The 56,666-nt window shown below is 70.1% G+C and carries 37 protein-coding genes and 4 pseudogenes; 13 read left to right on the top strand and 28 right to left on the bottom strand.

Features of this window, described 5'->3' with window-relative positions:
• Positions 1–454, bottom strand: a pseudogene (locus CCN29_RS12210) (ferric iron reductase); the annotation flags it as partial.
• A 225-nt stretch (positions 455–679) separates the two neighbouring features.
• On the opposite strand from CCN29_RS12210, the gene CCN29_RS12215 reads away from it, so the two are divergent.
• Positions 680–1,828, top strand: a complete 1,149-nt coding sequence (locus CCN29_RS12215) for a DMT family transporter (RefSeq protein ID WP_442538331.1) — start codon at positions 680–682, stop codon at positions 1,826–1,828.
• Positions 1,829–1,887: 59 nt separating this feature from the next.
• Here CCN29_RS12215 and CCN29_RS12220 read toward each other — a convergent pair whose 3' ends face one another.
• The gene (locus CCN29_RS12220; RefSeq protein ID WP_031021366.1) at positions 1,888–3,153 is read right to left on the bottom strand and encodes a transglycosylase family protein; all 1,266 of its coding nucleotides are present in this window, start codon (positions 3,151–3,153) and stop codon (positions 1,888–1,890) included.
• Between the two features lie 402 nt (positions 3,154–3,555).
• Between CCN29_RS12220 and gnd the strand changes: the two genes are divergently transcribed.
• Positions 3,556–4,995 (top strand): NADP-dependent phosphogluconate dehydrogenase, encoded by a 1,440-nt coding sequence (gene gnd / locus CCN29_RS12225; protein WP_031063442.1) that lies wholly within the window; start codon positions 3,556–3,558, stop codon positions 4,993–4,995.
• A gap of 710 nt (positions 4,996–5,705) precedes the next feature.
• Here gnd and CCN29_RS12235 read toward each other — a convergent pair.
• Both CCN29_RS12235 and panD read right to left on the bottom strand, forming a co-directional pair.
• Positions 5,706–6,050, bottom strand: coding sequence for a GNAT family N-acetyltransferase (locus CCN29_RS12235; RefSeq protein WP_031063439.1), 345 nt, complete (start codon positions 6,048–6,050; stop codon positions 5,706–5,708).
• Between the two features lie 50 nt (positions 6,051–6,100).
• On the bottom strand, positions 6,101–6,523 hold the full coding sequence (gene panD / locus CCN29_RS12240; protein ID WP_031021354.1) for an aspartate 1-decarboxylase: 423 nt from the start codon (positions 6,521–6,523) through the stop codon (positions 6,101–6,103).
• A gap of 849 nt (positions 6,524–7,372) precedes the next feature.
• Here panD and CCN29_RS35330 point away from each other — a divergent pair.
• Positions 7,373–7,774, top strand: a complete 402-nt coding sequence (locus tag CCN29_RS35330; RefSeq protein ID WP_143661313.1) for a hypothetical protein — start codon at positions 7,373–7,375, stop codon at positions 7,772–7,774.
• A gap of 258 nt (positions 7,775–8,032) precedes the next feature.
• Here CCN29_RS35330 and CCN29_RS12245 read toward each other — a convergent pair.
• The 8 genes and pseudogenes from CCN29_RS12245 to CCN29_RS12285 all read right to left on the bottom strand — a co-directional run.
• A pseudogene (locus tag CCN29_RS12245) lies at positions 8,033–8,380 on the bottom strand (transposase); the annotation flags it as partial.
• Between the two features lie 388 nt (positions 8,381–8,768).
• A complete protein-coding gene (locus tag CCN29_RS12255; RefSeq protein WP_086681643.1) occupies positions 8,769–13,325 on the bottom strand; it encodes a sacsin N-terminal ATP-binding-like domain-containing protein in 4,557 nt (1,518 codons plus the stop codon).
• A gap of 527 nt (positions 13,326–13,852) precedes the next feature.
• Positions 13,853–18,034 (bottom strand): SAV_2336 N-terminal domain-related protein, encoded by a 4,182-nt coding sequence (locus CCN29_RS12260; RefSeq protein WP_442538332.1) that lies wholly within the window; start codon positions 18,032–18,034, stop codon positions 13,853–13,855.
• 55 nt (positions 18,035–18,089) lie between these two features.
• A complete protein-coding gene (locus CCN29_RS12265; RefSeq protein ID WP_086681646.1) occupies positions 18,090–19,019 on the bottom strand; it encodes an AAA family ATPase in 930 nt (309 codons plus the stop codon).
• Positions 19,016–20,923 (bottom strand): vWA-MoxR associated conflict system protein, encoded by a 1,908-nt coding sequence (locus CCN29_RS12270; RefSeq protein ID WP_442538333.1) that lies wholly within the window; start codon positions 20,921–20,923, stop codon positions 19,016–19,018. The genes CCN29_RS12265 and CCN29_RS12270 overlap by 4 nt, the downstream gene beginning before the upstream one ends.
• Before the next feature lie 161 nt (positions 20,924–21,084).
• Positions 21,085–22,017: an alpha/beta hydrolase gene (locus CCN29_RS12275; protein WP_442538334.1), complete on the bottom strand. Its 933-nt coding sequence runs from the start codon at positions 22,015–22,017 to the stop codon at positions 21,085–21,087.
• Between the two features lie 934 nt (positions 22,018–22,951).
• Positions 22,952–24,298, bottom strand: a complete 1,347-nt coding sequence (locus CCN29_RS12280; protein WP_143661314.1) for a hypothetical protein — start codon at positions 24,296–24,298, stop codon at positions 22,952–22,954.
• Positions 24,299–24,383: 85 nt separating this feature from the next.
• On the bottom strand, positions 24,384–25,511 hold the full coding sequence (locus CCN29_RS12285; RefSeq protein ID WP_086681658.1) for a competence protein CoiA family protein: 1,128 nt from the start codon (positions 25,509–25,511) through the stop codon (positions 24,384–24,386).
• A gap of 985 nt (positions 25,512–26,496) precedes the next feature.
• On the opposite strand from CCN29_RS12285, the gene CCN29_RS12295 reads away from it, so the two are divergent.
• Complete coding sequence (locus CCN29_RS12295; protein ID WP_442538335.1) at positions 26,497–27,009, top strand: WD40 repeat domain-containing protein; 513 nt, start codon at positions 26,497–26,499, stop codon at positions 27,007–27,009.
• Positions 27,010–27,038: 29 nt separating this feature from the next.
• Here CCN29_RS12295 and CCN29_RS12300 read toward each other — a convergent pair whose 3' ends face one another.
• Positions 27,039–30,881, bottom strand: a complete 3,843-nt coding sequence (locus tag CCN29_RS12300; protein WP_086681667.1) for an AAA family ATPase — start codon at positions 30,879–30,881, stop codon at positions 27,039–27,041.
• Positions 30,882–30,934: 53 nt separating this feature from the next.
• Positions 30,935–31,054, bottom strand: a pseudogene (locus tag CCN29_RS12305) (DUF3618 domain-containing protein); the annotation flags it as partial.
• 428 nt (positions 31,055–31,482) lie between these two features.
• On the opposite strand from CCN29_RS12305, the gene CCN29_RS35335 reads away from it, so the two are divergent.
• The 4 genes and pseudogenes from CCN29_RS35335 (at position 31,483) to CCN29_RS12315 (ending at position 34,266) form a co-directional block, all read left to right on the top strand.
• Complete coding sequence (locus CCN29_RS35335; protein ID WP_143661315.1) at positions 31,483–31,866, top strand: hypothetical protein; 384 nt, start codon at positions 31,483–31,485, stop codon at positions 31,864–31,866.
• 197 nt (positions 31,867–32,063) lie between these two features.
• Positions 32,064–32,319 (top strand): annotated as a pseudogene (locus CCN29_RS35810) (hypothetical protein); the annotation flags it as partial.
• A gap of 61 nt (positions 32,320–32,380) precedes the next feature.
• On the top strand, positions 32,381–33,193 hold the full coding sequence (locus tag CCN29_RS12310; RefSeq protein WP_086681670.1) for a hypothetical protein: 813 nt from the start codon (positions 32,381–32,383) through the stop codon (positions 33,191–33,193).
• 53 nt (positions 33,194–33,246) lie between these two features.
• Positions 33,247–34,266: a hypothetical protein gene (locus tag CCN29_RS12315; RefSeq protein WP_086681673.1), complete on the top strand. Its 1,020-nt coding sequence runs from the start codon at positions 33,247–33,249 to the stop codon at positions 34,264–34,266.
• Positions 34,267–34,331: 65 nt separating this feature from the next.
• On the opposite strand, the gene CCN29_RS12320 is transcribed toward CCN29_RS12315, so the two are convergent.
• The 8 genes from CCN29_RS12320 to CCN29_RS12355 form a co-directional block, all read right to left on the bottom strand.
• Positions 34,332–35,444: a tyrosine-type recombinase/integrase gene (locus CCN29_RS12320; RefSeq protein WP_086681676.1), complete on the bottom strand. Its 1,113-nt coding sequence runs from the start codon at positions 35,442–35,444 to the stop codon at positions 34,332–34,334.
• Positions 35,445–36,032: 588 nt separating this feature from the next.
• Positions 36,033–36,542: a copper chaperone PCu(A)C gene (locus tag CCN29_RS12325; RefSeq protein ID WP_086681679.1), complete on the bottom strand. Its 510-nt coding sequence runs from the start codon at positions 36,540–36,542 to the stop codon at positions 36,033–36,035.
• Positions 36,539–38,827 (bottom strand): heavy metal translocating P-type ATPase, encoded by a 2,289-nt coding sequence (locus CCN29_RS12330; RefSeq protein WP_086681682.1) that lies wholly within the window; start codon positions 38,825–38,827, stop codon positions 36,539–36,541. The genes CCN29_RS12325 and CCN29_RS12330 overlap by 4 nt, the downstream gene beginning before the upstream one ends.
• Positions 38,827–39,081: a hypothetical protein gene (locus tag CCN29_RS12335; RefSeq protein WP_189406012.1), complete on the bottom strand. Its 255-nt coding sequence runs from the start codon at positions 39,079–39,081 to the stop codon at positions 38,827–38,829. Before CCN29_RS12335 ends, CCN29_RS12330 begins: the two co-directional genes overlap by 1 nt.
• A gap of 212 nt (positions 39,082–39,293) precedes the next feature.
• Entirely contained in the window at positions 39,294–39,890 is a 597-nt protein-coding gene (locus tag CCN29_RS12340) for a sigma-70 family RNA polymerase sigma factor (RefSeq protein WP_086681685.1), read from the bottom strand.
• 152 nt (positions 39,891–40,042) lie between these two features.
• Positions 40,043–40,783, bottom strand: coding sequence for a hypothetical protein (locus CCN29_RS12345; RefSeq protein ID WP_086681689.1), 741 nt, complete (start codon positions 40,781–40,783; stop codon positions 40,043–40,045).
• 139 nt (positions 40,784–40,922) lie between these two features.
• Positions 40,923–41,564, bottom strand: coding sequence for a sigma-70 family RNA polymerase sigma factor (locus CCN29_RS12350; protein ID WP_086681692.1), 642 nt, complete (start codon positions 41,562–41,564; stop codon positions 40,923–40,925).
• 191 nt (positions 41,565–41,755) lie between these two features.
• Positions 41,756–42,460 carry a hypothetical protein gene (locus CCN29_RS12355; RefSeq protein WP_086681695.1) on the bottom strand — a complete coding sequence of 235 codons (705 nt, stop codon included), beginning with the start codon at positions 42,458–42,460 and terminating at the stop codon, positions 41,756–41,758.
• A 254-nt stretch (positions 42,461–42,714) separates the two neighbouring features.
• Between CCN29_RS12355 and CCN29_RS12360 the strand changes: the two genes are divergently transcribed.
• Entirely contained in the window at positions 42,715–43,833 is a 1,119-nt protein-coding gene (locus CCN29_RS12360) for an MFS transporter (protein ID WP_086681698.1), read from the top strand.
• Complete coding sequence (locus CCN29_RS12365; RefSeq protein ID WP_086681701.1) at positions 43,830–44,876, top strand: sugar ABC transporter permease; 1,047 nt, start codon at positions 43,830–43,832, stop codon at positions 44,874–44,876. Before CCN29_RS12360 ends, CCN29_RS12365 begins: the two co-directional genes overlap by 4 nt.
• On the opposite strand, the gene CCN29_RS12370 is transcribed toward CCN29_RS12365, so the two are convergent.
• Entirely contained in the window at positions 44,873–46,051 is a 1,179-nt protein-coding gene (locus CCN29_RS12370; protein ID WP_086681704.1) for an acyl-CoA dehydrogenase family protein, read from the bottom strand. The genes CCN29_RS12365 and CCN29_RS12370 overlap by 4 nt on opposite strands.
• 110 nt (positions 46,052–46,161) lie before the next feature.
• On the opposite strand from CCN29_RS12370, the gene CCN29_RS12375 reads away from it, so the two are divergent.
• On the top strand, positions 46,162–47,904 hold the full coding sequence (locus tag CCN29_RS12375) for a CoA transferase (RefSeq protein ID WP_086681706.1): 1,743 nt from the start codon (positions 46,162–46,164) through the stop codon (positions 47,902–47,904).
• Positions 47,901–49,583, top strand: a complete 1,683-nt coding sequence (locus tag CCN29_RS12380; RefSeq protein WP_086681709.1) for a class I adenylate-forming enzyme family protein — start codon at positions 47,901–47,903, stop codon at positions 49,581–49,583. Before CCN29_RS12375 ends, CCN29_RS12380 begins: the two co-directional genes overlap by 4 nt.
• Before the next feature lie 104 nt (positions 49,584–49,687).
• Here CCN29_RS12380 and CCN29_RS12385 read toward each other — a convergent pair whose 3' ends face one another.
• From CCN29_RS12385 to CCN29_RS12400, 4 genes are all read right to left on the bottom strand, one after another.
• On the bottom strand, positions 49,688–50,518 hold the full coding sequence (locus CCN29_RS12385) for a metal ABC transporter solute-binding protein, Zn/Mn family (RefSeq protein WP_086681712.1): 831 nt from the start codon (positions 50,516–50,518) through the stop codon (positions 49,688–49,690).
• The gene (locus CCN29_RS12390) at positions 50,476–51,345 is read right to left on the bottom strand and encodes a metal ABC transporter permease (RefSeq protein WP_086681715.1); all 870 of its coding nucleotides are present in this window, start codon (positions 51,343–51,345) and stop codon (positions 50,476–50,478) included. Before CCN29_RS12390 ends, CCN29_RS12385 begins: the two co-directional genes overlap by 43 nt.
• A complete protein-coding gene (locus CCN29_RS12395) occupies positions 51,342–51,977 on the bottom strand; it encodes a metal ABC transporter ATP-binding protein (RefSeq protein ID WP_058917525.1) in 636 nt (211 codons plus the stop codon). The genes CCN29_RS12390 and CCN29_RS12395 overlap by 4 nt, the downstream gene beginning before the upstream one ends.
• 302 nt (positions 51,978–52,279) lie before the next feature.
• Entirely contained in the window at positions 52,280–52,921 is a 642-nt protein-coding gene (locus CCN29_RS12400) for a superoxide dismutase (RefSeq protein ID WP_058917524.1), read from the bottom strand.
• A 225-nt stretch (positions 52,922–53,146) separates the two neighbouring features.
• On the opposite strand from CCN29_RS12400, the gene CCN29_RS12405 reads away from it, so the two are divergent.
• Positions 53,147–53,557 carry a Fur family transcriptional regulator gene (locus CCN29_RS12405; RefSeq protein WP_203549580.1) on the top strand — a complete coding sequence of 137 codons (411 nt, stop codon included), beginning with the start codon at positions 53,147–53,149 and terminating at the stop codon, positions 53,555–53,557.
• A gap of 6 nt (positions 53,558–53,563) precedes the next feature.
• On the opposite strand, the gene cobN is transcribed toward CCN29_RS12405, so the two are convergent.
• Positions 53,564–56,666, bottom strand: a 3,103-nt coding sequence (gene cobN / locus CCN29_RS12410) for a cobaltochelatase subunit CobN (protein WP_442538337.1), incomplete at its 5' end; no start/stop codon positions are given.

Consider the following 56,666-nt stretch of genomic DNA (forward strand, 5'->3'; position numbering starts at 1 on the left):
GGCGGGCGCGCAGGGCGGCGGACAGGGGTTCGAGATGACCGTGCAGGACGACGGCGGCGAGGGAGGCCGCGTCGCCGGGCAGCGCGCGGACCTCGGCGAGCCGGAGGTCGTCGGGGGCGCTCCCCTCGGGGTCCCAGCGGACCGCGCCCGGGGACAGGTCGGGGACGGCCCCGTACAGGGCGGCGCAGCCGAGGGCCACGGACCACAGGCGCGCGGCCAGGCCCTGATGCGCCACGGAGGCGGCGACGCGGGCCTCCCGGGTGCGCAGGGCGGCGGCGACGCGGCGCACGCGGATCGTCAGGGGGTCGGTGTCGGGGGCGTGCTGAACATCCGGGCCGCGGGGGCCGTATGCCTGGGCGAGCGTGGGAAGGTGACGGTCGGCGTCGTCCCCCGCGCGCAGGGCGAAGAAGCCACCGAGGTCACGGAGGGCGGTGAGGCGCGGGTCGAGGTCCACGAGGTGAGTAGTACCAAGTCTCCCCGGGTGGGTGTCAGGGGCCTCGGCCTCCGGGCGCCCACCCAGGGGATGACAGGGGCGTCCCCGTACTCCATCGGCAGTAGGACGCATTGGGTGCTCAGGGACGACGACGGGAACACCCTGACACGGCATCGTGTTGGCTATGAAAGCCGACCGTTCGCCGCGCCGGGCAGACCGCCCCCGCCTCACGCAGAGGAGCAGCCGATGAGCGCCCTCGCGTTGTCCGTGCTCCTCTCGTTCGTGTCCGCCGTGGCGTACGCCGGGGGCGCGATCGTGCAGGAGCAGGTGGCGCTGTCCTCGTCCGGCGCGCAGCAGTACGCCCCGCTGCGCCGGCCGGCCTGGTGGGCCGCGGTCGCGCTGAACGGTACGGGCGCTCTCCTGCACGTGGTGGCGCTGGCCTACGGGCCGCTGAGCCTGGTCCAGCCGCTGGGCGCGCTCACGATCGTGTTCGCGCTGCCCATGGCCGCGCTGTTCGTCGGCCGCAAGGCCGGGGCGACCGCCTGGCGGGGCGCTTTGATGGCGACGGTGGGTCTCGCGGGTCTGCTGGCGCTGGTCGGCGCGTCGGGCGTGCGGTCGCTGGACGGCCCGCAGCGGGTCGCGGCGGCCGTGGTCACGGCGGCGGCGGTCGTGACGCTGATGGTCGCGGCGCGTGCGGTGCACCGTCACCCGGCGGTGCGCAGCATCCTGCTGGCGACGGCGGCCGGGGTCGCGTTCGGCATGTCCTCCGTGTTCACCAAGACGGTCGCGGTGGACTGGACGGGCGGGGTGTCGGCGGCGGACCTGCCGTCCCTCGCGGTGATCGGCGTGCTGGCGACGGCGGGCATGCTGCTGTCGCAGGCCTCCTACCGGGGCGCGGGCCTCGCGGCCCCGCTGGCGACGCTCACCGTGGTGAACCCGGTGGTGGCGGCCGCGGTCGGCATCACGATGTTCGGCGAGACCTTCCGCTACGGCACGACCGGCACGGCGCTGGCGCTGAGCTGCGGGGTGGTGGCGGCGGGCGGCCTGATCCTGCTGACGACGGAGCGGCTGGCGCGGGAGCAGCGGGATGCGGGCGGGGCGGTTCCGGTGCCGGTGGACGCGGCGTCCGCCTCTGTGCCCGCGCCTACCGCGGAACTGCTGCTGGCCGAGCTGAAGGTGCCGGACGACGTCATCCTGCCGGACGACCTCCCGATGCCGGACGACATCACGGTTCCGTTGCCCGACGACATCACGGTGCCGGCCGTCGTGCCCGCGGCGGCCGCCGGGCCGGACGCCCTGGACCCGGCGGCGGTGCCGGTCATGCCGTACGCGCCGTTCTACGGCGGCCCGTACGTGCCGCTGCCGGCGACCGGCCGGCACCTCGCCAGATCGTGACCGCGATCGTCGGCGCGTGACCGCGTGCGTCAGCTCGTGACCGCGTGCGTCAGCGTGCGTCAGATGTTGACGCCGCCGGCGCGCAGGTAGGCGAGCGGGTCGACGTCCGACCCGAACCCGGGCCCCGTCCGCACCTCGAAGTGCAGATGCGGGCCCGAACTGTTGCCCGTGGACCCGGACCGCCCGATGCGCTGTCCGGCGCCGACCGACTGGCCGTCCTTCACGGAGATCGCCGACAGATGGGCGTACTGGCTGTACCGGCCGTCGGAGTGCCGCACCACGACCTGGTAGCCGAACGACCCCTCCCAGCCCGCGGCGACCACGGTGCCGGCGCCGACCGACTTCACGGGCGTGCCGGTGGGGACGGGGAAGTCCACGCCGGTGTGGTAGCCCTTCGACCAGGAGGACCCTGCCTTGTGGTACGGCGTGCCGAGGGCGGCGCTGACGGGGGCGACGCGCTGGGCGGAGGAGGAGCCGGAGGACGCGGAGGACGACGACCGGGAGCGGTCGGCCCGCTCCTGCTCCCGCTTCTCGGTCTTCTTCTCTGTCTTCTTCTCGGTCTTGGGGGCGACCTTCTTCTGCTCGGTTCTGGGGGCGGCGGCCTTCTTGCCGGAGGGCTTGGCGGGCGCCTCGGCCGTACCGCCGGCAGCCGTGGGCCCGCCGGTGAGCTTGAGACGTTGCCCCGGCAGGATCAGGTCGGGGTCGGCGCCGATGGTCGACCTGTTGGCCTGGTAGAGCCCCTGCCAGCCGCCCCGGACGCGCTCCTGGTCGGCGATGCCGGAGAGGGTGTCGCCGTGCACCACGGTGTACATCTCGGCGCGGCCCGCGCGGGCCTGAGGTGTGGTGTGGGGGCGTACGTCCTCGACGGTGGTGCGACGGTCGGAGCGGCCGTCACGCGTCGCGCGGTCGGCGCGGTCGGTGGCCGGGCGGATGTCCGGATCGGCGCCGTCGCGGGTCAGTCCGGCGCGTACCGAGCAGGTCGGCCAGGCGCCGGGGCCCTGTCCGTCGAGGACCTGCTCGGCGACGGCGATCTGCTGGTCCTTGGTGGCCAGATCCGCTCGGGGCGCGTACCGGGTGCCGCCGAACGCCTCCCAGGTGGACTGGCTGAACTGGAGTCCGCCGTAGTAGCCGTTGCCGGTGTTGATGTCCCAGTTGCCGGTGGACTCGCAGGCGGCGACCTTCTCCCAGGTCCCCACGTCGGCGGCCTGCGCCGCACCGGCGCCGATGAGCGGCAGGGCCATGCCCGCGCCGCCGGCGGTGACGGTGAGCGAGGCCCGGTTGATCCTGTTCGGCTGATACCGGCGGTGCCGGCCGCGCACGGCCATGGAATCCCCCTCGACAATGCGTCAGGAGGGGCAAAAGTAAGCGCTGCGAACAGGCCGTGACAAGGCGGCTATCGGACGCACGGATGCGCCAAATGGCGCGGAAGATACGCCCGTTGCGCCCCTGTTTGCCACCGGAGGGGAGCGTGCGCGGGCGCCTGCCGCCGGGCGCGGGAGCGTGCGGGGGCGTGCGCCGGCCGGATGCGCGGAGGGGGTGACCGGCCGGAACAATGAGTACGGAGGGCGCGTTCGCGCGTATGTGCCTGCGCGGGTCCCGAAGACTCGCGCATGCGCACGCAAGTGCGGCACGTCAGGATGGTCGATGTCAGGACCGGCGGGCGTCCACCGGCAGCACCGGCACCGGCACCCGGCGGCACCGATACCGAGGTCACCAGGAGCACCCTTATGAGCAGTTCAGCGCAGATCGGCGTCACCGGGCTCGCGGTCATGGGCCGCAACCTCGCGCGCAACTTCGCCCGCAACGGCTACACGGTCGCGGTGCACAACCGGACCGCGGCCCGCACGCACGCGCTGGTGGAGGAGTTCGGGCACGAGGGGAGCTTCGTTGCGGCCGAGACGGCCAAGGAGTTCGTGGCGGCGCTGGAGAGGCCGCGGCGTCTGGTCGTGATGGTGAAGGCCGGGGAGCCGACGGACGCGGTGATCGAGGAGTTCGCCCCGCTGCTGGAGCCCGGGGACATGATCATCGACGGTGGCAACGCGCACTTCGCGGACACCCGTCGCCGGGAGCGGGCGCTGCGCGAGCAGGGCATCCACTTCGTCGGCATGGGCGTGTCGGGCGGCGAGGAGGGCGCGCTGAACGGCCCGAGCATCATGCCGGGCGGCCCGAAGGAGTCGTACGACTCGCTGGGCCCGATGCTGGAGAAGATCTCCGCGAAGGCGAAGGACGGCTCGCCGTGCGTGACGCACGTGGGTCCGGACGGCGCGGGCCACTTCGTGAAGATGGTGCACAACGGCATCGAGTACGCGGACATGCAGCTGATCGGTGAGGCGTACCAGCTGCTGCGCGACGTCGCCGGGTACTCCCCCGCGCAGATCGCGGAGATCTTCCGCACCTGGAACACGGGCCGGCTGGACTCGTACCTGATCGAGATCACGGCCGAGGTGCTGTCGCACGTCGACGCGGCGACGGGCAAGCCGTTCGTGGACGTGGTGGTGGACCAGGCGGAGCAGAAGGGCACGGGCCGCTGGACGGTGCAGATCGCCTTGGACCTGGGGGTGCCGGTGTCGGGCATCGCGGAGGCGGTGTTCGCCCGCTCCCTGTCGGGTCACGCGGCGCTGCGGGAGGCCTCACGGGGGCTGGCGGGCCCGAAGCCGACGCCGATGAGCGAGGCGGAGGCGTCGGCGTTCGCGGACCGGGTGGAGCAGGCGCTGTACGCGTCGAAGATCGTGTCGTACACGCAGGGCTTCCACGAGATCGCGGCGGGCAGCCAGGAGTACGGCTGGGACATCGACCTGGGCGCGGTGTCGGCGATCTGGCGCGGCGGGTGCATCATCCGCGCGGCGTTCCTGGACCGCATCCGGGCCGCGTACGACGCACGGGCGGACCTGCCGAGCCTGCTGTCGGACGAGACGTTCGCCCGGGAGATCGCCGAGGCGCAGGACGACTGGCGCGAGGTTTTGATCGCGGCGACCCGCCAGGGCGTCCCGACCCCCGGCTTCGCGGCGGCGCTGGCCTACTACGACGCCCTGCGCGCGGAACGCCTCCCGGCGGCCCTGACCCAGGGCCAGCGGGACTTCTTCGGTGCGCACACGTACCGCAGGGTGGACAGGGACGGCTCGTTCCACACGTTGTGGGGCGGGGACAGGTCGGAAACCACGGCGTAGGGTCCCGCGCCCGAAGGGGCGCGAGGAACGGCGCGCCCAGCCCCCACACACTCGCACTGGCGGGGCAGGCCGAAGCCGTCGGCACTACCAAAGAAGCGGCACTGCCCCGCGCCCCCAGGGGCGCGGGGAACTGCGCGCTCAACCCCCACCCGCACGGGCAGGGCAGGCCGAAGCCGTCGGCACATCCACGGACACGGCACAGCCCCACCCCCCAGGGGCGCGGGGAACTGCGCGATCAGCCCCCACACACCCGCACCCGCACGTGAACGTCACGTCAGTGGAGGCCCCGGCTCCGGACTAGGCACCGGCTCCGGCCCCGGCGGAATAGGCGAGGGCGACGGCTCGGGCGGCCCTGGGGGCTGGGGCCCGGGCCCGGGCGGCTGAGGCGTGGGCCCAGGCGGCTTAGGCCCCGGCCCCGGAGGAGGAGCCGGCGGCTCAGGAGCCGGCCCCGGCTCGGGCGAGGGCGGCTGTGCGGGATCGGGCCCCGGCGCGGGACCAGGCGTAGGCCCCGGCGGAACGGGATCCGGATACGGGTTCGTCATGGCGCGTGTCCTCCGGCCGGTCGGTCGACGTGGGCTTTGGACTGGACTACTCCCCCGCCTACCCGGCGGCCCCGCCGGCAGTCACCCGGGCGCGTGACAGGGTGACGGCCGGGCAGACGCGCCCGGCCGTCACCCTCCCCGCTCCCAGAACCGCTCTTCGAACTGCTCTCAGAACCGCTCGGGATGCTCCGAAAGCCAGCGCTTGGCCGCACGCAGCAACTCCGGATCAGCGGCAGGCGCCTCCTCCGGATGCCGCGCGGCCCACCGCACGACGTACGGACACAGCGGCGCGACGACGGTGCCCTCGCGGGCGGCGAGGGCGTAGAGCTCGCGGGCGAGGGAGCCGGCGATGCCCTTGCCCTCATGGGCGGGCTCGACAATGGTGTGCACGGGGACGAGGGCGTGCGCGGGGTCGTCGAGGACGAAGTACTCGATCCGCCCGACGACCTCACCGCCCGCGACCGCCTCGAGCCGCCCCGCGTCCCGGTCGTCGCGCATCTCGACACCGTCCATACCGGTCACTCCCCTGTCCTTCTTCTGTTCTTCCGGCGCCCGAGCGCCGCTCAAGCCGTGGCCACGGCCTGCGGGCTGCGTTCCTGGTCCGACCCGGGCACGGGTTCGGACGGATCGGCGCCGAGAGCGACGATACGGTTCTCGGCGTCCACATGGACGACGCGGGGTTCAAGGGCCCGCGCCTCGGCGTCGGTCACCTGGGCATAACTGATGATGATCACAAGGTCGCCCGGGTGCACGAGGTGGGCGGCGGCTCCGTTGATGCCGATCACACCGGACCCGCGCTCCCCCTCGATGACGTAGGTCTCGAGCCGGGCGCCGTTGGTGATGTCGACGATGTGCACGAGCTCGCCGGGCAGCAGATCGGCGGCGTCGAGCAGATCCGCGTCGATCGTCACGGATCCCACGTAGTGCAGGTCGGCCTGGGTGACGGTGGCGCGGTGGATTTTGGACTTGATCAAAGTTCGCAGCACTTTAGACTCCTAGAAGACGGCTCCCCGCCAACTTTCTGCAGGTCAGGGGCGTCCCTCACTGTACATCGGCATGCCTTTGGCTCGAAGACTTCAAGGAAAATCGTGCGTTGCTGTGACCAGGCTTCCTGCCTGCGCATTTCTGCGCCAGCCAGGCTGCCGCGAAGCCACCGACCAGGCGCACGCGCGAGGAACCGTACGGGACTGATGCTGAGTGGATGCTGACTTACCTGACGTCTCATCAGGCATGTCGAGGGTCGGCGGCATTTGGCCTGCTCGGAGGCAATTCGATCCCAGCTCGCAGGCGAGTGCGAGCATCTTATGGGGCGGGACAGAGATGGAGCCGATGACCGCCGACGATGAGCCCTGGCCCGCCATGGAACTGCACCTGCGGTCCGACCGGCTGGCGGGCGTACTGGCAGCCGTGTGCGGACGGGCACTCCGCAAGTGAGCCGTGGAGCCAATCCGGGCGGTTGCGCGTCTTTGGCTTGAGTGAGCCGGGGAGGGAACATGCGCCGCGTGGGTGGGGAGCAGCGGGTGAGGCTGCGGTTGAGTCGCCAGAGGCCAGGCCGGGTGAGGCAGCGGGAAAGAACGGATGAAGCACGCCCGGACAGGCAGCCCCGTCAGTGGCGCGACCTCACCGTACTCGCGAGCCTCCTGGCCGTCCTGCTCACTGTTCCGGGAAGTGTATGGGCAGTCCTCGTTGCCCAAGACCAGCTGAATCAGTCGGAAGAGGCGGCAGCGAAGGAGACACGTGCGCAGGCGTCCCGAGTATCCGCCTGGACAAGCCGCGACCCACACGGCAAGTGGCTGATACATCTGATGAACAGGAGCCCCGATCCCATCTCGGACGTGGCCCTGACCTTTGAGCCACTGGTGATAGATGACCCACAAGTCGTCGCGTGGAACGTCCAACTGATGAGTGTGCCGCCCTGTAGTGACATGACGATCAGCCAGGATCAGCTCAAGTACCAAGATGTGGCCCGATCAGGCGACTTCCCGCCGGCATTCTCCGTACCAGCCATGTCGCCCCTCAAAGGGGAGGGCTGGCGCTCGTGGGACCGAAGGTGGAAGTACATCAGTCTTGGCGTCGCTTCATTCACTGACCGCAACGGGTTGAGGTGGATACGCAGAGAGGGACGCCTGTCGCAGCTTGAGGGTGGAATCCCGGCCCTTTCCGGTACCCAAGGCGCAGTGATCGGCCAGCCGGCCTATCGCGCGATCGAGGAATGCGGCGACGATACGGGAGGTTGAGGGTTGGTCCGTGCGCCGATCACAGGGTCCGCCCGTTGGTCATCCATACCCTGATCGGCAATTGGTTTGGGGCGCAGGCGGGTCTTCTGAGGAGGGATGCCCAGGGTTGTGTTCCCGCTGTCGGAACTCCCTGCCCCCGGACGACAGCCGGGCGGCCTGTCAGCCTGCGGTTCCGGCGTCTGCGGACCAGTAAGCCAGGATCTGGCGTACATCTGTGGTGACATGGTTATGCGGGCGGGCCCAGAGCTCGTGTCGCGTGCCCAGGCCGGAGCCGTGCTCGGTGCCGCGTCGGACGATCAGTGGTTTCACGCCCAGGTCCCAGACCAGGCGGCGGTACTTGTTGTGGTCGTAGCCGCGGTCGCCCAGTACCACATCCGCGCGGCGCCGGGGCCTGCGGTGCTTGCCCCGCACCGGCGGCACGGCTTGGAGCAGGGGGATCAGCTGGGTGACGTCGTTGCGGTTGCCGCCGGTCAGGGTGGCGGCGAGCGAGATGCCAGTGGCATCGGTGATCAGATGGTGATTGCTGCCGGTTCTACCCCGGTCGGCTCTGCTTCGTCCTGTCTTAACTCCCTCTCTTACCTTGCGAAGCTTGGGGCCTCCCAAGGCTCAAGTCGGTCGCCTGGAGGCTTGGTTTGGACTCCAGGCAACCCGGGGCATGGCACCCAAGCTCCGTGGCCATTGCGGCCACCTACGCTGGCGCCTGAGATGGTCACGGCCCGCCAGTCCGGGCTGGACCGAGCCATGCTCCGGGACGGGCTTCTCGGCCGTCCGGTGGACGAGGTGTTCGCGACCGTCCAGTTACACCAGCGGGGCCGGTCCTTGCGGGGGCCACCGCCGAGGAGCAGCCGGTCTGCGCGCCCCTCGTGCACGGTGCCGTCGAGGACCAAGCGGTAACTGAGCACCGACGCCCTCGGCCTGGTCCCGACTGCGCCAGGCTCTCCCGCTCGGCTGCCGCGAGTCCGTAACGGGCGAGGGCTGTACCCCCGGAGGAAAGTCAAGAGGGATCTGGCTCCTCCCCTGCGCCGAATTCGACGATGAGGCTTCCGGACTGTTTGATCCCGGTGAGCATGACGTTTCCGTTCGGGCGGATGCGCAGTTGGTGCAGCGGATCGGGGACGAGACGCAGGACAGGATTGGAGTCTGCCGCGAGTCCTGATACCACTACGAGGAAGAACTCGGCTCCCGAGGCCGCCCGTTCGCATTCCTTGGCGGTCAGGGTCACCGTGTCCTGCTCGGGTCCATAGGTCGTCTTCAGCTCGTAGAACCGATCGAGCGCGTCCACGGCATCGGCGCCCACGCCGTGCTGGTGCCGTAGATCTCGCAGCCACTCCGGTTCCTGCTCCGTGCCCAGAACCTTGCGCAGGAGGTCCAGAGCCACTTTCTCCTGGCGGTCGATGTTGGGGGCAGGGGGGACCAGACGTGGTGCGGGCACGGTCGGTGCGTAGGCGGGCGGGGTGAGGCGGGTCCTGACGGATGCACCTCCGCCAGCCCCGGGCACACCAGCAGCGGATGGCGACGCCTGGGTGGTCCGGCGGATGCCGGTGATGCGGAGGGCTGCCGGATCGACGAATTCTCGCGGTGCCGAGACCGGGGCGGCCGGGGCCGGGCGGACAGTGACCGAGGGCAGGGGTGTCGACGCGGGCGGCCGGCCATCTGCCTTGTTCTGAGCTGTCTTGACTTCTGTCTCCAGCGCAGCAAGGCGTTGGGCGCGCTTGGCATCAGTCGCCGCCTGGTCCTGTGCGACCCGCTCCTCAGCCAGCTCGAGCCGCACCGCCTCTCTTCCGCGCTCTGCCTCGTCGTAGGCGGCCGCCCAGGAGTGGGCGACCTGCCGCCGGTCCTCGGTGAAGCGAGTGGCGACGGCCCGGCCCGCCTCAGACGGTCGCCTCAACAGCTCGCGGTCCACCGTCCATAGGGTGCGGGAGTCCCGGTCGAGGGCGGTACGCACCGGACCCCGCACCGGTTCCCCATCGGGGAGGGTGACCATACATTCCAGCGACGAGGTGATCCGCACTTCGACCTCGGCCAAGTCCTCCCACGGGCAGTCGAGGGATCCCGCGACGGCGACGGCGTTGCGCTGTAGGTCCTCGCGGAGCAGATCCAGCGCGTGACGCACCAGGTCGGTCGCTTCCATGTCGACCGGCGCGTCGTCCGCGGGGCGGAAAGTAATGTCCGACGCTCCCAGCTCGATCACCCGCAGGGGTCCGAGGAGCGCCGTAAACTGTTCGAGTTCCCCGCCCGGCAGCCACACCGGGATCCGCGAGCCCAGCGCCTCGGCCAACGTCGCGTCGGCCGCGTAGACCGGGCGCTTGCTGGTCCATCCCCGGCTCGTGCGCAACGGCAGTCTCCCCACGAGAGAGGCGGTCACTCTCTCAGGGTGTTCGCGGGCCGTTCGGGCAAGCATCTGCAGGGTCTGGAGCATCACGGTCTCGGCTTCGGCGTCGACCGGCGCCCGCACGCCTCGCTCCGCCCTCGCCTCGCGGGCCACCTCCCTGACGACCCGTACTGCGTCCTCCACACCGGCCTCCGGAACCGCGAGGGTCTCCCAGAGGGCGTCACTGCCCTTGAACGACGACGCGAAGGCGGCCCACCGGCCGAAGACCGGGAGGCCGCGGAAGCAGTCGCCCGGCCGGCGCCAGCCCAATGACGTGAGAATCAGCCCGCGGCCCTGCCCGAAGGCACGCACGACAGTGGCGGTCACCTGTGCAGCGTCCTTGCCCCGGTGGGCGGTCAGTCGTTCGGCGAGCGCCCGGTAGAGGAGCTGCGCCGCCGGCTGGTCGGGGGCTTCGGTTTCCCGGGCGCGCAGTCGGCGTAGCGCCTCCAGGAGGTCGGCGACACCCGGCTCGCCGGTGACGCCCAGAGCGACAAGCACCTCTCCTCGTCTGCCGACCGCCTGCTGGAGGTCGGGGTGCAGGAATCCGGCACTGTCCGCGCCGTAGACGGCGACGGTACTGGTCGTGCGCTCGCGCAGGCCGCTGGGAGCCACCGGTGCGCCGTCCTGGTTGTCCAGCCACGCCGTGGTCTTCAACTGCCACAGCCAGAAGCCGTCCGTCTCCCCGCAGGGGTTCCATGTGTGGTAGTCCCGGACAGCGCGGACCTTGTGGTGCTCAGACAAGGCACCCCAGTTGCGTCCCAGCACCCGCAGCAGCGCGGCGGCCCGCAGGCGTCGTACCGGCCCGTCTTTCTCGGCGGCGATGTCATGGACGACGGCCATCAGGTCAGGGCTGTCGCAGTCCTCCAGGGTGTAGGTGGCCGATTGGTTCCGGAGGTCCTGCGACCTCTCCGCAGGGCCGCCCGGGACCTGGGCCGGCAGACCCTCGCTCGGGGACGAAGCGGTGAACCGGTGCTCGACCCCGGGGTGCGGCCGCAGCCGCGGTCCCTTTTCGGCACCGAGCAGATGGAAGAACGCTCGGGCGCCCAGGCCCGTCCCCGCCCCGGGCAGGACCTGGGCATAGCGGGGCCGCAGCCACGTGAGGCCGGTGGCGGTACCTGCGGCCGTCTCGAAGCTGTCCTCCCGGTCCACACTGTCCAACCCGGCCGGCAGGTAGGCATCCGCTGGTCTGACCTGTACGTCCTCCCTACGGCCGCCGGGCCCGAACCGGCGGCCGTGCAGCAGGACTGCGCGGCCCACGTCCTTGCCCAGCCGCTGGCGCTCCTTCGCGGGGACGCGCAGAAACCCCTCGCGCAGTGCCACCAGTTGGTCGTCGTCCAGGACCAGAGGCGCGATGTCCTTTTGGGCGCCACGGGCGGCGAGCTGGCGGATGGCGGGCACCGGATCCGCGCCCGTGACGAAGACCTGCTGTTCGCTCAGCCACGCACGGACTCGGGCCGCTTCCCCGGTCTCGGCGACGAAGGCCGGGTGCAGCACGTGGCTGAGCCCGAGCACCTTCGCAAGCCCCTGCGCCTTGTCGGTGAAGAACTCTGCGGTTCCGAACCAGGGCACCTGGTGCCGTGCTCCGGAGAGGTCCACCAGCCACTTGTGCCATCGAAGCCTCTGGGTCTCGCCCTCGGCGATGGCGACGGAAGCGAGTGCGACCGTAGCCTCCGGGCTCCGGGACGCATCTCCGAGGAGCGCGTCCACAGCCATCGGGACGGTGACGGTCCCGGGCACGGCACCGTCGTGTTCGGCCCAGTCCTCGAGCACCTCCTGCCATCGCCCCTCCGCATCCCGCGCCGCCGGAGGCAATACGGCTGTGCGCCCAGCCACCTGCGCGATCTCTGCCTCCGAGAGCGCTGGCAGAAGCGCCTCGTCACCAACGGCGAGGTCGGCGAGTCCGAGGTCACCGTGGAGCGGCGTCCGCAGGCGCAGTTCGTACGACACCCTCGCGCGCGCAAGGGTCAGGAACCGCTGCTCCAGGTCGCGTACGGGTCCCTTGGGCGACCGGACGTTGTGCGGCAAGGGCAGGCATCGCCAGGCCGCGGTCGGCTCCAGCCGAAGCTGTCGCACCATGACGGCGGCCCAGAGGTCGGCCAGCAGGGGAAGCAGCGCCTGGTTCCACGGGGTGTCGTTGAGATGCTGACGGCTCGGGTTCGGATCGAACTGGGCGCCGACCCGGAGCGGAAGTCCCAGCTCGGTCACGGGCAGTCCGACATGCACCTGCCCGGCAACCTCGTCGCCCGCGCCCTCGTCCAGCGGGATCGCGACGGCAAGGCCGGTCGATTCACCCGCGGCCTTCCGAATCCGCGGCACGTCCGGCGGGCTCAGCACGGTGGCACGGCTGACCTGCCAGGTCATGCCGCCAGGTGATCGGGCCGTGCGCACTTCGATCGCGGTGTCCCGGCCGCCGATGACGGCCTCGTAGGCGTCGGGTTCGCCCCACTCCAAGGCGAGGCGGCTGTGTACGTCGCCGCCCTCCCGTTGATGCTCGACCGTGCGCACGTGGTCGAGGAAGAGCAACGCCTCGTCACCCCATGCGGCAAGCCAGTCGTCGACATCCTGCCCCTGCACATCGGCGGGGGTGGCGAGCGGGATGCGCAGGACCGTCCAACCGTCGTCGGCGAACCAGGAGGGGACCGGGAAGGGGTCGGCGAGGGACACGTCGGGGTCCCCGATCCGGACGCGGTAGAAGCCGCAGAAGATCTCCAGGACCGGGGACAGCCGCCGGAGGGTCATGAGCCCGATGCCGAACCGGCCGGTGGCGTCGGGGTCGTCGTCCTTGCTCGTCAGCGACGGCATCGCCAGCGCCATCACATCGGTCAGCCGTACCGGACGCCCGTCGTGCGCTACCAGCAGCTCCGTGTCACGTACGAAAATCCTGACCTGGTGCGCTCCGAGGTCGTTGGCGTTCTGCACGATCTCGGACAGCCCCTGCAGCGGGTCGGTCGACAGGTCTCCGCCGTTGTCCCGCTGCCGGCGCAGCCCGTACCGCATCTGTCCGGGCAGCTCCACAAACAGCCGCCCGAGCCGCTCGACGGCCGCGCACGTCGCTTCGGGCCCGACCGGTTCCGCCACCTCCGCCCCGCTGGCAAGCCCCTCACGGTTCATGAGTTCCTCGGCCGCCCGGATCGCCAACTCCACCTCGGCTGCGGTCGATCTGCGCTGCTCAGCCATCATCCTCCGCCCCCTTCGCTGCGATCCCTCCGGTAGCGATCGTAGATCGTAAAGAATGAACCTGGACGGAAACGGCAGTCAGCGCGAACTCCCTGCATCCCTCATCCGGCCGCACCGTTGTGCCTGCCACGCCAGCCCGTCCGCGCGGGCACGAGTTTCTCCTCGTCGAACCACGCACGGCCTCAGCCCCGGACATCCCTTAACTGGGCTGGCCAAGCCAGGAAGGCGGTCGACCCTGCCACAAGCGTCCAGGTCCCCAGCCATGGTGGCGAGGAACTCGGCTTCGAGCTTGGCGTCCATGCCAGGCAAGGCTGTGGTCACCTCGGTGTGCGGATGTTCACTGATGACTGCTCACCGACTGAGAATGGCCACCCACGACGTCAACACAAGAGTGACTCACCGCCCAGCGCATTGAGGAAAGCCCCCACTGGAACCCGACGCTTCGGGGGCTCCGATTATGCACACGCTGGCGGCGGGCAACAGGTTGAAGCCCGCCCGATGCGACGCTGTGCCGCCGATGTCCTGACGCATCAGGACAGTTCCCGTTCACCGGACGACTCTGTGGACGTCGGCGACACCGGAAAACTGACGGCGAATCCCACCACAGCTGCGGCTGCCTCCTCTGTTTCCATATCCTCTGGAATCGGATGACGGATCGGATAAATGGTCAGCAAAGCCTGATCCGGCCGCCGTACGGCATTCACTGCGGCACGGGAGGGCAAAGCAGGCGTGCGGATCGCGCCCGATCCGGGCCCCTCGGCAACCATCACAGCACGGGTGGCGTCGATGGCGGCGCCATATTGTTTCTCATCGAGATCCGCAAATTCGTTCCTAATGCTGGACAGCCGCCGTACCGCATACGTGCTCGCAGCGAGAGGCAGGACGGGATTGCGGACGACCAGCCCGATGCGATGACCCGCCACCTCGATCACGCCTCGCGGCTTCGACGGGTTCACCAGCTGGACGGTCCACCTCCCCAGCTCCCCATGGGCCACGCACCGGCGAATGTAGGCGCGGATCTGGTCGATGCGCTCGCGTAGTCGAGGGGAGCCTGGTCGATAGACATCAAGGAACTCCGTCAAGACCATGTCGGGCGGCACGTCACCCCACAGCAGGTTTCCGTCGGCATGGGATATCAGGGCCGTGCTGGGTTCTCCGAGGTGCCGGACGAAGCTCTCCAGCGTCCAAAAGTTCTCGCGAAGGTCTTTCGGCGCCAGTGTGAAGCGCGAGGTCTCCCATGACTTGCCGGACAGGCTCTCTATCTCTTTCCTGACCAGCGGCGGATCGTCCGCCAGGACACTATGTGAGACGTCGGCTGGGCGCAACCACAGTGCCGCCTCGCGGGGTGGGACACCAAGTTCGGCCATCCCGCTTATCTCCTGACGTTGTTCGTCGATGATCGCCGTGAGACGTTCCTGGGCTTCCAGGACTTCGTGGGTGGCGTAGAGACGGCACAGGTCCTCGTAGCCTGTGCGGTATCCGAGCGACACCGTGAGCTGGCGTAGCGTCTCGTAGGTGGACGAGGACCTGAGGCAGTAGCTGACGGTGAGGCCCTCAAGGAGGGTCCCCGGCCCGAGCTTGGCGCCGCCCACCGCCACGACACTCAGGCCGTTGTGATCGTGCTCGTGCCACCTGGGCATGTTGTCGGAGCTGCCGTTGACCGTAATGACGGTGATCTCGCCGGCTGCGGTGGCCACTTGCCTGGACACCTCGTCCCACGGGCTCACCTGGGTGTTCACGTCGAGGAACGCCGCGCTCGTGGGGACAAAGTCTGTGCGCCACAAAAGCTCGAGGCGGGACATCAGGCGGCGCGCGTGCGCACTGCCTGGCTCTCGGAGCCCATCCGCGACGGACTTAACGTGCTCGGCCAGTCGGTCTCGGACATGTGCCTGTACTGCGACAAACCGGCTGACCGACACCAGCATGGAGTTGTGTGCCATGGTCTGCCCCCGCGCTTTCCGCGCAGCGCTGGCTAGCACGAACGCGTCGATTGCGGAAGACAGGGAGGCCGGCAGCTCATGAGGTGGCACGTGGTCGGCACGGTGGCCTGTCGGCAACCACGATTCCTGGTCCTCCACCATGCGAACAAGAGGGAGTCGCTGTTCGGGGCCCACATGGTCCGGCGGTGCTGGGATGGTGTAGACGAAGTCCGGGACCAGGTCTCGCATCACCGTCGGGACTGGCGCGTATGTGTATCCGACATAGGCGGTCCTGGTGGTGGCGGACAGCAGTCGGTGAACCTTCGCGTCCAGCGCCGAAGGGGCATTACCCGCCTGTGTTCCGCCGTCCGTCGTATCGATGACGAGCAGCGGGCGGTCGGTGGACGGACTCCCCTGCGCCAGCCAGCGATGGACCTTGTCGACGACGGTGACATTCCTCTTAACCACGAAGACATGTGGGAGAGAGTCCGGAACGGCGGCCCCAAGCATAGCCCTCGCCGACGTAAAGTCACCGTGCTCGGTGCTGTCCGTCATGGAGAGGATGGTGAGGCGGCGAGAGTCAGGCATGGCACCCGCGCCGATGTATGCGCCGCGGTCCGCGGACATCGTAGAGGCGGTGTCGAAGCCCAGCAGCCCCTCGTCGACCCGTCGCTGCATCTGGGCTCGCTCAACATTGGTCGTGCCGGCGAGGATGACGACTGTCAAGTAGCCCGCGTCGATCGCCTTGGCCGCGAGGCCGATCACGGTCGTGGTCTTGCCAGAGCCGATGGGAGCGATAACCAGGCCCGAGCGCCGCCAGGGGTCCGGGCGATGCGGGTCCTCAAGCCGGGATAGGAGGGCGTCTGTGACCTCGTCGAGCTGGTGGACGACGCCTGGACGATAAGCCTTTCCGTACTCTAGGAAGGTCCGGTAGCGGTACCAGAACTGCTGTGCATACGTCACATCGCCGGGACGCAACCACGGTATGTGACCCCTGGGATCGTCCAGGACAGTGGCCGGAGCGGAGACGAACTGGGCGACCGCAGTCTCCAGTTCCTTTACCAAGGTGGACCGGTCGACCGCTGCGTCTTGCCTGGCAAGCATGGCGATAACAGCGTCCACGGCGTCGTTGATTTCCTTGGGGGTTACGGCCCAGTTCTGCGGCAGGAGAGCAAGCGCCACCCGAAGGGCGAGGCTGATTGTGTCAGAAGACGGTGCCCCTGTCCGGATGCTCTCCGGCCCGCCCGCGCGGCCGTGGGGCGTGGACGCGGGCGCGGGCAGCCCGAGGAGTTCCAGCGTCCGGGACCAGGCAATACCGACCGGCGTCGTCTCCGCTACGAAATCGTCCGTGCCGTCCGCCCCGCCCGCCACCGCCGACAGCCGGCCCCCGCTGTCCCGGCCCGAAGAAATGTGACGGCTCAGCACCCGGCTCAGTTGCAGAGCCTCGTGCTCGGTCAGCGCCTGTTCCAAACGCTCTCGCACTTGTGGCGCTGGTTGCAGGATCACGCGGTCGCTGGTGTCCGTGTCCAGCGTGTACAGACCGGAACCGAGCAGCTCGGCGAGGTCCTCTGTGGTTGCCTCGGGGACGAGTTCTCGGCGGAGTACGTGCAGGTGCTGCAGGCTCAGCCGGTCGAAGGCGGAAGTCAGCACCGCCAGCCGGGCGGCGGCGGGCGCTGCCGTACGCAGGAACCGCTCCGTGCGCTCCTCCGGGCTTCGCGGCGTAGGGGGCCGAGAGGCGCCAAGTGGCGTCAACCGGCCGCCGGGTGGGACAAGAGCCGCGGAGCACCCATCGGGTGCCGCGAGCATCACGGCCCGGGACCAGCGCCCCAGGGAGTGCGGAGAGAGGGACAACACGGGCAGCGCAAGCCAGGCGTCCCGGCCTACCCCTTCCGCATGACGAGCCAGCAAGGGCGGCAGCTGGAAGGCGAGCCCCTTGTTGGCGGTGCCGGGGACGTCCGGGGTGACCCGGACAATGGGCAGATCGAGACCCGTGCGGCGCCACAGCTTGGACGGCAGCGGGTTCAGCAGGGCGACGGGCTCCTGCTGGGCCCACGCCCGCAGCTGCTGCCAGATCTCCGGTCCCTTCCAAGCCGCAGCGGTGCAGTCCGATACCACCATGATTAGGCGACGGCCGTCTGGAGAGCCCAGCTGGCCAGCCGATGTCGGCTTCCCCTGACGGTCGGTGAGTTCGATGCCGGAGTCCGAGTGGAGGACGAGGTCGCGGACCTGGAGTGTGCGGAACGCGCCGAGCCGGTCGAGCAGGCCGGCGAAGGCGTCGACGGTTTCCCGCCATACCTGCATCGAGGGCGAGCGGTCGATAACGAGTACCAGGTCAAACCAGCGCTCGGGAGCGGGCGTGAAGGCGGGGATCAGCTCCCCACTGCGGGCATATCCGTTTACGGTCGCGTCCAGGTCCAGCGCGTGCCGCCGCCCATTTAGCCAAGGGCGCTTCCAGGGGCGCAGCGCTCGCGTCATCTCCAGCGCGAGGGGCAGCGCCGTGGCACCGGGAACGGCGACCGCGTGACCAGTAACGCGTCCGGGGGATCCAGGCAGCCGTTCGTGGAGCGGGCGGGCCGACCGGTCGTCCAGTGCCGTGGGACGGCTCCGGGGCCCGGCGTCATCGGCAGGCAGGAACGGGGCGGTCGGTGGCTGGGGCAGCCTCGTATCCTCCGGCTCGGGTGCAGGGCTGCTCACTCCGGGCGGGGCAAACGCCCCCATGCGGGAGGCGAGCCAGAGGGCTTCCGCGAGCGCCGTCGCGTCGAGTTCGGGAGCCACTGCGCCGATCGCCGCCACGACACGATCCCAGCCGATCGCCTGCGGCTCCGCCCGGTCAGGAGGCGCGGGGTGTTCAGGCACCGGTCAGCTCGCGCAGGATGAGCTCCTTGACGTCCTGTGCCGCATCGTCCTCCGGAGCTTGGGCGCTGGTCAGCACGTGCACGGCGTTCAGCAACTGGTCCACGGCCAGGCTCTCGCCCGCCCTGAGCCGTTCGACGAACGAGAGGATCAGCGAGTCCACCGGGCCGGCGGACCCCACCGCCGTCTCGAAGTGGGCCGCCACGACCCGCCGCAGGGAATCGGTGTCGGGCATGGGCATCGTGTAGCGGATGCAGCGCCTCAGGAAGGCAGCGGGGAAGTCGCGCTCGCCGTTACTCGTCAGCACGATGAACGGGAAGTTGTCGCACTGCACGCGGCCCTTGACGATCGGATGGACGTCGTCACCGGCCCATTCGCGCACCTCTACGACGTCCTCCCGGTAGCGCGACAGCTCCGGAATCTCGAACTCACCATGCTCTAGTACGTCCAGAAGGTCGCTGGGCAGATCGAGGTCACTCTTGTCGATCTCGTCGATGAGCAGCGCGCGAGGCCGCTCTGATGGCAGCAGAGCCGTGCCCAGCGGCCCGAGCCGCAGAAAGGGGGCAATATCGTCGTCGCCTGAGTCGCCCGCCAGACGCTGCGCGTGGATTCGGCCCAGGGCGTCATAACGGTAGAGGGCGTCCACCAGTGTGCTGCGGGAGGTGATGTGCCAGCGCAGTGGATCACCGAGCCGCAACTCCGCCGACACCTGCTTGATCACGGACGACTTGCCCGAGCCGGGGGCACCGGTCAGTAGCAGCGGACGGCGGAGGGCAAGCGCGGCGTTCACCGCCTCGACCAGCCGGGGCGGGGGCTGGAACCGCTCGGGCTTCGGGTCTCTGGGGAAGGTGCGCCAGGGCGGCGGGTCACCGAGGTCCACATCTCGGGGGACGCCGTCGCCGACGTAGAAGGGAGTCCAGGTCATGGTGCGTTCTCTCCGTCGAAGGAGTGGGTCTCGAACCAGTCGCAGAAGTCCAGCCACTGCTCGTCAAGCCATACGGACCGCACGCGGGCGAGGTCACTGCGACCGTCCGCGGGGTCCTGCTGCCCGGACGCCTGGCGCCAGGAGTCCCGGTACGCAGCACTGAACTCCCTGGGGAGCTGTTGCCAGTACCGTTCCACGCTGTCTCGCGAGGCGGCAGGCAAGTCACCCGGGCTGTCTGGCCACAGCACGATCGGGGCGGATGCAAGCAGAGAGTCCAAGAGCTCCGCGAGCCGCTCCGGCCGGTGGCTCAGCGCCAGGGCATGCTCGGACCAGCCGTCGCCGAGGCGCTCCAAGAGTTCGTACAGTTCGGTGATCCCCGTCTTGCCGAGCCAGCTCACAGATGCTCCAGCACCGGACTTCATCGCGTAGAGCTGGCGCCGGGCCAGCACGTTGATCAGGCCAAGGTGGGCGGGCAGGGACAGTCTGTCACTCCACCTCAGGACGAGGTCGTAATGGAACCCCAGTCGGGGGCCGAGCCGGGTCTCCTCCGGGCGCCAGTTGGCGAGCAGCGCGGAGGGTGCGGCGATGTCAATACACGTGAGCGGGAGCCCCGTGTTCCGAGCCTTCATGGCCGCCCACTTCAGCACGGTACCCAACTGCCGCTCGACCCCGGACTGCGTCGGAGAACAGGCAAAGTCCTTGCGGTCTACGAGCGTGTCGCCATCGAGAAGCCAGACCAGCAGGGTCTCAGGCCACTCGTCGGCGACGGCCGCATGCAGGCTGATCACCAGCCGCAACCTGCGCTCGGCGACCCGCCGCTCCTGTACGGCGAAGGCGTCGGTGAGTTCCACGACGGCACCACGGCTCCTCGACCACGTCGTCAGCTGGGGTGTGTCGCGCCCGAGACCATCCTCCACGGCGAGCATGGCAACGAAGTCGGTCAAGGGTGCCGTAGGGCTACCCTTGGCAAGCGGGACCCGCAAGCACAGCGACTCGACGCAGTCGCGCAGTAGTTCGTCGGCGTTGGACTCGGGAGCAGGTTGGCGCGCCGCCACCGCGTACGCACGCCGGATGCGGTCCGACTCCAGGGGTTTGCCCGGCCAGGACGACGAGAGGAACTCGCAGGTCCGCACTGCGTCCGTCAGCCGGTCGATCGTGCGCAGGGCGTACGTGATGTGCTGGTCGGGTCTCGCCAGGTGCTGGCCCAGGGCCTCCAGTGTCCGGCGCAGGCGCCCGAGATCGCTGGCCGTGGCGAGAGGGAAGGCGGCCACCGCCTCGCCGAGCGGCTCGAGTGCCCGCCGCAGATCCTCTTCACCCACCGCACGGAGAAGCCCCCCGTTTCCCGGCGTGTGCCCCGCGTTGCGCGTCAGCCAGGGCCGGGGCTGGAAGGTGAGGCCGTCCATAGTCACCAGACGGGAATCTGTCCCCGTCTCCTTGCTGACGGACTCGCTCACCTCCGCCGGCGAGAGGAACTCCCCGGCGCCGGGCAGGCCCTCACGTAGCACGCGCACGAGCGCGCGGCTGAACGCGAGACCGTACGCGGGCTCGGTGGCGCCCGCGGACATCAGGAGCGCCAGCCTGGTCGCGCCTTGACGGACCCCTGCGGCCAGCATGCCTAAATCCGGCACGGCTCCGCCCGCATGGCAGGTGTCGACCACGGCTATAACGCCCTGCACACCGTGCACGTCCAGGACCTGGCTGAGCAGATGTCCGATATCCACGACGCTGGTGGACAGGTCCTCGCTGGAGTCGCTCGCCATGAAAGACAGCTTGGGCATCTGGCCGAGGGTGGTGCCGTGGCCGATGAACACGAGGACCAGCACGGCTCCCGCCTCGCCTGCCCTTTCCGCCGCCTCCCGGACCGCCTTGTCGATCTCGTCACGCTTGACATCCGAACCTGACAACAGGGAAGGAACCCCGGGTGGGGCCTGCTCGCAGCCGCCTGCCCCCGGGTCCAAGAGGGCACTGTGAAGAGACTCGGCGGTCTCCTCCAGACCGGTGAGAGGCCCTAGGGCAGAGCACTGCGGTGCGATCACAAGCAAATGACGCGCCGTTGCGGGCGGTCTCATACGACGGCGGCCGAATCAAGCGCTTCGACGAGGGGTCCTGCCACGGCAGGCTGCGCCAAGTACTTGGCGGCGGGGTGCACATACAGACCGTCGGAATCCACCCGAGTGCTCACCGGGGCAACCAGTGAGGCGCTCGGGGCGACGCACCGCTCCAGGTCGGTGCCGCCCGTGACGAAGTCGTCCCGGTCCCAGAAGTTCAGCCAGCGGCTGACTACCGCTGGAGTGCGCACCGGCTGGGGGCGCATCCGGGGCTGTACCGCCGTACGCATCCCGATGGGTGACCCGAGCGTCACGAGCAGCGGCACCTCCGCGGAGTGCCGGTGGAGGGTCTCGAACGCCACCACGGTCCCCAGGGAGTGCGCGACGACGACGGTAGGACCGGTAGGGTCGAGCTCCGCGGTAACCCGGGCACGGATACGCTCATCGATGCTCAGTCCCGCCTCGTCGATGTGCTTGCGCGCCAGGTACCACCTGACCTGACGGAGATCACCCAGCATCGCCGCCGCGCTTACCCAACCACCCAGCGTGCGCAGCCCTCGAAGCGTGAACAGCGCGTTGGCACCGACGAGCACGCGCCGCAGGACGTCACCGGCGCCCTGCGGCTCGCCCGTCGGCGCCAGCTTGTTCCTGGCCAGCCGGAGAACCTGTTCCTCGGCGTCGTCCTGGGGCACGGCGAGGCGCTCGTCAACGGCGTCGAGGAGCATCTCTAGCAATTCCTCGTCCTCATGCGGCTCGGCAGGAGCAGCCGGCCCACGGCCCGGAACACCATGGGCGGGGAATAGGTCGCCGTAATACGCAAACCGTACGTCAACCGCCTTGCCGTCGAGCAGTTCCGCGGCCGTTCGGGAGTGTCCGGCGGCACGCGCGCCGTCGGACACCGCGCGCAGCCACTCCTCCAGCACTGCCTCGGCGTCGCGCGGCTTACCCACGCCATGCACGAAGACTAGACGCGGTCTCATCGAGCCTCCCCCAGCTGCGAACCCCCACGCCCACAAGCGCTGTTGGGCTGACCGCGAGAATATCAACGCGGCGGGGATAGTCCCATTGGTTCGTGACACCGCGGAAGACGTCAGGCCCAGACCTCGGACTACAGTGCGTCCCTCAAACCGACTGTGTATGGACGGGGGCACCGGGTCGGCCATGAGCGCAGCCGCGGTCCTTGATGTACAACCCCATACCGCCGACGAGTTGTCGACCCACGAAGCGGTCCTTCCGAATGGAAGCCACGCACCTGAGCCCAGGCCCCCTGCCGCGGCAGTCACCAGTCAGCAAGCCAGCCCTCCTCCGTGCCTCCATCCTGACCATTTGCTGACCTGAGACGTCCCGTCAGGTGTCTGACCTGCGGAAAAGGTCAAACGTGGTCGAAGATCCGCTGACCTACCAAACAGTGCAGGAGACGAAGCTCCATCACGAGCCATCCCCGGGCCAGTAGTCCCCCCAATCCCTCGACGGTGCTGCCGCGAAGCCACCGACCGGGCGCACGCGCGAGGAGCCGTACGGGACTGATGCCGAGTGGATGCTGACTTACCTGACGCCTCATCAGACACCTCGAGAGTCGGCGACATTGGGCCTGCTCGGGGGTTAATTCGATCCCGGCTCGCAGACGAGTGCGAGAGCGGGAAGGCAGAGCCGACCAGCACGCTCCCCCGCCACACGATCGAGCGCTTCCGCGTCATTTCCCCTCTTCGCCATGCCCAAGGCGCAGGGACAGGCGGGAGCTGGTCGCCACCGCCGTCCTGCACGGCCGCGTTCACGGCCCACCCTGCGGCAAGACCGTCCGGGCGGTGCTGAACGACGCCGGTCGAAGCATGACGCACACGGCTTCGCCCTCGCCCCGTCGCGGGCGCCGGAAGGGCTACCCACTCACCGCCGGTAACGCCAGATCTGCCGCAACCGCAGAGCCTCCATGGCCCGATGAGTCTCGAGCTCCGCATCAGGGACGGGCTCCCGGCCGAGGCCGAGGCGCACCTGGCGATAGAGCCGGTGCGGGGCGGCTACGGAATTGTCGACCAGTGTGGACAGGAGCGGCTCGTCAGCCGGTGTGCCCCGATCCACCACGACAAGCAACGCGACCTGGTCGTCGGGGTGCAGGAACGGGAGCTGCCCACCCGCCCGAAGCCGGAGGTCGCCCCAGCTCAGAGGAGTGCCGTCGGCGCGGGCCAGTTCTTCGAGGATGTCGCGGACCGTGGGGACCAGCTTCTCGATCCTCTCGGCCGGCAGGCGGTCGTCCTGCGGTGGCTCGGCGGTGCGTCCCGTCCGCGCCGATGTGTTCCGCGAGGCGGCGGCCGCCTGGGCGGAGCGCTCGGCGGACCTTCGGTCCTCCAGCCTGCTCTGCCACCGCTCGACGAGCTTGGTTTCCGCGGCGGGCAGTGGTCGGGCGAGCTGATCGCGATGTTTCCCGATCTCGTCGAGCAGCCGCAGCAGGTCCTGGGTGGGCCGGTGCCCATGGGTCCGGTCCAGTTCACCGAGCAGGCGTCGGATCTTCCTGAGGTTCGGATCCTTCTTCTCGACCGGCTTCGGTTCAAGAGCCTTGGCCGGTTTCGGGTCGGGAGCGACGGCCCGACGCTCCGCCCTGGCCGGGGTGACGGTAATGGGGCGGCCGATCAGACCGATGAGGAGGTCCAGGACGCGGTCGCCCTCTCCTAGCCAGTCACGGAGGGCCCTCCTCTGGGAGCGGACTTCTTCGTACCGGTGGAGATGCTCTTCTCCTTGCCGAATCGCCTGTGCCAGGCGCTGGGCTCGCGTCCCCTTCGTCCGGGCCCGGGTCCTCGACGCCTCCTCCAGCTTCTCCCTCATCTCCGCGCGTCTTCGGTGTGCCTGGTCCACGTCGCTCCCGAACGGTGCCCGCTCCCCGGCGGCCGGCCGCTTCGCAGCGGACGGCGGAGCGACCGACGCGCGTGCCCTCCGGTGTCCGTACGCCTCGTGCGTCTTCCTGGTCTCGGCCGCCGCCCACTGCTGCAGGGCGAACTCCGAGGCCGGTTCGGCGGCTCCGAGGCGGCTCAGCACCTGGCCCAGGTACCAAAGGGGCCTGCCCATGTGGGTGACGACAAGGACGCTCAGCAGCGGGTGATCGGGCACCCGCGGCCTGTCCACCTCGACCAGCAGTTCCTGGCGCCCGGTGTTCGGCAGGTCGTGGACCCACCTGCCTAGCCTCTTGGCCAGATCGCTCCACGTGATCGTGGCACCCTTCGCCGCGACTTCCTCCAGCACCTTCCTGAGCTCGTCGGCCGCCTTCCCCTGTGCGGTCTCTGGCGCCTTGGGCCCGCCGGGCGCGGATTCGGTGAGGGGGGTCCGCTCACAAGCACTGGAGGCGCGGGCCGCCGGAACGTACTTCTCGTCGAGCGCGACGCTGGGACGCCACAACCCGGTGCGCTCCGCCTCCAGGCCGTTGAGCCGTACCAGGGCATCGGCGCGGACCGCCCACGAGAAGCCGGCCTCCCTCGACGACGTCGGTGACCAGCAGCCGGACCGAACCCGCGAGCTGGTAGACGTACTGGTCCGTGGGAGGCGGCACGGTGTCGGGCAGAGACAGGTGGGCCCGGACGATGCGGCTTCCCGCCGGCTTGACGAAGCCAGGAATCAGGCGCCTGCCAGGCATGGCCAACGGTGACGAGGCCAGGGGTGCCGCTTCCGTGTCCACCGCGAACACGACTTGTCCGCGGGGAAGGACCACGCTGCCGGGAAACGGCTCGCGGCCGATGCCGTCGTCGCGGATCACCCCCTCGGCACGCAGCTCCTCGAGCGCGGGCGTAACGAGGCCGCTCTCGGTCATCCGACAGTGCTCCAGCGGAACCCAGAGCGTTTTCCTCCCGTCGGTCGCGGTGCCGATGAACACGCGCCGGCCATTACCCTCGGTCTCGCACCGCACGAGGAGGGCGTACCCGCGACGCGCCATCATGTCGCGAGCGAGCGCGTCGTCCCGGCCGAAGACCCACTCGATGCGGCCTTCCTTCGCGCCCAGACTGTCCGCCGCCTTGCGCCAGCTCCGGTAGTCCTCCGAGTGGAGCTCGAAGCGGAGATGCGTTCTCGTGCGACGCAGCCGGAAGTCCACGGCATCGCCGTGGCAGTGCCCGAAGCTGCGCAATTCACCCTGGGCCGAGTACCCCTGTCCGGCCAACCAGCGAGTGACATGGGCCTTGACGAACAGGTGGTCGGCGCCGTCCGCGCTGTGGCTGGTCCGGTGGCACTCCCCGCGACCGGGGTCGGCTTCGTGGGCGAAGTGACAGACCCTCGTCACATACCGTTTGGGACGCAGCGGTTCCCCGCAGCCGCCGAGCAGCGTGCCGCACCAGAAGTCGTCCCTGCCGAACTGCCGGATGAACTCATCTAAGTTATGCGGTTGTTCAGGAAGAATCACCGGCTGGTCCGAGTCGCGGCCTCCGATGACCGCGGTCTGGATGAGGCGGGTGTCGATCTGCCCCAACTCGGGATCCTCCGATGAAGACGTGAGACGACCATCTCAAGAGACAAAGGGGTAGGACAAATTCTGACACGCGTCCATCGACAGCGCCACATGCCCTGCATGCGAAAAAACCTGGTCCGTGCAGAAGCTCAAGCACTCGGAAGTCCCCCGCCCCTGAACACCGCGCGCCCGCCCCACGCGGAGCCGTTCACAGCTGGAGCGGTGGTGCCGTTGATCATCCGATTAGGGTGCGCAGGGCCGGAAGGCTGCCGCCGGCGCTGAACACACGCGCGATGGGAGCCGCCGCGACCGGGGCCCCGGTGAGGATTAGCCAGCCGACGACCATGCCAATGGCGACGGCTGCAAGGAGGATGACGGCAGTGTGTAGGGACAGGAAGGTGTCAGGTGGAGTGGACATTCCTCGCCTCTGGCCTTCTTCACCACTCTCACTGCGGGGATCGAACGGATCCGGCGAACGCCGATCACTCACGCAACTCCTCCATACGTAGTGGGTGTTCAGCCGAACACCTACGTACGACCGTGTCCCGCACGGGTGTACAAGACAGTCGCGTCAAGTTCGGTGCGGTCCGAAGGCCCCTATGCTGCCGATGACTTGGGCTCACAGGGGCGCCGAAGCCCATGGCAGAGCATGCCGAGGCCACCGACCGGGCGGGCTACGGGCTCAGGCCGCTCACCTGAGCCGCCTGAGGGTGGAGCGGCGCAATCCGCCGCCGCGTGCATCGAGGCCCGCGCGCGAAAGCTGTTCGCCCACGAGCAGGCGTGGTTGCCGATCGCCATACAGAGCGCGGAGCTCAGCGGCAAGTACATAAGCGTGGACAAGGTGATGCTGCTCGTTCGCACGCTGCTGTCCCGGGGCGAATACGGCCAGGAGTGCCCACCGCCTGACCGTAAATAACCCGGGCTGGAGCCGTGGCGTGCCCGGTGGGTCGCCGTCGCGTCGGCACGGCCGACGCGACGACCGGCTCACCCAGTGCGGCAGGAGCCGGTGAGCGATCCACCGGAGACCTCGCCCACGGCAGCGCCTTCGCCCCGCTACGCCCTCGCCTACGCGCCGCCGGTGCACACGGGCCCGGTCGTGTCGGCGACATTCTCCTGGGACGGCCGGCTGCTGGCCACGGCCAGCCGGGACAGGACCGTGCGGCTGTGGGATCCCGCGACCGGGCTACCGGTCGGCGAACCGCTCGACGGGCACACCAATCAGGTCTGGTCGGTCGCCTTCTCCCCCGACGGGGGCCTGCTCGCCGTCGCCGGTCACGACAGCACCGTGCGCGTCCACGGCCATGGTGGGCCTCGCACACCGGCACCCGCCACCGTGGCCAGCTCCGCTCTACGGGCAGTCGAGCACGCCCTCTCGCAGGGGCACCACGTGCCGCTGCCCGCCCTCCGCCGCCAGCAATCGAGCCACTTTCTGGCGCCAGTCGTCAGCGACATGAAGGGGCCCCACGCTGACCACTGGAGCCGGGTGGAAAAACGTTGGTTTCCGGGGATGGGCCGCTGACTGGCTGTGCCAACGGCCCGGCGTGCGCGTCAGTAGTCGCTCTCCAGTGCCGCGCGCACCCCGTCGAGCGTCGTGTACAGATCGGGCATCGACAGTCCTCCCCGGGGCCCGTGGGATTCGGACGACGTGAACAGGTTCTGCCCCTCGATGAAGCCGTTGGCCTCGTACCACTGCCGCTTCCGTTCCCAGCCGGCCCGGTAGTCGTCGCGGTCGAGCATCCCGAGGTGCTCCCACACGATGGTGTCCCCGTCATCAGTGGTGAAGGTGAAATCGGGAAGCCGGTAACCGCCGGTGAACTCTCCCGGAAGTTTCCGCTCGTACGCGAAGGGGACCCCTTCGTGCTCCAGCAAGTTTGCGATGATCAGCTCGCTCTTGCTCCGCACGTACAGTCCGCCGCTCGTGCGGTGGATGAGGTGGTCGGCGAACGGCGCGCCGAGGTCGGCTCGGCGGACCGCGTCGGAGAAGACATTGGTGTTGCGCCGTGCGGTCTCCGAGCGGTCCGGAGCGGCGAGGGAGAGCAGACCTGCTGTGTCGGTCCCCTCGACGAGGAGCACGAGCCGGGTCTTGGCACGGGTCAGCGCCGTGTAGAGCAGTTCCCGGCTCATCAAGCGGCCCGTGGCGGGGATCACGACAATCACTGTGCCGAACTCGCTGCCCTGTGCTTTGTGGACGGTCAGGGCATAGGCGAGTTCGAGAGCGCCGCCACCGGACCTCGGCACGTCCCTCGAGCTGAAGTCGAACCGCACCTGCTCACGGTCGGCGAACGCGACTGACAGGCTTCGCTGCCCTCTTCTCGGGCTGACCAGCCCAACCTCTCCGTTGGCCAGGTAAGTCGGCCGTGTGCGCTGGTTGCGGCCGTGGTCGTAGCCGATGCGTTCGCCGTTCTGCAGCAGGATGACCTTGTCCCTGTCCACGATCTCTTCGGGGCCGAGCGTGCGACCCCATCGGCGGGCCCGGTCGAGTTCCGATGCTCTGAACGTCCGTTGCAACAGCCGGTTGAGTTCGTGCACTCCGTGCGGCCCCATACGTACTGGCGACAACACCTGGAACTTGTGGGCGCCACTGTGGTCGTCGAAGGGCACCCAGCCCTCGGAGGTCAGGCCGAGTGCCTTGTTGAACCCTTCGATGTCCCCCGGCCCGCTGAGGTCGAGGGCGTCCACGAGGGTCTCCAGGACCGCCGTATCCAGCTCCTCGGCTGTGTTCCAGTACCGGATGACCAGATCGCTCCCCGCTCCTGCGCCGCCGCCGACCGTCGTGTCCGCCGGTGCCGAGACGGTCCCGTACCCCGTTGGGCCGGTGCCCCCCGGAGCAAGCTCGGACAGGATGTCGTCGGCGTCCACGCGCTGCTGCTCGGCCGTGTACCAAGAGGCAAGCCGCAGTGCAGCGCTCGGCGCACCCGCCGCCGTGCGCAGCTCGACCGTCAGTCGGGCCAGCGCACCGGCCCGCGCGGCCACCGCCCGGTCAGGGTCGCTTCCGCGCTCTTCGCACGCGCGCACCGTCTCGTCGGCCGCCTCAAGGTAGGAAACCAAATCGGCGAACGGGCGACCTGGACCAATGGGTGGCAGCTGGTTCGGGTCCCCCACCAGAATGAGCCGTTTGGTGACACCCAGATCGAGTGCCTCCAGACACGCGCGCAAGTCGTCCTCGCTCAGCATCGAGCACTCGTCGATGACGACTGTCCCGTACCCGGTGGCCACAGCTGCCGTGGGCACTGCGGCTGTACCCTTCGGCGGGGAGAACAACGGCCGCTGTCGCAAGCCGTCGTACCGGTTGTGCTGGTGAAGGAACTGCGCCACTGTGTAGGCCCTGGTGCCGGTCTTCTGTCCCAGGCGGACCGTGGCCTTGCCCGTCGGAGCGAGGAAGAGCATGCCGCCGGATTGCAGGTACCGGCTCCGCTGGAGAGCACCGAGCACGGTGGTCTTACCCGTACCGGCGCGTCCGACCAGCACGGCGAGACGCCGCGTCGTGATCCTTTCGAGCGCGGCGGCCTGCTCCGCCAACGCCGTTCGAGCCCGCTCGTCGCCATCGGCGACGGTGACCTCTTGCTCCGCAAGCCGAGCCCGGAGCAGCGCAGTCCAGTCCTCTCCGGTGCTGGGCACAGGTTTGCCCGCCCGTTTTCCGAGGACCCTCGCCAAGTACTTCGCGGTCTCACCGCGGTTGGTCAGTTGCACTGCCGGCAACACTGCCCCACCGTCTGGATCGGCGAGGAGGTCCAGGACCTGCACCTCCTCGGCGAGGACATCCCTGTTGCCCTCGAGCCAGTGGACGGGGACTACCGGCGGCCGCCCCACCCGCAGACCGGCGAGGCGGGTGACCGCTTCATCGGCGGACAGAAGCGTGTCGCCGTCCTCCGCGGCCCGGCGCAGAACGTCGACCAGACCCGCGCGAACCCGCCGTGGGTCCAGAGTGTCACCGAAGGGCGATGTGCACGTCGGCAACGGGTGCTTGACGCTGATGGTGTCGTCCGGGAAGACACCGAGATCGATGGTGCTGAGCGGCACCGGCGGATCGTTCTGATCTCCGAGGTCTGCTTCGCTGATCCGGTAGGGGTTGGCCAGGAGAGTGGGGTCATCGATAGGAGTGAGCGTCGCTCGGTTCCGCTCTTCCGACCTGAACCAGCGAGCAGCGGCCTCCAGCGTAAGGTCGAATCGGGACAGTAGATGAAGGAGGTCCCGCTTGGCCGGGTTTGATGCCACGTGGCGCCATGTGCCGCTGGCATTGCGGAGTGGCGCGTCGTAGGCCGGGCTGGGGGGCTTCGCGCGGCCCTCGAGGAGCGCCCCGAGCAGTGGCCACGGGTTCTCGTCCGATGCCAGCGTCCCCGAGGCCCGAAGCTCCCGTACCAGGCTGCTTCCCAGCCGCAGACCCAGCGCTTCCAGCGCCGCGCCGGCGCCCGGGAAGGCGCCTCGATCGGTCCACGCCTCGGCGATGCGCTCGTTCAGCCAGTCCTCGCGTGCCTCCCATGGGCCCGGCGCGATGCCATGAGCGCGGATCGCCCGGACCGCTTCCTGGCAGCGAACAAGCGTGGCGAGCGCGACATCCGGACCTGCCAGCTCGGCGCCATACGAGAAGGCGTTGACATGCGCGTTGTCGACCCCCACGGCGACTTCGGAGAGCAGCGCACGCCGCCGGGCGTCCTCGGCCGGATCACCCGTCGAAGCCAAGTAGGCATGGTAGGGCAGCAGCAGGCCCTCTTCGCCTTGGGGACGGATGGAGTGACTGACCAGCCTGTCCCAGGCCGGGTAAGGGCTGTCGACAAGCCGACCGTCAACTCCGCGTTGCGGGAACGGCAGCAGGCGACCGACGTCTGTCACCCTGCCCACGCCAACTACCAGTCGAGGGATGTGGTCACCGAGGGGATGGCCGGACTTCGTATAGAACAACGCGAGTGACCTGCCACGCGTGACCTGACCGAAGACATGATCGAGCAGCGCCTGCTGACGCGGACCGGAGAAAACCCAGGGTGTGGGAAAGGGCGCGTGGCCCTCCGGCGGCAGCAAGCCTTCCGGCAGACGCTCATCGATGCGGCTCTGCCGCTCCTTCAACATCCACGAGAACGGCGTGGCGAACGTCGAGAACGGCGGCACAAGCACCTTGGCCGTCCGGAGCGCGCCGTGTGTGCCCTTGGCCTGCTCCACGGTGGTGTACGGATGGTCGATGTACCGGGTCCATGGCCGCGGGTTCATGAAGAGGCCGGACTCTGCCTGACATGGGGGCATCGCCTCCGCCGACAGAGTGGACACGTCCCTCCCGGCGTGCGCATCTTCAGCGGCGTCGTCGCGCTCGACCCGGATCCGCTGCAGGTCGGTGCAGTAGCCATTACGACTCGGCGCAGCGCAGACCCTCCCGTCCCACGCAGTGTCGTGCCAAGCCACACGAATGGTCAAATGCCTCAATGGCCCACCCCCTGAATCTGTTTGACGATACCTTCCGCAGCGGCTTGCTTGGCGGCCTTCTCCTGGGTGCGCGCTTTGACGGCGGTCTCCGCGGCGAGCGCCTCGACCGTCTCCCCGAGCTTGGCGCGGCTCCGTTCGACCTGCTCGCGCAGTGCCTCGGGGCTGGTGGCGGTGGGCTCGACGCGGGGCGGCTATCGGCAGCAGCAGGCGCGCAATGATGAGCACGGTGTCGGGCCCCCTCTGGGAAGACGGCTGCAGACGCATCCTGCTATCAACACGCTCGTGTGAAGGTCCCGTGGCCATACACGCCTTACAAGGGGCGGCGTCCGACGACCACCCCACCGGGGTCATTGAGCAGGGCGATGCGGACGGACGGTTCTCGCCCGAAGCCTCACCGACGAGCCATCAGCCATTGCAGACCGGGCACGGTTACGTCCAACGAAGTGGTGTACAGGTTCGACCTGATCCGCGGAGGTTAGTTGTCGGTCAGGCGTCACGCCGGCATTTCAACTACGCTCGACAACCGGCGTGACCCACCGTAGAGGTCGGGGGACATCGCAGATCTGGGGGCGGGAGACCGATGGCGACGATCAGCAGAGATGACTACAACCACTTCCAGGTGCTGTACCGCGATGCCTTGGGGCGTGCCATAGCGGCTCGTCAAGCAGGAGACGGCGAAGCCGAGCAGAAGGCCCTGAAGGAAGCCCGTTCGTGGCGTCGACGGTTCCGCAATCGCAGAGTTGAGGCCCCGGAGCAGCGAGCGGAGCGGCTGGCGCACGAGCAGGCTGAGCGCGATGCGTCGGAGAAACTGCGCGCCAGGCGAGCGATGCAGCATACCGAGCGTGCAGAGGAACTCGCGAACCAGCGGGCCGCGCAGGTCGAACGCTGGAAGAGTGAGCGAGACAAACTTGTCGTCCGCGCAGTGGTTTCGGGTGGCCTTCCAGAGCTAGGCAAACGCCGTTGATCCGATTCGACTGACGGACAGCGTTACCTGAGACGGGACCGGCAATCCCACATGGAACCAGATGCCAATCCACTAAGATCGGGTGAGGCAGCGGCAACATTAGATCACCCGCCTGCCACTGTCGCTGCAACTTGCGACTCAGGGGTTCGGGCCGACTCTCAGGCCGGAGGGACGCGGACCGCACCGCGGCCAACAGCAAGGTCGTCTCGCCCTCCACGCGCACCAGCATCCCCGGTGCCGTCGCCGCCGGCCGATGTCGTCGACCACACCTACCGCCAGAGCATCACGGCCGCTGGCGATGGCTGCCAGGCCGCACTCGACGCAGAGCGGTACCTCGCCGCGCTTGCCGACAGCAGGACCAAGAAGGCGCTGACCGTCGCACCGTCCTTACGGACTCGGGCCCCCAGGGCGGCCTCGCTCGTACATCTAGCCGCCCCGGTCATCCCGACTTGACGGTTAGGCGAGATACGTAAATCCCGCGCACTAGTACGACTTTCACCCATACCCTCAAGTCGTGACAACCACCACTGAGGAAGATCAATACCTCAGACGGATCCTTGCACTGCTGGACAGCGCCAGGCCGTACGAGAGCCTCACCCAGTCCGACTCCAGGCAGTGGCAGGTGCAGCCCGGCAGCGCCCTGGCCGGGGACGACGCCAAGACTGACCCCTACCAGGTGTCGCACAACGCCTGGAACGCTCTGGGCGTGGCCGTCGACCACCTCCACTGCTTCCGCTCCACGTTTGCGGACGACCCGCGGGACAACTCGGTGTCGATCACGCTCCACACCCACGGGCAGTACTCATTGCTGCGAGGCGCTTTCGAGAACAGCGCCCGCGCCGTATGGATGCTCGGGCCCAACCAGCGCCTCGTCCGCGTGCAGCGGCGACTGTGCATGCAGGCCGGCGAGAACAAGAACTCCGACCGCATGAACGCGCTGCTCCATCAACAGCCCAGGCGGCCGCTGGACGTACGGATGCAGCAGCTGACCGACCTCGTCATCAAGGCGGGAACAGACCCTGCCGACGCCAAGAGGGTCCTCAAGCCCGCGACGTACTCGGAAATCGTGCGGAAAGCAGGAGCCCTGACTCTCATGGGCTCTGCAGAGGCCGAAGTCGTATGGAGCAGCTGCAGTTCGCTGGCACACGGCGACATCTACGGCACCCTCAGCATCCTGGAGCGCAACATCGTGGACACCCAGGGGCGCCTTGCCCTCGCACAAATCACCAGCTCCCCCAAGGTGCTGTTCTGGGCCACAGACCGCACCGTCGCGATGATGCAACGCGGCTTCGACCTCTTCAAGGAACGCATCACCTGTCACCGCTGACCAGCGGCGCACGCACAAAACCCACTGTCAGCACCGAGGGGAACAGTCAGCTCATGCGTGACCACCACAGGTTCAGAATGGCCGATGGTGCGGAACTCGTCGGCCGTCAGGGCGACTCGTTCGAGATGCGGGTCAGCATTCCTTCCGATGACAACGGGTTCTTCGGCCGCCAGTGCCCGGAGTGTTCGCTGGTCTTCCGCATGGACGTTCAGCAGTACGAGGCGCTACCCGACAGCCTCGCCCTCTGGTGCGTCTACTGCGGACACCACGCGGAGCACTCGGAGTTCATGACCGAGCAGCAGCGCGATCGCATCATGCGCGCTGCAGGTGACTTCGCCATGCAGATGGTCAGCCAGGAGTTGGACAAAATGTTCGGCGGGCTGGCACGCAGCTCGCGCGGCGGCAGCATCTCCTTCTCCTACAGGTCGCAGCCCTTCTACCCCCGCCCGCTGCCCGGCATCGACGAGGAGCAACTCGTCCGTGTCCGCACCTGCGCGGGATGCCAGAACAACTACGCAGTCTTCGGGGAACACCGGTACTGCCCCGTGTGCGGTCAGCTACCGGCCGCGTCGGTCGCCTTCGATGCCCTCCAGGCCGATACCGCCCGCCTGGACGCGTTGGAAGCCCTGCCCACGGACGCCAAGGCACTGCTCCGGGAGCAGGGAGTGTTCACGCGCAACTGGGTCGACACCGTAGAGAACGTGGTCGGAGTCGTGGAAGCCTTGGCTTCCTCCCTCTTCCGCGCGGCCGTGCCGAACGCGGCCAGCCTCCTCAACGGCAAGGGGGCCATCTTCCAGCGTCTCGACCACATGGCCGATCTGATCGTCACCGCCGGCTTCCCCGACCTGCGAGCCGCCCTTGGCTCGCAAACGTGGCAACGCCTCCTCGAAACCTGGGCCGTGCGGCACGTCTTCACCCATAACGACGGCATCGTGGACGAGAAGTACCTGATCAAGGTGCCTGGTTCATCCGCGCAGATCGGGCAGCGTCTCGTACTGACCGAAACGGTATGCCGCAACGCCCTGGACGATGCCAAGGCCCTGTGCGAAACCCTCGTGGACATGCTGCGCTAGAGGCGCGCGGGCGCATCTCAGTCAACAGCAGACGAAGAACCTGCTGTTCCGAAGAGCCGACGGAATCAGGCTGCTTCCCAGAGGCCGGCGTCCAGGATACGCGCCGCCTTCGTGATGCTCCCCGGCATCAAATGCCGGTAGGTGCGATACGTCTCCTCGATGGACTTGTGTCCCATCCATTCCGCTACGTCGGTGATCGGTATCCCGTTCCCGAGCGCGTTCGAGGCGAAATAGTGCCGGAAGCTGTACATGCCCGCACCGTCCTGCGCAGGGAGTGCCTTGAAGAGCTTCTGCACACGTCGGCGTTCCATCGGCTCGGTGTAGTAGCCGCTGGGACCACGCAGGAGGTAGCCGTCCTTCGTGGTGCCGTGCTTCTCCTCGTAACGCTCCATCGCTTCTCGCACCGAGCGCGGCAGAGGAACCTCTCGGAACTCCCCCGCCTTGCGGTGCTTCAGCTTCGCCGGCTTGTGCATGTTCGAGTGGATCTGCTCGTGAACCCGGTAGACGTCGTCCGCCACGACATTGTTGATGTTCACCGCGCGGGCTTCCCCGTTTCGCAGGCCGCAGCCCACCATCATCACGATCTCAAGCGCGAGGATGTGATCCGCGACAGTCAGCGCTCTCTTCACATAGTCGAGGGAGGGAATGACCACCTTCTCCCGAACGTACTCCGGCTCCTGGACCCCCTTCAGAGGGTCGTCCGCCATGGCACCCTTGCCATAGGCATCCCGCAGGATGGCCTTGAGAACACGGGATATGTTCACCTGGTTTCCGCGCCCGACCCCGTCGGTCTCCAACTCATCCAGGAAACGCTCGACCACGATCGGCGTGACCGAGTTCAGCTTCCTTGATCCGAGACGGGGGATGATGTGCACGTTGATGGAGCTGTCGACGTGCCAGCCCGTGGAGTACTCGGTCATCCTCCGCTGCCGGGGCCGCCACTGCTTCGCGTATTCCGCGACCGTCTGCTGACCAAGTTCCCGGCGGGCCTCAGCAACGGATGGCGCTGTCTTCTTCTTCTCCGCGTAGATCTGCGTCAGGCGCTCGATCGCGTCGTCCTGCGTGCCGAAACCAGCCTCTTCACGCTGTTTACCGAGAGCGTCCCTGAACCGAATCGTGTACGGGTGCGGGCAACGAGTCGGCCTGGAACAACCGCACTCCTTGAAGAAGGACCCCATCCCACGAGCAAGCTGTCGAGCCACGCATCAAGCCTTCCGAGCAGGGCGATGGGCGGCGCAGAAGGCCCCTGCCGTAGACGCAGGTCAGCAAGCCGGACACCGTCCGGCCCGAAGCTGACCTTTTGCTGACCTGGAGGCCGCGATCAGGGCTCTGACCTGCGGAAACACCCAAACGCTAGATCTTGGACTTGAACAGAGTACGCAGCACTTTGGACTCCTGGAAGACGGCTCCCTGCCTGCTTTGTGCAGGTCAAGGGCGGTCTTCACTGTACACCGGCACTCGTCGCACTCGAGGATTCCGGAGAACATCGACCCCACTCGGGTAAGAAGGCTCCTCGCCTGCGCTTCCGTCCGATCCAGGCTGTCGCACCATGGCCGACCAAGCACCGACCCGAACCCCTGTCCCGGAATGCGTGCGGACTCATGCTGACCAGATGCTGACTGACCTGACGATGCGCCAGGCCCGCGACGCCCTGGTCCGCGCGGCCATCACCGAAGCCGGGTACGAGGTGGCCGATGCGGTCACCGCGTGACAGCGCGTGGCGGAGCACCATACGCCCCACGGTGCTCCGCCGCGCGGCGGCGTCATCAGGCCCCGGGCCGGACGACCACCGCCAGGACCTCCATTCGCCCGCTGTGCTCGAAGTGAAGGGTGAAGGGCACCAGGTCGCCCTCCGCCCAGCGTTCCGCGGCCGGGACGGTCACATCGCTGCTGTGCGGAGACATGTCGAGGGTGCCCCCGGCGGGGATGGACAGTGACTCCGTGGGCCAGCGGTATGCGGCTCCGCCGGCGGTCATCCGGTGGCTGCTGAGGGAGATGCCCTCGGTGACGTCGGGCGAAGTCACCCCCACCAGCCGGTCCTGGGCGCCACCGGCGTTACTGATCTTGAAGAATGCTGCTGTCTCCGGCACTCCCCGCGACGGGAGGAAGAGCCGCGCGTCGGTGACACCGATGCGTGCGGGTGTACCGGCGTTGCCCGTGGCGGTCCAGACTGCGAGACCGCCCAGGGCCAGCACACAGGCGCAGACCGGTGCCAGAGCGGCCAGGGCGGTGTCCGCGAGTCGTCGCCGGGTGGGCGTCCAGACGGACGGTGTCATCGAAGGCTCCTCCCACGGGCGGGCGACGTGAACGGACGGCTGCGGGCCGGTGACGGCCGCCAGGCACGCAGCCGCAGGCTGTTGCCGACCACGAGCAGCGAGCTGACGGACATCGCGGCGGCGGCCAGCATCGGGTTGAGCAGGCCGACCATGGCCAGGGGCACCGTCACGACGTTGTAGCCGAAGGCCCACAGAAGGTTGACGCTGATCGTCGCCAGCGTGCTGCGGGAGAGGCGGACGGCGTCCGCGAGGGCGTCGATGTCTCCGCGGACCAGGGTGACGTCGGCGGCTCCGATCGCCACGTCGGTGCCGGTGCCCATGGCGATGCCGAGGTCGGCCCCGGCCAGGGCGGCGGCGTCGTTGACTCCGTCGCCGACGACGGCGACCCGGTGGCCCTCTTCCCGTAGTTCGTGGACGAGCCGGGCCTTGTCCTCGGGGGTGCAACGGGCGTGTACGTCGTCGATGCGCAAGGCGGTGGCGACGGCGCGGGCGGGTGCCTCACGGTCCCCGGTGGCCAGCACCGGCCGTACGCCCAGACGCCGCAGCCGGTCCACGGCCCGGTAGCTGCCGGGCCGCAGTACGTCTCCGACCTCGACGAGCGCCTCGGTCACACCGTCGACGCGGACCACGACGGGCGTGTGGGCGGCCGTCTCGGCGGCGGACAGCGCCTTGTCCAAGGGGGCGGGCAGCTCGTCGTCCGGGGCCAGCACCTCCACCAGCCGTCCGTCGACGTTCCCGCGCACGCCGCGTCCCGGCAGTGCCGCGAAGCCGGTCACGTCCGGCAGCATGCCGTCCGGTGCGGTGCGTCGGGCGTAGGCCATGACGGCCTGGCCCAGTGGGTGCTCGGAACCCTGTTCGACCGCTCCCGCGAGCCTGATCGCCTGTTCCTCGCCGATGCCGCCGGGTGCGGCCGTGACCCGGGCGACGCTCATGTGCCCGGAGGTCAGGGTGCCGGTCTTGTCGAGGACCACGGCGTCGATGTGCTGCAGTCCCTCCAGGGCCTGTGGGCCGCTGACCAGGACGCCCAGTTGGGCGCCACGGCCGGTGGCGGCCATCAGGGCGGTCGGGGTGGCGAGGCCGAGGGCGCAGGGGCAGGCGACGACCAGGACGGCCACGGAGGCGGTGATCGCGGCCTGCGGGTCGGCGCCCGCGCCGAGCCAGAAGCCGAGGACGGTGGCGGCCAGGGTGAGCACGACCGGTACGAAGACTCCGGCGACCTTGTCCGCGAGGCGCTGCGCTCGCGCCTTGCCTGCCTGCGCCTCGGTGACCAGGTGGGTGATACGGGCCAGTCGGGTGTCGGCGCCAACCGCGGTGGCCCGCACGGCCAGCAGACCGCCGACGTTCACGGAACCGCCGATCACAACCGTGCCGGGACCGACCTCGGCCGGTTCGCTCTCCCCGGTGACCAGGGAGAGGTCGACGGCCGAACTGCCTTCGGCGACGGTGCCGTCGGTGGCCACGCGCTCTCCGGGCCGTACGACGAAGATCTGGCCCACCCGGAGGTCCTCGATGGCGATGCGGCGCTCGCCCGTGTCGTCGCGTACGGCGACCTCCTTGGCGGCCAGTTCCGCCAGTGAGCGCAGGGCCGCTCCGGTGCCGCGCCGGGCCCTCGCCTCCAGGTACCGGCCCGCCAGGACGAACAGGGGGACGCCGACGGCGGCCTCCAGGTAGATGTGGGCGACCCCGTCCGACGCCGTCGGCACCAGGCTGAAGGGCATCCGCATGCCCGGATCGCCGGCGCCACCGAGGAACAGGGCGTAGGAGGACCAGGCGAAGGAGGCCACGACGCCCAGCGACACCAGGGTGTCCATGGTCGACGCCGAGTGCCGCAGGGCCCGCGCCGCCCGCTGGTGGAAGGGCCAGGCGCCCCAGACCACGACGGGCGCGGCGAGCACGAAGCACAGCCACTGCCAGTTGCGGAACTGCCAGGCGGGCACCATCGACAGAACGAGCACGGGGACGGCGAGCAGGATGGTGACCGTCAGCCGGTGGCGTTCCTGCTCCGTCTCCGTATCCTCGTCGTCACCGTCCTCTCGGCGCCGCGCTTCGGGCGGTTCGGGCAGCGCGGCGGTGTATCCGGCCTGCTCGACGGCGGCGACGAGCTGTTCCGGGAGCACCTCGGGCGGATGGTGCACGCGGGCCCTCCCGGTGGCCAGGTTCACGCTCGCGGTGACGCCGTCCAGCTTGGCCAGCTTCTTCTCCACCCGCTTCACGCAGGCCGCGCAGGTCATGCCGCCGACCGCCAGGTCGGTCACCTCCTGCACGGACACCGGTTCGCCGGCCATCAGCGTCCGCTCCCGTGGTTCATGCCGCCCATGTCGTCGTCTTCCGTGTCCGTGCCGCCGCCCTCATGGCCGTCCTGGGTGATCCCGGGACCGTGCATCCCGGGCGCGACGGGGCCGACGCTCCGGCCGACGGCGTAGGAGGCGGCGAACACCAGCACCAGCAGCACGAGGAACCCACACAGGGCGGGAGGGGGCAGGAACCGGTGCAGCAGGCCGGCCGGGGCGCCGGAAGCGGGTTGCCGCGTCTGCTCCATCTGTCGACTCTCCCGTTCGCGTTGCACGTCGTACGGCCTCCGCTGAACCGAGCCGTACCGGTACAGGAGTCGGGGCCGCAGGTGCTCAAGTTCCTCAGGGCAAGTGTGACGCCCGTCACTAGAGAGACCCGAGAGGCTTCAGGAAGGCCGGCAGCCGTCGGCCGCTGCCCGGGAGCGGCGACCGACGGCCGGAACGACGCCCGGTCGTGTCGTCAGGCCACGGCGGGTTCCGCCAGGTGGCGGGTGACGGACCCGTCCGCCGCCCACTCGGCCAGGGCGGTCCGCGCGCGAGACACCCGGGAGCGCACCGTGCCGATTGGGCACCGGCTCAGCTCGGCGGCCTCGGCGTACGGCAGTCCGATGAGCTGGGTCAGCACGAACGCCTCACGGCGGTCGCCGGGCAGGGAGTCGACCAGCTCCATGAGGGCGACGCCCTCGTCGAAGCCCGGCAGTCCCGTCGGCTGGGCGCGTTCTGCCGCGGCCTGCCAGTCGTCGGTCCATGCCGTACGGGGACGGCAGGCGGCATGGCGCAGGCTGTCGATGACGGTCCGGCGGGGGATCGACAGCAGCCAGGTCCGCGCCGAGGAACGCCCCTCGAACCGGGGCAGTGCCGTCAGGGCGCGCAGGAACGTGTCCTGGGTCAGGTCGTCCGCCGCCTGCGCGTCGTCGGCGAGGTACGTCACGTAGCGGCGTACGTCGCGTTGCAGTGCCCGGACGAAACGGTCGACCGCTTCGCTGTCGCCGTCGGCGGCGGCGAGCGCCCAGGAGGTGACCGTCTCGTCGGTCACGGTGGGCAGGGCAGGGGTCATGGTCCTGTGGTCCTTCCTTCAGTCCCGCGCGGACGAGCCGGGCACCGCACAGGTGCCGTCGGCGGTCGCACGGGTGATGGGGAGATCCGGCCGCGAGGAAGCGCGGGCGGGAGACCGCCGCCGTGTGGAAGGCGGTGGCGGTGATCCGGCTGTCAGACGACAGCGGTCTCCCCGGGAGGCCCCCGGGTGGTGAGGGCGTGGACGAGCAGGAGCTGCCGCAGGCGCCGCCTCGGCCGCGGAGCCGGGCGGAAGGAGGGCGGAGTGGAGGGTGGGCAGAGTACCGCCAGTACCAGCCGCAACGGTACGAACGCGCGGTCCGCGCAGGCGCGGAGCATCTTGAAGACCGCGGTTTCGCCCTGGGCCAGCCAGAGTCCGCACAGGACGGCGGCCAACACGTGGGCGGCCGGCATGCCCCAGGAGGACGAGCCGGCCAGGTGCGTCATGTCGTGGCCCGTCGACGTCATGCTGTGGGCGCCGTGAGAGGCCAGGTGATCCGTGGGGTGCAGTCCCGCCGCCACGGCGATGTCATAGGCCCGGGCAACCCGCTCGGGCGTGGGGGCCGCGCCGCAGAGAAAGCGGTCGGCCCATTGCCGAAGGGACTGCGCATCCCCCGGGGCCGCCGCCATGGCCGGCCGGTTGCCGGACTGCGCGAGCGTGAAGGCGATATGCAGGCAGGTCTGGACGACGACCGTCAGGCCGGCCACCGTACGGCGGCGACGCTCGTGGGCCCCGAAAGCCCAGCCGACGGCACCGACCACGGCGGCGCCGGAGAGGAGCACCCACCAGGGCAGCCCCTCCCCCGACATCAGCACGTGGCCGAGGGCGGCGAGCACCACGCAGACGGCCGCGAACACCGCGGCCCGCAGCACACGCAGAAACCCACCGGCGAACATGGCGCCCCATCCTGGCACCCTGCGGACGAACCGCCGGCACCGGGGATACCCACCCGACCGGACCGCGGCCGGGAGCGAGTCCTGCACGGCCCGGTTTCGAAGCCCCCAGCGGTCGGCCCGAGCCGCTCAGGACACCCGGTCAGTCCGGAGCCCTCACCAGGTCGGCTCGTTCCGCCTCGTGCAGTAACTGCGTCAACGCTGCACGGGCCCGGGCGACCCGGGAGCGGACCGTACCGATCGGGCAGCCGCTGAGCTCGGCCGCCTCCGCGTAGGGAAGGCCGACGAGTTGGGTGAGGACGAACGCCTCACGGCGTTCGGCGGGCAGCGCGTCCAGCAGTTCGGTGAGAGCGATGCCGTCGTCGAAGCCGGGCAGACCGCGCTCCTGGGCGCGTTCGGCGGCGGCCTGCCAGTCGTCGGTGTCGGCGAGACGCGGCCGGGCGGACGCGTGCCGGTAACTGTCGATCACCGCCCGGCGGGCGATGGACAGCAGCCAGACGCGGGCGGAGGAGCGGCCCTCGAAACGGTGCAGGCTGCCCAGGGCCCGCAGGAAGGTGTCCTGAGCCAGGTCGTCGGCGGCCTGGGGGTCGGCGCCCAGATACCCGACGAAATGCCGGACGTCTCTTTGGAGGGCGCGAACGAACTTCTCGACTGCTTCCGGGTCACCACCGCGGGCGGTGAGCGCCCAGGCCGTTATCAGCTCGTCGGCGGACTTGCGTTCCTCAGGTGTTCTCGTGAGGTGCGGAGTTCTGTCGCATGCGGCAGGAAGAGCGGGACTGATCACCTGGTGTCCTTTTCGGGGGTCCGGAGGGCCGACACGCGGACATCCGGAGACCGGACCGGGCGGCTCGGGGCACACGGCGGATCCGGTGTGGGCAGGGGGTGGCAGGAGTACGCCTGTACTGCGGCGCACTCCTGATGCCCGAAGCCGTTCGGGCGTGAGAGGCCCGGGACGGTGTCGGGGAACCGGCTGTCTCAGAGGACAGCGGTTCCCACGGGCGGACCCCGAGAAGTGATCGCGTACACCAGGAGCAGCCGGCGCGGACTGCGGTCCGTGCGGCCACGGCGCAGGACGACGCCTGGGCGGCGCGGAGGTGCCGGGAGGGCGAGGAGCAGTCGCAGCGGGGCGGCCAGCCGTCCGGCGACGGCCCGCAGGATGCGGAAGGCCGCGCGTTCGCCATGCGCGAGCCACAGGCCGCTCAGTAGCGCGGCCAGCAAGTGGGCGGCGAGCATGCCCGGGGAGGACATCTCGCCGCCCATGATGTGGCCGATTCCCGTCACCGGGTCCATGGCACCCGTCGGCCCCATGGCGGATCCGTCATGGGGCATGGAGTGCATGGCGTGACCGGTGTGAACCGTGGAGGCCATGTGATGCGTGGAAGGCGTGCCGTGAGCCGTACCGCCCGCGGACATCGACGACGTCGACAGTGCCTGCGCGTAGGAGAACCACTCGTGCAGGGCCGACTGGGCGGCCACCACGACGGAGGAGACGAGAAGGAGACCGCGTTCCCGACCGGCCAGGCACCATGCCGTCCCACCGCATGCCATTACTGCGACGGCGAGGGCCCACCAGGGCACGGAGGAGCCCGACATCATGACGTGCCCCAGGGCGGCGAGCAGCACGCAGACGGCCGCGAACACCGCGGCCCGTGTCGTGCGGAGACACCACCCAGCGCCCATGGCGGCTCATCCTTGCATTTCCGGCGCACCGTCTTGAGCGAGTACGAGAAGTTCCCGGGCCCGCGCCTCAATCCGCTCCCGGTGATTCATGTCACGCCAACCCCCGGGAACTCCAGGAGAGTTGCACTCGACTGCCTCCCCAAGGAGGTGCGTCTGTGACGACGGGACGGACAGAGCAGGCCGGGCGGAACGAGGCAGGTTCGGCAACCGGGGAAAAAGCGACAAGGGCTCTGACCACGCTGCTGACGTGTGCCATGGCCTTCTCGATGATGCAGCTGTTCCTGCTCGGGGCGCTCGGCCCGCGGCTCGTCGCGGACCTCGGCGTCTCACCGACGGTGCTCGGGCTGACGACCACCGTCGGGTTCGCCACGGCGGCCGTGCTCTCCCCGGCCGGCGGCCGGGTGGTGGACCGGGTCGGGCCCCGACGCTGCCTGGTGGCCCTGCTCGCCGTGGCCGCGGTCACGCTGGCACTGATCGGAACGGCTCCCGGCTCCGGGTTCCTGCTGGCCGCCGTCGCGCTCGGCGGACTGCCGCAGGCACTGGCCAACCCCGCCACGAACAAGGCGATCCTCGCCGCCGTACCGCCTGCCCGGCGCGGCTCGGTGACCGGCATGAAGCAGTCGGGGGTACAGCTCGGGGCATTCGCGGCCGGGCTGCCGCTCGCGGCGCTGGCCGGTCTCACCGGGTGGCGGGGCGCCGTCTGGACCGCCGCCGGCGCCGCGGCGGTGGCCGCCGTGTGGGCGGCACGCGCCCTGCCCGTCGATCCGCCCGCGAAGTCCACTCCGGCCATCTGGGTGCCGCGCGGGATGACCGCGTGGCTGATGGTGTTCTCGCTGCTGCTCGGCTGCGGCATCGCCTCGGTCAACACCTACCTGTCGCTGTACGGCACCGAACGTCTGGGGCTCGGTCCCACGGCGGCGGGGGCGCTGGTGGCCGTGCTCGGTGTCTCCGGGATCGCGGGCCGGCTGGGCTGGTCGAAGGTGGCGGGGCATCCCGGCCGGGCGGTCTGGCTGCCAGGCTCGCTCGCCGTCGGAGCGGTGGCGGCGGCCCTGCTGTTGGCGGGCTCGTCGTCCGCTCGCCCGTTCGTGTGGGTGGCGGCCGTGGCCGTCGGGGTGTTCGCCGTGGCAGCGAACGCGGTGTCGATGGTCCTCGTCATGCAGCGCGCCGCGCCGGGCCGGGCCGGCCAGGACTCCGCGCTGGTCTCCGCGGGCTTCTTCGCCGGGTTCGCGGTCGGTCCGCCAATGTTCGGGGTGCTGGCCGAGGCGGGCCGGTACGGGAGCGGGTGGCTCCTCGTGGCGGCCGAGTTCGCGGGGGCCGGGGTGGTGGCGCTGTTGTGGTCCGTGCGGGAACGCCGGTCGGACGTGCGGCCATGAGGGCACGCACGGACGGGTCCGCCCGTCCTCCCGAGAACCGGCGGGCGGGCCGCGTGGAACCGGACCCGGCACCCGACTGGGCCGCCCCGGCGCTCGACTCCGTCCTCGCCAGGGCCTTCGCCACACGTGCCGAAGCCGGCGACCGGTTCCCCCTCTACGCCGACCCGGACACCGGCACGTGGAGGACGACCGCGCGCGGCTCCTGGACCGGCGGCTTCTGGGCGGGACTGCTGTGGCTGCGCGCCCGGCACACCGGCGACCCCTCTGACCGGGAGGCCGCACGGGCGTGCACGGCCCGCCTGGCCGACTGGGCCGGTGCGGACACCTCCACCCGTGGACTGATCCTCTGGTACGGCACCGTCTTCGCCGATGACGGAGACCGGATCCGGAACCGGGGCGCGCGGGCCTGCCGGGACGCCTTCGATCCGGAACTGGGCCTCGTGCCGTGGGGGTCGGCGTTCGGCGGGCCGCGGCTGATGGCCCGCGTGGACGGCGTACCCGGCATGGTGCCGTTGCTGGCCACGGTGGACGTGGAGGCCGCCCGCTCCCATCTGCGTCGGCATCTCGACCTGTGCCTCGGGAGCCAACCGTCCTCGTGGTCGTGGCTGCACACCGAGGCGACCGGCTGGGCCGCCTGCGCCGATCCCCCACCGGGCTGGAGCCGTGGTCCGGCGTGGCTGCTGCTCGCCCTGGCCGAAGGCGCCTGTCTGCCGGACGGCGACTCGTTCGCCGAGCCGGCCGACACGTTGGTGCCGGATTCTCCCGTGCCGCTCGCCGACGCCGCTCACCCCGACGGCCCTCTCGACACCTCCGCCGCCGCCATCACGGCGCTGGCGCTGCTGCGACTGGGACGCCGGGACCGGGCCGTCGGCCTCCTCGAAACGCTGGTCGACCGGCACCTGACCACCGACGGCCGCCTCCTGGACGGCTGTTACGACCTGACGGCTGGAACAGCCGTCCGGCACGAGCTGATCTGGGGCGACTTCTTCCTGGCCTACGCCCTGGCGGAACTCACCGGCCGGGTGGCCGGTGGCACCGGCTAGGCGGACTCCGTACGCAGTACTCGCCGCGCCACGGAGGTGATGTGCAGTTCGTCGGGGCCGTCGAGAACGCGGGCCGCGCGCCCCGTGCGGAACAGGGCGGGGAGCGCGGTGTCCGGGCCGAGCCCCGCCGCGCCGTGGACCTGTATCGCCGCGTCGGCCACCAGTTGGAGCGTGCGGGCCGCCGCGACCTTGGCCAGCCCTACTTCGACATGGGCGTCGACGCCCGCGTCGAGCCGGGACACGGCCTGGTGGACCAACGGCCGGGTCGTGCGTAGGGCGAGCAGTGACTCGAAGACGTGGCGCTGGACGAGTTGCAGGTCGCCGAGCGGGCCGCGGGAGCGGGAGCGGGAGACGGCGCGTTCCCGCATGAGGTCGAAGGCACGGCCCGCCTGGCCGAGCCAGCGCAGGCAGCGCAGGGTCCGGCCGAGCTGGAGCCGTTCGGCGGCGACGGCGAGGGCCTTGCCGCGCTCGCCGATCAGGTAGTCAGTGTCCACCACGACACCGTCGAGTGCGATCTCCGCCTGTCCGGCGGTGCCGAGCACGGGCAGCTCGCGCACCACCCGGAAGCCGGGAGAGGTGGTCGGGACCAGCAGCAGGGACAGACCGTCCCGCTCCGGGGGCCGCCCGTCCGTGCGCGCGAGGACGGTGACGAGGTCGGCGGTGTCGCCTCCGCTGACGAACCACTTGCGTCCCGTCAGCCGCCAGCCGTCCTCGGTGTCGACGGCGCGGGTGGCGGTGAGGAACGGGTCGGTGCCGGGCACGTCCTGCTCGGTCATCGCATAACTGGCCCGCAACTCCCCCGCGACCAGCGGCGCGAGGTATCGCTCGCGTACGCGCGGGCTGCCGTGTCGCGCCAGCATGAGCGCGTCCAGCAGGGAAGCCGACCCGAGGACCGCCGGTCCGTGGTCACTGGCGCCCTCCGCCTCCGCGACATGCGCGTACGACCGCAATCCAAGCCCCTGACCGCCCAGTTCGACCGGAAGGGGCAGTGCCCACAGCCCTTCGTCCTTCGCCTCCCGGCGCAGCCGGTGCAGCGTCCGGGCCGCGTCAGAGCCACCACTGTCCAGAATGCCTTCGCACGGCACCACCCGGGAGCGGACGAAGTCCGCCACCCGCTCCTTCAACTCCCGCACCTCCGGCGGACACTGCGGGTCGCCGAGCGTCTCGTCCAGCATGTCTCCCCCACCTTTCAGGGAACTCCGGCTCTCGCCGGTCCGACTGTCTGTTCGTGGAACCGGTCGGGGGTGATCGCCCCCGGGTTCCCGCGCGTCAGGAAAGGAGAGGCATGGCACCACCAGCCACACCGGCCGTCGCGCAGACGTCCCGGCCCCTCGACGGACTGCGTCTGGAAGCCTCAGGCCCCCCGGGGCCGGCGGACGGACTCGTCGCGGAGCACCTACAGCTGCTCGGCGCGGAGGAGACCGGACGCTCCGGCGAACGCATGACACTCGTCGGACCGGAGTGCGGTGGCATCACCGCCCACATGACGTGGGGCGACCGCGCCGTCGACGAGGCGACCGCGCAGGCGGCGACGGGCATCATGGCCGTGCACGGCCGCCGGGACGGGTCGCCCCGCGGGCTCGCCGCCGACTACGCCGCCACCGCCGCCGGTGTCCTGACCGTGCAGGGCCTGCTGGCCGGGCTCCTCGCCCAGGCCCGCGGCTCACAGGTGGCAAGCATCGAGGTGAGCGTCGAGCGGGCCGGACTGCTCGCCGTCTCGCAGTATCTCGCCGCGGCCGGAGCGGAGGAGGCCGAGGCCGCGGAGATCGCACCGGGCGGCCCGCCGTTCGCCTCCGCCGACGGGGTCGTCTTCGAACTGGAGACACTCGACCCGGGCGCGTGGGCCGCCTTCTGGCGCACCCTCGACGCACCGGCGGACGCCGTACGGCGCGGCTGGCGGCCCTTCCAGTTCCGGTACGCCACGGCCTGCGCGCCCTTTCCGCAGGAGCTGCACGCCTCGGCCCGCGACCACGGCTGGGAGCGCGTCCGGGAAGCGGCCAGGGCCTCCGGAGCCGAGGTGTGCGCCCTGCACACGCTCACAGAACGGGCCGCCGAGCACGACGGGGCCCCACCCTGGGAACTGACGGCGCACGAGGCGTCGTACTCGGGCTCCGGCGCACCACCGCCCGTCGACGCCCCGCTGGCCGGCATGACCGTCCTGGAGGCCGGCCGCCGCATCCAAGCACCGCTCACGGCGCATCTGCTGGGGCTGCTCGGCGCCGAAGTGGTGCGGATCGAGCCGCCGGGCGGTGATCCGTTGCGCGGCATGCCTCCGGCCTGCTCGGGTGTCTCGGCCCGCTGGCTCGCGCTCAACCGGGGCAAGAAGGCCGTCGAGGTGGACATCAAGTCCGCCACGGACCGCAAACGGCTGCGCGCGATGGCGGCGGAGGCCGACGTGTTCCTGCACAACTGGGCGCCGGGCAAGGCCGCCGCGCTCGGCCTGGACCACGAAGACCTGTCCGCCGACCACCCCGCGCTCGTCTACGCGTACACCAGCGGCTGGGCCGACCGGCTGCCCGGGGCGCCGATGGGCACCGACTTCATGGTGCAGGCCCGCACCGGAGTGGGCGAGGCGGTGCGGCCCGCGGACGAACCGCCCGTACCGTCCCTGATGACACTGCTCGACGTGCTCGGAGGACTCCTCGGGGCCGAGGCCGTCCTCGCGGGGCTGCTGCTGCGTCAGCGCACGGGAGCCGGTGTGCGGGTGGACTCGTCGCTGCTGGGGGCGGCCGACGTACTGACCATGCCGGCCCGGATCCGCGCGGCCCAGGGCCTCGACCCGCGCCGGCCGGCCGGATTCCGTCGGCCCGTGCCCACGGCCGACGGCTGGATCGCCCTGCCCGACCATGCCGCCCTCCCGCACGACGCGTACCACCTTTCCACGGCCCGTGCGCTGGAGCGGCTGCACGAGCGAGGCACGGCCGCCGTCCCGGTCGTCACCGACCTCGCCGGCCTGCTCTCCTCCGGCCCGATCAGCCGCGACGCCCATGGCTCCCCCACCGTCCCCGCCCCCTGGAGGTTCGCATGACCGTCGCCCTGCACGACCTGCTGCCCGCCACGCTGCGCCGTACCTGGGCCGTCGAGGGAACCTGCCCCGATCTGGACCTCTACAGCCTCTACCGCGCCCGTCAGATCGCCGACCCGCACCGTACGGCGGTCCTCGACGCCAAGGGGAAACTCTGTTACACCGCGCTGGACCGCAAGGCCCGATGTCTGGCCGCCGGGCTCTCCGGCCTCGGGATACACGCCGGTGACGTCGTCGGCGTCCAGCTGCCCAACGGCCGCGACGCCGTCGTCGCGGACCTCGCGCTCGCCGCCCTGGGCGCGGTGGCGCTGCCCTTCCCGGTCGGGCGGGGCGGGCGCGAGGCGGCGTCGCTGCTGCGCAGATCGGAGGCGGTCGCGGTGATCGCGGCAACCGAACACCGGGGCAGCCGTCACGCGGCCGACCTGCTGGCGCTGACGGATGAGCTGCCCGCCCTGCGCACGGTCGTCGCCGCGGGGCCGGCGGGCACCGCACCGGAGGGAGCCGTCCCGCTGTCGGCCCTGACGCGCACCGACCCGAAGACGTTCGTGCCGGCCCGCCCCGATCCCGACACCGCCGCCCGCATCCTCGTGTCCTCCGGGTCGGAGTCCGAGCCGAAGATGGTGGCCTACTCGCACAATGCACTGGCCGGCGGCCGGGGCAACTTCCTCGGCTCCCTCATCCCGGACGGGCGCCCGCCGCGCTGCCTCTTCCTGGTGCCGCTGGCCTCCGCCTTCGGCAGCAACGGCACCCCGGTCACCCTCGCCCGGCACGGCGGAACCCTGGTCCTGCTCGACCACTTCACGCCCGAGGCAGCCCTGGAGGCGCTCGCCGCACACGAACCGACCCATGTCCTGGGCGTACCGACCATGATCCGCATGATGCTCGACCGGATCGCGGAGGGCGGGCACCGGACGTTCACTCCACCGACGGCCGTGGTCGTCGGCGGCTCACCACTGGACGAGGCCACCGCGACCGAGGCCCGCCGGGCCTTCGGCTGCCCGGTCGTCAACCTCTACGGCTCCGCCGACGGCGTCAACTGCCACACCGGGCTGACACCCGGCTCCCCCGACGGCGACGGGCGGCCCGGAGTCGCCGCGGGACAACCCGATCCCCGGGTCGCCGACATACGGATCGCCGTCCCCGGCACCCGTGAGCTGCGGGAGGTCGGCGAGGGCACGGTCGGCGAGATTGTCGCCCGTGGCCCCATGACACCACTGTGCTACGTCGCCGCCCCCGACCTCGACACCCGCTACCGCACCGAGGACGGCTGGGTGCGCACCGGGGACCTCGGCCTCATCGACGCTGACGGCACGCTCCGGGTCGTCGGACGGCTGAAGGACGTGGTGATCCGCGGCGGGGCGAACATCAGCCCCGCCGAGGTCGAGGTCGAACTGGCCGCGCACCCGGCGGTCCGGGACGTGGTGTGCGTCGGCGTGCCCGACCCGCTGATGGGCGAGCGGCTCGCGGCCTGCGTCGTGCCCAGGGACGAGGCGGCGCCCACACTGGAGGAGCTGTGCGCGCACCTGGACGCGCGAGGTCTGGAACGGCGCAAACACCCCGAGCGCCTGCTGGTGCTGAGTGAACTTCCCCTGACACCGGCCGGCAAGCCGGACCGGGCGGCGCTGCGGGAACGGTGTCTGCCCGAGACGGAGCGGCAGCAGCCCCTGGCCTCGGCCGGCTGACCCTCCGGACGACGGAGGGCCGCCCGGGGAACGCCCCGGGCGGCCCTTTTCGACGTACGACGCGAAGTCCGCCGACCGAACTTCGGTGGGTACGGCGCCACGAGTCAGGAGGCGTTCATCGCCTTCTCCAGCGTCGTCGCCGCGTTCTTGTAGACGGTCAGCAGATCCAGGTCCTCGTCCGGGTAGTTGACGATCCCCACCTGGCGCGCGCCCGAGTCCGGCAGCACGGTGCCGGTCGTCATGTGCACGTTGTCGAGGACCAGTTGGGGCTTCTTCCCGGACAGGTCGGACAACTGCTCGGCCGTCACGGCCTCGGGTCCGTACGTACCGACCACCTCGGCCCCGGCCAGCTTCGCCGACCAGGCGGAGAAGACCTGGGCGACGACGGTGGGTGCTTTGCCGTCCGGCCAGGCACTCTTGAGGCCCTTCTGCAGCTTGCCGTACTCGGTGTCGAACGTGGTGATCCACTCTTTGGCAGTGGCTTCGGTTCCGAACATCTTGCCCAGTCGCGTCACCTCGGCCTTGGCCTTGTCCGCGTCGTTGTCGAGGTTGACCTCGACCAGTTCGGCGTCGCCTCCGGCGGCCTCCTTGAACTTCTCGGCGTACGGCTCGAAGGGCGCGTACAGCACGAAGTCGGCGTCCGCCACGGCCGCGAGGTCGGAGGGTTTCGGGTCGTAGTCGGGGGCGTGCTGCACCGACTCCGGCACGATGACCGTGACGTCCTCGGCACCCGCGGCCTTGGCGAACGCCCCTTCCCAACTGGTCGTGGCGACCACGACCGGACCGGTGTCCTTCCCTGCCGCGTCCGCGTCGGACGAGGAAGTCGAGGAGGACGGCGTATCGCTTTCCCCACCGCAGCCGGTGGCCGTCAACAGGAGGGCCGCGCTGAAGCTCAGTGCGAGGAGGGGAGTGATGCGGACGCGGGTGCGCGCCATGAGCTGATTCTCCGTTCGGGTACGAGATGGACGGCGAGGACGACCACGCCGGCAGTGAGGACGAGGACGGGGCCGGGAGGCCAGTCGAAACGGAGCGCGACCAGGAACCCGGTCAGGTTCACGGCCACACCGATACCGACCGCCCAGGCGGTGATGGACAGCAGGGAACGGCCCAGCCGTCGGGCGGCGAGAGCCGGAAGAAGCGTCAGCGCATCGACGAGGAGGGCGCCGGTGAGCTTGATGGCTCCGGCGACGGACACCGCGACCAGGACCAGCAGCACGAGGGTGAGCCGGTCGACCCGCACGCCCGAAGACAGGGCGAGTTCACGGTCGTAGAGGAGGAGGGCGATGTCTCTGCGGCGCCACCAGAAGAGGGCCGGTACGACGACGGCCAGTGCGACGAGCAGCCACAGGTCGGCGGTACCGACCGAGAGGATGGACCCCCAGAGCAGGGAGAAGGCGCCCGCCGCGTTGACGCCGGAGACGGCGAGCACGAGCAGGGCGGCGGCGATCGCCAGGCTCATCAGCAGGCCCATGGCACCGGACAGGCCGTCCGGAGTACGGGCCAGTGGAGCGACTCCGGCGCCGGCGAGGGCGCAGGCCACCAGCGCGCACAGCATGGGATCGAGCCCGGTCAGCAGTCCGACGGCGATGCCCAGGAGTGCGACGTGCATCATCGCGAACCGCACCGGCATGATGTCGAGGCCGACGATGACGACGCCGATCACCGGCAGTCCGACCGCGGCCACCAGCAGGGCGACGCCGGCCCGTTGGACGGGCACGAGTTGCAGGAGCTGACCGACGTCGGCCGCGGCCAGGGCGCTCACCGGACCTCCCGCAGCCGGCCCGCGGCCATCTCCAGCACCCGGTCGCAGCGCTCGGCCAGAGCCCGGTCGTGGGTGACGACCACGACGGTCACCGGCAGGGAGAGCAGTACGTCGGCCGCCTCCTCCTGACCGGAGAAGTCGAGGGCGGCGGTGGGCTCGTCGGCGAGCAGGACGCCCGCACCGGCCGCCACACAGCCGACCGCCCGCGCCAGGTACATGCGCTGGAGCTGACCGCCGGACAGGGTGTGCAACGGCCGGTCGGCGAGGTGCCCGACCCCGAGCTTGCCGGCCGCCTCCACCGCCTCGGCACGGGCACCACCGCTGGCCAGCAACTCGCGCCCCAGCAGGGGGAAGCGGCCGGTCGCCGGCTTCTGCGGGATCCACGCGCACGCCTGTCGCCGCCACGCCCACCCGGCGGCGCTCCCGGTGTCCCGGCCACCCACCAGGATCCGACCCGCGACATGCCGGTGCAGCCCCAGAACGGCACGCAGCAACGTGGTCTTACCCGACCCGTTGGTACCGGTCAGCGCCACGCGCTGCCCGCGCGCGATGTCGAGATCGACGTCGCGCACGGCCTCGACCCTGCCGTGCCGGCACACGACGCCGGACATCCGGACATCCAGCCCTTCCATGCCACCTCCCTGCCTCCTCAGAGCAGTCGGGAGGGAGAGGCGGTCGGTTCCCGGAGAGGGCGAAGAAGCCGCGACAGCAGCGGACTTGGTCATCCGGACGGGCCGCCGCGCGTTCGGCCCGCAGTGGCTGCGCGGGAATCACGGCGCCGTAAGCGCGTCCAGGACTTGCGTGCAGGGGCGGACCCCGGACACGGCGGAAGGGCCTCCGGCCGGGTCGCCCCGGCCGGAGGCCCTTCCTTGTGCCGCCTGCCGGTGAAGGGTGAGAAGACGATCACGAGCAGGACGTCATACGGCCCCCGCGGTCAGGGGTTCAGCAGCAGCACGTCGGTGCGGGACTTGGCGGCCTCGTAACGCTTCGCCACGTCCTGCCAGTTGACGACGGCCCACATGGCGTCGATGAAGTCGACCTTCTGGTTCTTGTACTGCAGGTAGAAGGCGTGCTCCCAGGCGTCGAAGACCAGGATCGGGGTGGAGCCCTGGCCGACGTTGCCCTGGTGGTCGTAGACCTGCTCGACGATCAGCCGGCCGCTCAGCGGCTCGTACGCCAGGACGCCCCAACCCGAACCCTGGGTGGTCGCGGCGGCCTTGGTGAGCTGCGCCTTGAAGCCGGCGAAGGAGCCGAAGGACTCGGCGATCGCGTCGGCGAGGTCACCGACACCGTCGGCGGCCAGGGGCTCGCCGCCTCCGTCACCGGTCATGTTGTGCCAGTAGATGGAGTGCAGGATGTGGCCGGAGAGGTGGAAGGCCAGGCTCTTCTCCAGGCCATTGATCGAGCCCCACTGCTCCTTGTCCCGCGCCTCGGCGAGCTGCTCCAGCGTGTCGTTGGCACCCTTGACGTACGCGGCGTGGTGCTTGTCGTGGTGCAGCTCGATGATCTGCGGGTTGATGACCGGCTCGAGCTCCGAGTAGTCGTAGGGAAGCTCCGGGAGCGTGTACACCGCCATGTCCAACATCCTCCGACGTTATTGCCACTGATGTGCAGTTGCACGCTAGCAGCAGTAGTGGCAATTATTGATCAGGCGATGGTCCTAGGACCGATGTCGCCGGAATTCCGACCGGCGTACGACGAGTGGCGAGGTGGCCGGTCTTGTGTTCGCCGGCGGGACCGCCTCCGGGAAGGCGGCGGTATGGCGAGAACCCTTGACGAGGCGCGTGGACAGTCAGGAGTGTTGCCCGAGCCTCGCGCCCTGCTGCGCAAGCACGGCATGCGCTGCACTCCTGGCAGGTTGCGGATCCTGAGCTTGTTGAACGTCCCCGGGCGCCACCTCACCGCCGCCGAGATCGGTGCACGACTGACGCTGTCGGGGGCGGGGCATCACCCCACGACGGTCTACCGGACGCTGGAGACGTTGACGGCCGCCGGTGTGACGCACGCGGTGCCCTGCGTCGGGCCGACGCGCTACGGCATCACGAACGAGCCGCACCACCACACGATGTGTGAGCGGTGCGGCCACGTCGACGACCTGGTCAGCGAGTCGTTGACGGAGGCGGTGCGCGGAGTCCGGGAACTGACCGGTCTGCGGCCCGGGGCAGCGGGGTCGCTGTTGGTCCACGGCCTGTGCTCCCGCTGCACCCACTGAGCGCGCTCAGTCCTCGCCTTCGAGGTCTCCTTCGGTCTCCAGGTACACCTGCCGCAGCCCGTCCAGCACAGCCGGGTCGGGCTTCTCCCACATCCCGCGCGACTCCGCCTCCAGCAGCCGCTCGGCGATGCCGTGCAGGGCCCAGGGATTGGCCTGCTGCAGGAACTCGCGGTTGGTGGGGTCCAGGACGTAGGTCTCGGTGAGCTTGTCGTACATCCAGTCGGCCACGACGCCCGTGGTGGCGTCGTAGCCGAAGAGGTAGTCGACCGTGGCGGCGAGCTCGAAGGCGCCCTTGTACCCGTGGCGGCGCATCGCCTCGATCCACTTGGGGTTGACCACGCGGGCGCGGAAGACGCGGGAGGTCTCCTCGACCAGGGTGCGGGTGCGGACCGTCTCGGGGCGGGTGGAGTCGCCGATGTACGCCTCGGGAGCGGTGCCACGCAGGGCACGGACCGTGGCGACCATGCCGCCGTGGTACTGGAAGTAGTCGTCCGAGTCCGCGATGTCGTGCTCGCGGGTGTCCGTGTTCTTGGCTGCGACCGCGATGCGCCGGTACGCCGTCTCCATCTCGTCGCGGGCCGGGCGGCCGTCGAGTTCGCGGCCGTAGGCGTAGCCGCCCCAGACGGTGTAGACCTCGGCGAGGTCGGCGTCGGTGCGCCAGTCGCGGGAGTCGATGAGCTGCAGCAGACCGGCACCGTAGGTGCCGGGACGGGAGCCGAAGATGCGGGTGGTGGCCCGGCGTTCGTCGCCGTGGTCGGCGATGTCGGCTTGGACGTGGGCGCGCACCAAGTTGACCTCGTCCGATTCTTCCAGGGAGGCGGCCAGCCGGACGGCGTCGTCCAGCAGGCCGACGGTGTGGGGGAACGCGTCGCGGAAAAACCCTGAGATGCGCAGGGTGACGTCGATGCGGGGCCGGCCCAGTTCCTCGTACGGGATGGGCTCCAGACCCGTGACGCGGCGGGAGGCGTCGTCCCAGACGGGGCGGACACCGAGCAGGGCGAGGGCCTCGGCGACGTCGTCGCCGGCGGTGCGCATGGCACTGGTGCCCCACAGGGACAGGCCGACCGAGGCGGGCCAGTCGCCGTTGTCGGAGCGGTAGCGCTCCAGGAGGCTGTCGGCGAGTGCCTGACCGGTCTCCCAGGCCAGGCGGGAGGGGACGGCCTTGGGGTCGACCGAGTAGAAGTTGCGGCCGGTCGGCAGGACGTTGACCAGGCCGCGCAGCGGGGAACCCGAGGGGCCCGCCGGGACGAATCCGCCGTTCAGGGCATGGACGGTGTGGTCGATCTCGGCAGTGGTGGCCGACAGGCGCGGGACTACCTCGCGGGCGGCGAACTCCAGTACGGCGGCGACCTGTTCACCGTGTTCGGTGGGGACGGCGGACGGGTCCCAGCCGGCGTCCTCCATCGCCTGGACCAGGGCGCGGGCCCGTTCCTCCGCTTCGTCGGCCGTGGTGCGGGTGGCGGCGGACTCGTCCAGGCCGAGCGCCTCGCGCAGGCCGGGCAGCGCGGTGGCGCCGCCCCAGATCTGGCGGGCGCGCAGGATGGCCAGGACGAGGTTGACGCGGTCCGCTCCGGCCGGAGGGGTGCCGAGGACGTGCAGGCCGTCGCGGATCTGGGCGTCCTTGACCTCGCAGAGCCAGCCGTCGACATGGAGGATCATGTCGTCGAAGCCCTCGTCGTCGGGGCGGTCGTCCAGGCCGAGGTCGTGGTCGAGCCTCGCGGCCTGGATCAGGGTCCAGATCTGGGCGCGGATCGCCGGGAGCTTGGCCGGATCCATGGCGGCGATCTGGGCGTACTCGTCGAGGAGTTGCTCCAGGCGGGCGATGTCGCCGTAGGAGTCGGCGCGGGCCATCGGCGGGACCAGGTGGTCGACCAGAGTCGCGTGGACGCGCCGCTTGGCCTGGGTGCCCTCGCCGGGGTCGTTGACCAGGAAGGGGTAGATCAAGGGAAGGTCGCCGAGAGCGGCGTCGGGGCCGCAGGCGGCGGAAAGGCCGGCGTTCTTGCCGGGCAGCCACTCCAGGTTGCCGTGCTTGCCGAGGTGGATCATCGCGTCCGCGCCGAAGCCGCCGTCGTCGGCCCGTGCGGCGATCCAGCGGTAGGCGGCCAGGTAGTGGTGCGAGGGCGGCAGGTCGGGATCGTGGTAGATGGCGATGGGGTTCTCGCCGAAGCCGCGCGGGGGTTGGATGAGGACCAGCAGGTTGCCGAAGCGCAGGGCCGCCAGGACGATGTCGCCCTCGGGGTTGCGGCTGCGGTCGACGAACATCTCGCCCGGCGCCGGGCCCCAGTGCTCCTCGACTGCCGTGCGCAGCTCCTCGGGGAGCGTCGCGTACCAGCGTCGGTAGTCGGCCGCGGGGATACGGACCGGGTTGCGGGCGAGCTGTTCCTCGGTGAGCCAGTCCTGGTCGTGGCCGCCCGCCTCGATCAGCGCGCGGATCAGTTCGTCGCCGTCGCCGGAGCCCAGGCCCGGGACCTCGGCGCCGGAGCCGAAGTCGTAGCCCTCGTCGCGCAGTCGGCGCAGCAGGGCCACCGCGCTGGCAGGGGTGTCCAGACCGACCGCGTTGCCGATGCGGGAGTGTTTGGTCGGATACGCGGACAGCACCACGGCCAGGCGCTTGTCGGCGGCCGGGATGTGCCGCAGGCGGGCGTGGCGTACGGCGATGCCGGCGACGCGGGCGGCACGCTCGGGGTCGGCGACGTAGGCCGGGAGACCGTCGGCGTCGATCTCCTTGAAGGAGAACGGGACGGTGATGAGGCGTCCGTCGAACTCGGGCACGGCGATCTGGCTCGCGGCATCGAGTGGGGACACGCCCTCGTCGTTGCCCTCCCAGTCGGCGCGGGAGCCGGTCAGGCACAGGGCTTGGAGGATGGGCACGTCCAGCGCGGTGAGGGCGCCCGCGTCCCACGACTCGTCGTCGCCGCCCGCGGACGCGTCGGCGGGCCTGGTGCCGCCGGCCGCCAGGACGGTGGTCACGATCGCGTCGGCCGCGCGCAGTTCCTCGATCAGCCCGGGCTCGGGAGCACGCAGCGAAGCCACGTAGATGGGCAGCGGGTGGCCGCCCGCGTTCTCGACGGCCTCGCAGAGGGCGTGGACGAAGGCGGTGTTGCCGCTC

The sequence above is a fragment of the Streptomyces pseudogriseolus genome, from assembly GCA_002154585.1.
Lineage (GTDB): Bacteria > Actinomycetota > Actinomycetes > Streptomycetales > Streptomycetaceae > Streptomyces > Streptomyces pseudogriseolus.

What these genes read in the sequence shown, in the direction of transcription:
- CCN29_RS12215 (WP_442538331.1), top strand. Translation starts at nt 680, where the DNA reads ATGAGCGCCCTCGCGTTGTCCGTGCTCCTCTCGTTCGTGTCCGCCGTG.
- CCN29_RS12220 (WP_031021366.1), bottom strand. Translation starts at nt 3,153, where the DNA reads ATGGCCGTGCGCGGCCGGCACCGCCGGTATCAGCCGAACAGGATCAAC.
- gnd (WP_031063442.1), top strand. Translation starts at nt 3,556, where the DNA reads ATGAGCAGTTCAGCGCAGATCGGCGTCACCGGGCTCGCGGTCATGGGC.
- CCN29_RS12235 (WP_031063439.1), bottom strand. Translation starts at nt 6,050, where the DNA reads ATGGACGGTGTCGAGATGCGCGACGACCGGGACGCGGGGCGGCTCGAG.
- CCN29_RS12255 (WP_086681643.1), bottom strand. Translation starts at nt 13,325, where the DNA reads ATGATGGCTGAGCAGCGCAGATCGACCGCAGCCGAGGTGGAGTTGGCG.
- CCN29_RS12265 (WP_086681646.1), bottom strand. Translation starts at nt 19,019, where the DNA reads ATGACCTGGACTCCCTTCTACGTCGGCGACGGCGTCCCCCGAGATGTG.
- CCN29_RS35335 (WP_143661315.1), top strand. Translation starts at nt 31,483, where the DNA reads ATGGCGACGATCAGCAGAGATGACTACAACCACTTCCAGGTGCTGTAC.
- CCN29_RS12315 (WP_086681673.1), top strand. Translation starts at nt 33,247, where the DNA reads ATGCGTGACCACCACAGGTTCAGAATGGCCGATGGTGCGGAACTCGTC.
- CCN29_RS12320 (WP_086681676.1), bottom strand. Translation starts at nt 35,444, where the DNA reads ATGGGGTCCTTCTTCAAGGAGTGCGGTTGTTCCAGGCCGACTCGTTGC.
- CCN29_RS12325 (WP_086681679.1), bottom strand. Translation starts at nt 36,542, where the DNA reads ATGACACCGTCCGTCTGGACGCCCACCCGGCGACGACTCGCGGACACC.
- CCN29_RS12330 (WP_086681682.1), bottom strand. Translation starts at nt 38,827, where the DNA reads ATGGCCGGCGAACCGGTGTCCGTGCAGGAGGTGACCGACCTGGCGGTC.
- CCN29_RS12335 (WP_189406012.1), bottom strand. Translation starts at nt 39,081, where the DNA reads ATGGAGCAGACGCGGCAACCCGCTTCCGGCGCCCCGGCCGGCCTGCTG.
- CCN29_RS12340 (WP_086681685.1), bottom strand. Translation starts at nt 39,890, where the DNA reads ATGACCCCTGCCCTGCCCACCGTGACCGACGAGACGGTCACCTCCTGG.
- CCN29_RS12345 (WP_086681689.1), bottom strand. Translation starts at nt 40,783, where the DNA reads ATGTTCGCCGGTGGGTTTCTGCGTGTGCTGCGGGCCGCGGTGTTCGCG.
- CCN29_RS12355 (WP_086681695.1), bottom strand. Translation starts at nt 42,460, where the DNA reads ATGGGCGCTGGGTGGTGTCTCCGCACGACACGGGCCGCGGTGTTCGCG.
- CCN29_RS12360 (WP_086681698.1), top strand. Translation starts at nt 42,715, where the DNA reads ATGGCCTTCTCGATGATGCAGCTGTTCCTGCTCGGGGCGCTCGGCCCG.
- CCN29_RS12365 (WP_086681701.1), top strand. Translation starts at nt 43,830, where the DNA reads ATGAGGGCACGCACGGACGGGTCCGCCCGTCCTCCCGAGAACCGGCGG.
- CCN29_RS12370 (WP_086681704.1), bottom strand. Translation starts at nt 46,051, where the DNA reads ATGCTGGACGAGACGCTCGGCGACCCGCAGTGTCCGCCGGAGGTGCGG.
- CCN29_RS12375 (WP_086681706.1), top strand. Translation starts at nt 46,162, where the DNA reads ATGGCACCACCAGCCACACCGGCCGTCGCGCAGACGTCCCGGCCCCTC.
- CCN29_RS12380 (WP_086681709.1), top strand. Translation starts at nt 47,901, where the DNA reads ATGACCGTCGCCCTGCACGACCTGCTGCCCGCCACGCTGCGCCGTACC.
- CCN29_RS12385 (WP_086681712.1), bottom strand. Translation starts at nt 50,518, where the DNA reads ATGGCGCGCACCCGCGTCCGCATCACTCCCCTCCTCGCACTGAGCTTC.
- CCN29_RS12395 (WP_058917525.1), bottom strand. Translation starts at nt 51,977, where the DNA reads ATGGAAGGGCTGGATGTCCGGATGTCCGGCGTCGTGTGCCGGCACGGC.
- CCN29_RS12400 (WP_058917524.1), bottom strand. Translation starts at nt 52,921, where the DNA reads ATGGCGGTGTACACGCTCCCGGAGCTTCCCTACGACTACTCGGAGCTC.